This window comes from Pseudomonas sp. FSO-7 (genome assembly GCF_059579345.1).
Map to the genome: position 1 here is coordinate 2,637,751 of NZ_CM184193.1, position 57,671 is coordinate 2,695,421.

The window sequence follows — 57,671 nt, forward strand, 5'->3', positions numbered from 1 at the left end:
GTGTTGTCGAGTGGAACCGCGGCAATCGTTGGCCGCCGCTGAGAATCGCGGTCAATCTGTCGCCGCGACAGTTCCAGATGAACGACTTGCTCACATCGGTTTGTACGGTCCTGCGCAACACCGGCTGCGAACCGGGCTGGCTGGAACTGGAAATTACCGAAGGTCTACTACTGGATAACAATGTCGTCGTACGCGAGACACTGGAACAACTGAATGCGTTGGGGTTGACCATTGCAATCGATGATTTTGGCACTGGCTATTCGGCGCTCAGCTACTTGAGTCGCCTGCCCATCGAAACGCTCAAGATCGACCGCTCCTTTATCAACGACATCGAACACAATCGCGACAGCGCCGAGTTGGTCAAGGCGATCATCTCCATGGCTCATAGCCTACGGCTGACCCTGGTTGCCGAAGGTGTCGAAGAAGCCTCCCAGCAAGCGTTCTTGCAACTTTATGGGTGCCAGAGTGCGCAGGGTTGGTTGTATGGCAAGGCGATGCCGGAGCAGGAGTTCGAATACTTGCTGAGTGCCCAGGTCGACAGCCAGTGATCGGTTCGCGAACCGGAAAAGATCGATCACCCTGTTAACGGTCAGTTGCGCGCAGCCGGTGCCCTGCCGTTATCCATCAAAACCCGCTTTCTCTCACCAGAATCGACAATGCATCGGTGAATAATTCGGCAACCGCACTGGTGCGGGCACCCTCGATGGATACGTTGCCTAACCGCATCATCATTTGAGCGGGGGAGGCGTCCAGACGTATCTTGACCCGGTAAAGCGCGTCACGGACCTGCAAGTTCTTGTCCGGTTTGGCTGAGACGGCGATGGGGCCACCATAGGCGGTGCTCAACATGAGGTGAGGAACGTTTTGGGTGCGCGAATCGTCAATGCTGATCACTTTGCCTTCAAGCGCTCTACCGCCGTCCCCTTGCGCATAAAAGCGCGCGCGAGCGCCAACGGCCAGGCGTGAGAGGTCTTGCTGACGGACGAAGGCTTCTACCGTCCAGCTATCAGGATTGACCAATACGCCCAGCGGCTGATTGGGTTTGACCCAAACCCCAGGCTGCACGGCAGGGTCGATGTCGATGAGCATTCCCGCCATCGGCGCGCGCAGTGTCAGGCGTTGCAGCTCGGCTGACTGCGCGGCTGACTCGGCTTGCTGACGGCTGAGCTGACTGGCAACCGAGGCATATTTTTCGGCCCCGTTTGCAGCCCCTGTAAGCCCGGCCAGTTGTGCGCGCAATGCGAGCGTCGCTTTGTGCGAGCGCTCGGCCTTGTCGCGTATTTGCGGGGAGTCGAGAACGACCAGGACTGAACCGGCTTCGACGCGTTGCCCGGCGGGTGGCATTTCCACCAGCCTGGAGGGCAAGGGACTATAGAGCGTGTATTGAACTTCCGCATGCAGCCAGGCGGGGGCCTGCACTTGGGTACTCCACGGCAGGGCGGCCAATAGCATCAGTGCGCCGAACCCGAGCATAAGCAGACGGCCACGCTGTGTGGGGATTTCCTTGCGGCGACGCCACCAGACCTTGAGTTCACGCTGGATGGGCATAATGACGAACCATGCAATTTCGACCAGAAACAGGAAAATACCCAGCGCCTTGAAAAACAGGTAATACACGGCGACGGCGATGGCGAGAAACACCACCAGGCGGTAGATCCGGGTGATCACGGCAAAGGCGATGAGAAAATAACGCAGGCGCGGCGCCACGACTTCGGGGTCCGGTTCGTCCCAGGACAACAGGCGTCGGCGCATCCAGGCTTGCGCCAACGCCCCCGAGCGTTCATGAAGGTTCGGCAGGTCGAGCCAGTCCGACAGCAGGAAGTAGCCGTCAAAGCGCATGAACGGGCTGGCATTGAGGGCCAGGGAAATCATCCAACTGGTGGTCGCCAGAAAGAACAGTGCGCTTTTGAGCATCGGGTTTTCGCATAACCCCCAACCCAGCGTGGAAATACCGGCAATGAGTAACTCCACGAGAATGCCGGCGCCAGCGATGTGAAAACGTTGACGTCGATCGGCGAGTTTCCATGACTCGCTGGTGTCGGTGTAGAGCACTGGCCACAGTACAAGGAATGCCACGCCCATGTGCGCGACCCGCACGCCGTAACGGGTGGCCGTATAGGCATGCCCGAGTTCGTGCAGGCATTTGGTAACGGCCAGCGCTATCAGGTAGCCGACCAGGCCTTCCGGGGAGAGGCTTTGCTGGAAGCTGGCAACGAACACGTCCCACTGCTGCTCGACGAAGAACAGGCCAAGCAGGATGGCGACGGCAAGGCACACTAGAAAGGTCCGGCTGAATAATGGCGCGACCCACGGCAGGGTTCTTTGTAACAGGCGTTGCGGGCGCCAGAGCGGCACGCGCATGAAAAGGTAATTGTGAAGCAGCCATTGCCAGCCGGTGTGCTTGCGCTGTTTGGCCATCTCTTCCAGGCGTCGGGTACCGTGGACATCGCTGATATGCAGCAGCTGATGGCGACTCAGGAAGGTCAGTAAGGCCGCCAGTTCCGCCCGGCTGACGTGTAGAGGCGTCTCGACCGCCAGTGCCTCCAGCAACGCGGTCGGGCTGCCCAGCGACCAGCGTGACAGCATCTCGAACTCGAGCCAGCCGATGTTGAAAAAACGGTTACCGACCGGGTCTTGGATCATCCAGGCCGGCGAGCCGTCACGTTGCGTGGCCGCAGGAATCAGGCGCAAGTCTTCGCGCATGGCAGGCAGGTTTTCGGGAAGCTCGATGCTTGAGTCGTCTGGCGCTGATCCGGTGGGTGAGTTCGACGGCATGGCCGCCAGATCCAGCTCACTCACAGACCGCTCCATTCACGTAAGGCGGCCAGAGGCCGACGCAATACGTAATAGATCAGCGGTACTGATTCGCCGTATAGCTTGGCGGTGCCTTTAAGACCGATCCGCGCCAACGGGCTGGCATCGCCTTGAAACTGCCCGCGAATCCGGTAAGAAGGGATGTTGTCCGGCGAAAGCGTGGCCTGATAGCTGGTCTGAATCAGGCTGGCGCTCAGCGGTGACAGCGGCGCAACGTGCAAGAACAGGCGAATTTCGGAACCGGTCTCAAGGTTGATGGCATTGGCCACCGGAAGCCAGACCAGCACCCCGGCATCTTGTGGGTCGGCCAGCTGGATGATGCGTTCACCCGTGACCACGGGCTTGCCGATCCAATCATTGGTGTCGCCGAAAATCGCGATGCCGTCGCGGGGCGCCCGGACGACGTTGCGCTCAAGCATTTCGTCGAGCCAGGTGACCTCGGCCTGTTTTTCCTGCACTTGCCCATTAAGGGCGGCCAGTTCACCTTTGCTCTGTGCGCTGTCGAACGCTTTTTGTGCCGCGAGCAACGCTTCGGAGCGGGCGACCTCCAGCGCTTGCCGGGCCACGGCTCGACGATTGCGCAAGGTTGTGTCATCGAGGCTGAACAGCGGTTGATCTTTTTGCACCATCTGGTTGGGCTGGACCATGAACTCGTGCACCACGCCGTCTTGTGGGGCGGCGATCGCCATTGCGTTGTGCGCTTCGATCTCGGCCGGTGCCAGGGCACTCAGACGGACCGGTAACAGCAACGCCGAGGCTACGACGGTACCCAGTACCAACATACGCCACGGGCGCCGTCGCCAGACCTGCCAGCGGGCACCGAGCGTGGGGCGTTTGTCTGTCAGCGTCGCGAGACAGTACGCATAGGTTTGTCCCAGTCGGGCGAGCAGTGCCTGGGTATGCTCGTCCGGTTCGGTGTCGCAGGCGAGCAGCAACATGCCACGACGCGATTGATCGCGAGAGGGCAGTTGCACGCACAGCAGTTGCATTGGCATCCATTCGGCCCAGCCCTGCGCGAAGCTCTCGGGAAGTTCCTGAGCTCGCCATAGACGCACGGTGGATATGGAGGTCGGTTCGTCCGAGGCCGCGGTCTGTTTCCAAAGAGGGAGGCTCAACCGTTTGAGCCAAACGGTGAACGGCGACTCTTCAGGCAGTACCGCCAAGCTTGAAACGTTGGTCAAGACGGGTTTGCCCAGCACGTCGCTGACGAACATATAGGCCTGGCGATAACGCAAAAGCTGCCATGTTTCGTTGACCATCACAAAGCCCAGTTCGACGGTGCTGCGGGCCTCTTGTGCGCGCTGCTCCAGATGCAGCAGCACCGCGACAGGGTTGACCGTATGGGGCTGGGCGTTCATTGCGGCGCTTCAAACAGTGCGGTGCCACTCATCCCCGCCAGCAGATCAGCGGGTTGGCCTTCAATGACACCTTCAAGTTCGATGGTCTGGCTGACGGCATCGACCTGGGCGTTGATGGCTTTGATCTTGGCGGGATAGCGTTTACCGGTTTCACCCAGATCCACCTGGAAGGCCTGATCGGGCTTGAGCCAGACCAACCATTTGGAGGGGACGTTGACGCGCATCTTCAGCGGCCCTTTGCTGATGATGTCGAGCAAGGGCTGGCCCAGGTTAACGCCCTGAAAGGCTTTGACCTGAACCTTGACCACACGTCCATCGAACGGTGCCAGGACATTGCATTGCTGTTGCTGGGCACGGTACTGGGCCACCTGGGCAGCGGCTTTTTCCGCTGCGCTGGCCGCCAGTGAAACCTCCACTTCACCGGCGGACTGCAGCCCTTGCAAACGCAACTTGGCGTCATGTGATTCGCGCGCCGAGCTCAGGTCGGCCTGGGCCATTTTCAGGCGGGCGACCTGCTCGTCACAGTCGAAACTGACGAGCACGTCGCCTTTACTGAACGTTGAACCCAGGGACGCGTTGACCGCTCGCACCCGCCCCACCAACTGGCTGGCCAGCGTGGTTTCCTGGTCGGCCACCAGCAGCACGCGTACGCCGGCGTCGGTTTCGTTTTGTGCCCAAGCCGATTGCCCAGCCACAACCCAGCCAAGCAACGAACCGGTCAACATGAAAAAGGGGAGGCTACGATGCCGGATACTCATTTTGAGGCGACCTGTGTTGGGCCTGACTTCAACCACGCTCGCACGTTCGGCACTTCGGCCACTGTGGCGGCTTCGCAGAATGCGTTCAATGAATCTCTATCGGGCTGGGCCCGCAAAGTGCTTTGGTACTGACTGGTGCCTGCCACGCTACCATCGGCACGGCGCAAGCTGACGTTCCATTGACCGCGACGGATGCCGTCCTGAACGTTGTCGATTCGCAGTTGCATGATCAGCGTGGGCCCCGACTGGTCTTTTTCAGCCAGCACGAACTGATTGCGCTTGAGTGTCTGGCGAGCCACGTCGAGCATGCCACGGGCCGCTTGAGCGTCGCCCGAGTATTCAAGACGGACCGCCAACGGTTGCTGAGAAGGCAGCTCGCCGATCGCCGTTGTGAACGCCTGGCGCTCTGAACTGCTCAGGCTTTCTTTCAGTTGCTGCGAAAGTTGCTGCAGGTTGCTGGAGCCACGGACGTCTTCGGGCAATACATCCAGGCCCAGGGAGTTGTAGATGCGTCCGAACGCGGTTTGCGCCGTGGCGTAGGCTGAGTATCGCTGGAACTGTGCGAGCAGGGCGCGGGTTTGCGTGCGGATCACTTCAAGCTCGGAGTCCGTACGCGAAGTCACCGAGGCCTGGGCGAACTTGGCCATGCGCTGATCGACCTGGCTTGACTGGTCAGCCAGGTCGTAATCGACCAAGGCAAGCTTGTAGCGTTCGACCGAAATGCGCACTTGCGTCAGTACGGCCATCGACAGTGCCAGGCGGCGAGCGTTATCGGTTTTTTCCTGGGACTCGCTGGCTTTTTGCGTGGCCGGGATGGCCGCCAGCTTGAACAGGTTGGCGCTCAGCTGCACGCCACTGTCGACCCAATTGTTGTTATAGAGGTATTTGTTGGAGTCGTATTGATCGTTGATGTTGATCCCCAGGCTTGGCAGCAGGGCCAGCAACTGGCGTCGCGCTTCGTCGGCTGAAATACGTTTGCGGTAATCTTCTTCGCGCAGTTCAGGACGCGCCTGCAAGGCGATTTCTTCAAGCTTGGCGATGTCAGTAGGGACGCCAGGCAACGACGGCTCACTTTCCTCGGCCAACGTGAACTGGCTGCCGGGTGGGATACTCATCAGCGCGGCCAGTTCGCGTTTAGCGAACTCCAGATCCTGGCGGCGAGCGTTGAGCAAGGTGGTCGCATCCAGCAGGGCGCTTTGGTAGGCCAAAGCCTGCGCTGGAGGCAGTAGCCCCTGCACCTCGGCTTCCCGCGACTTGCCCAATGCGACGTGCACGCGTTTAAGCAACTGGTCGGCTTGGCTTTCGAGGCGCTGGGCTCCCAAGGCGCGCCAGTAGGAGGTGCGCAGATCTTGCAGGACCGTTTGCATGACGCGCCGCCGGCGCTCCTCTGCAATCAGATACTGGTCAGCGTTTTGCTTGGCCCGGTAATAGCTGACGCCGAAGTCCAGCAGGTTCCAGGAAAACTCGGCGCTGGCCAGCGTCCGGTTGCGCTCGACGGAAGAAGAGGGGATCAACGAAACAGTGTTGGTTTCAATGCCAACGCTCGTACCGCCCGACTCGTTGCTTCGTGAGGTGTAACCGGCCGAGACCAGCATTTTGGGCAGCATGTCGTAACGCGAAACGTCATGCAGGCCAGCGGCGAGGGCGGACTCCATCAACTTCAAGCGATAGTCCAGGTTGTACTTGAGCGAGCGTGCCAACGCGTCGGAGAAGGTCAACGGCCCTTTGATGGGCTCCTGATCAGCGTAAAGCTGGAGCTGATCACCGGCCACCCGTTGGTGAACTTCATCCTCTTTCAACGGCTGCGGGGCAACGGAGCAGCCAGTCAAGCCAATGAGCATGGCTGCGACCAAGCCTGCGCCGAGCACTGAACGATTTTTTTCCATCAAGCACATGTGATTACCGTTTTTATGAGAGTTGAGGACAGTGAGTCAGACTTTGCGCTGTGGCGTTGATAATCCGAGGTCTTGAACAGGCAAGTGAGGTTGGCGCTGCTTGGCGGCCTTGCTGACCTGATCGCTGAAAGAAGCGGCGGCTTTGGGTTGGCCGGACGCTTGATCGGGCTTGATGTCTTTTGCCGGGGCCTCGTCGGTACGGGGCAGCAGGGCATCGAAATCGCCGAATAAGCTATTGCCACCGGTGAAGTACAGGCTGTCCTTGAACTTGAGTGACCCTTCCTGGTAATCGATGGTTTTTTGCGAATCCTGTACCGCAAATGTTACGTGCAGATCTGGAACAAAACCGAGGCCGATACCAATCGATTCAGAGCGAATTTCGCCATTGCGGGTCTCGCTGTAGCCGGAGCGCAGTGGGTCGAGTCGATCGCTCGCCTGGATTTGTGAGTCCGTTACGGGGAGCGTGACGAACAAGCCTGGCACCATGGAACGCCGCACACTCAACGAATCAAGTTGCCAATCCGGGTATTCATGACGCAGGACGTCGCCTGTGGGCAAGTTTCGATCCGGCGCGCCTACGGACGTCGGCGGCAGCGGCAATATCGACGAATCCATGCGCAGCCTCAATTGCGCGGTGGAGAAGCCGCCATGGTCGTCGGTGATCCGATAATTGATCGTCGGTACCGCTCCGAGATAGTTATCGTTCGGCGCAAACGCGAAGCTGCCATCGAGGTTCACCGTAAGAGTGCCGACACCTGGGATCACCACGCTGTTGCCCGCTGCATGAGTGCCGGGCACACCCTCGATGTTGAAATCGACCACATGAATCGCATCGTTCTCCGGGTCACTGTCGTTGCCGAGCAGGTTGCCGCTGATGGAGTCTCCTTGCGGTGCACTGTGCACGCCGTCATTCACGGCCACGGGGGGCTCGTTGACATGGATGCGCACCTGCGCGGTGTCGCTACCACCGAGCCCATCGCTGATCACGTAGGTGATGGTGACATCGCCGGTGACACCGGAGGCCGGTGTGAAATTCAAGGTGCCGTCAGGATTGATCGAGACGCTGCCGTCCGGGCTCTGGGCGTGAGTCACGGTCAGTGGGTGGCCGCTCGGATCGGTGTCGTTGCCTAACACGTCAATGGACGGAATCGGCGTGTCGCGGTCTGTCAGCAACACCCCATCATCGTTGGCGATTGGCCTGGAATTGACCCGAATCGTCAGATTGGCACTGTCGGTACCGCCCGCGCCATCGGTGATGCTGTAGGTCACCACCGGTACATCGCCGTGGTAGGTCGGGATCGGCGTGAACAGGTAGCTGCCATCGGCGTTCAGGGTCAGGGTGCCGACGCCGGTGATGGTCGCGGTATCGCCCGGATTGAAGCTGCCGACCACACCCGCGACGGTGAACCCGGTGACGCTCAGAGAGTTGCCCTCCGGATCGGTGTCGTTGGGCAGCACGTTGCCGCTGGCTGGGTTGCCTTGCTGGACGGTTTGCAAACCGTCGTCCACCGCCATCGGTGGCGCGTTGACCCGAATGGTCAGGTCGGCACTGTCGGTACCGCCCGCGCCATCGGTGATGCTGTAGGTCACCACCGGCACGTCGCCGTGGTAGGTCGGGATCGGCGTGAACAGGTAGCTGCCATCGGCGTTCAGGGTCAGGGTGCCGACGCCGGTGATGGTTGCGGTGTCGCCCGGATTGAAGCTGCCGACCACACCCGCGACGGTGAACCCGGTGACGCTCAGAGGGTTGCCGTCCGGATCGGTGTCGTTGGGCAGCACAGTGCCGCTGGCCGGGTTGCCTTGCTGGACGGTGTGCAGGCCATCGTCCACCGCCACGGGTGGCGCGTTGACCCGAAGGGTCAGGTCGGCACTGTCGCTCCCGCCCGCGCCATCGGTGATGCTGTAGGTCACCACCGGTACATCGCCGTGGTAGGTCGGGATTGGCGTGAACAGGTAGCTGCCATCGGCATTCAAGGTCAGGGTGCCGACGCCGGTGATGGTCGCGGTATCGCCCGGATTGAAGTTGCCGACCACGCCCGCGACGGTAAACCCGTTGACGCTCAGCGGGTTGCCCTCCGGATCGGTGTCGTTGGGCAGCACGTTGCCGCTGGCTGGGTTGCCTTGCTGGACGGTTTGCAAACCGTCGTCCACCGCCACCGGGGGCGCGTTGACTCGAATGGTCAGGTCGGCACTGTCGGTACCGCCCGCGCCATCGGTGATGCTGTAGGTCACCACCGGCACGTCGCCGTGGTAGGTCGGGATCGGCGTGAACAGGTAGCTGCCATCGGCGTTCAGGGTCAGGGTGCCGACGCCGGTGATGGTTGCGGTGTCGCCCGGATTGAAGCTGCCGACCACACCCGCGACGGTGAACCCGGTGACGCTCAGAGGGTTGCCGTCCGGATCGGTGTCGTTGGGCAGCACAGTGCCGCTGGCCGGGTTGCCTTGCTGGACGGTGTGCAGGCCATCGTCCACCGCCACGGGTGGCGCGTTGACCCGAAGGGTCAGGTCGGCACTGTCGCTCCCGCCCGCGCCATCGGTGATGCTGTAGGTCACCACCGGTACATCGCCGTGGTAGGTCGGGATTGGCGTGAACAGGTAGCTGCCATCGGCATTCAAGGTCAGGGTGCCGACGCCGGTAATGGTCGCGGTATCGCCCGGATTGAAGCTGCCGACCACGCCCGCGACGGTGAACCCGTTGACGCTCAGCGGGTTGCCCTCAGGGTCGGTGTCGTTGGGCAACACATTGCCGCTGGCCGGGTTGCCTTGCTGGACGGTGTGCAGGCCATCGTCCACCGCCACCGGGGGCGCGTTGACTCGAATGGTCAGGTCGGCACTGTCGGTACCGCCCGTGCCATCGGTGATGCTGTAGGTCACCACCGGCACGTCGCCGTGGTAGGTCGGGATCGGCGTGAACAGGTAGCTGCCATCGGCGTTCAGGGTCAGGGTGCCGACGCCGGTGATGGTCGCGGTATCGCCCGGATTGAAGCTGCCGACCACACCCGCGACAGTGAACCCGGCGACGCTCAGAGGGTTGCCCTCCGGATCGGTGTCGTTGGGCAGCACGTTGCCGCTGGCTGGGTTGCCTTGCTGGACGGTTTGCAAACCGTCGTCCACCGCCACCGGTGGCACGTTGACTCGGAGGGTCAGGTCGGCACTGTCGCTACCGCCCGCGCCATCGGTGATGCTGTAGGTCACCACCGGCACGTCGCCGTGGTAGGTCGGGATCGGGGTGAACAGGTAGCTGCCATCGGCGTTGAGGGTCAGGGTGCCGACGCCGGTGATGGTTGCGGTATCGCCCGGATTGAAGCTGCCGACCACACCCGCGACGCTGAACCCGGTGACGCTCAGAGGGTTGCCGTCCGGATCGGTGTCATTGGGCAGCACAGTGCCGCTGGCCGGGTTGCCTTGCTGGACGGTGTGCAGGCCATCGTCCACCGCCAGCGGTGGTGCGTTGACTCGAATGGTCAGGTCGGCACTGTCGGTACCGCCCGCGCCATCGGTGATGCTGTAGGTCACCACCGGCACGTCGCCGTGGTAGGTCGGGACCGGCGTGAACAGGTAGCTGCCATCGGCGTTGAGGGTCAGGGTGCCGACGCCGGTGATGGTTGCGGTATCGCCCGGATTGAAGCTGCCGACCACACCCGCGACGCTGAACCCGGCGACGCTCAGAGGGTTGCCCTCAGGGTCGGTGTCGTTGGGCAGCACGTTGCCGCTGGCCGGGTTGCCTTGCTGGACGGTGTGCAGGCCGTCGTTTACGGCAACCGGTGCGGTATTGAGATGAATGGTGATTGAGTGGGTCGCAATCTTCTGCCCTTCGGCGCCCTGGTCCTGGCCGCTGCCGGCAGTGCCGCTGTCGGTGGTATTCGGATTCTGGTCATTGAGCACGAAGTCAAGGTTCACGTCCGCGCTGGTCGACGTCGAGGCATTGAGATTGCTGTAGGTGACGGCGCCCATGACCTTGCCGATCACTGAGCTGTCGGCATTGGCGTTGAAGGTTACTTGCAGGGTGCCCGAGGCATTGTTGACAGTGCCGACCACCACGCCGTCGACGAGCAGATTACCGCCGCTGACCTGGACACCGATCGTAGCGTCGCCCGTGTCGCTGTCGAAAAAGCCAAAGACATCGTCGGCATTGCCGCCGCCCTGACGGTTGATGGTCAGGGTCGCGCCTTGCCATTTGTCAGCGCTCAAGTCCAGCTCCAGATCACTGACGGTCACATTGCCATCGGCATCCAGGCGAACAGGGTCTCCACCCTTGGTCGCGGTTTTCGAGCTGTCGAGGCCGGAGGCGAGGGGGGCATCGTTGACAGGCCTGACCGTCACATTGATCGTGCGCGTGGTGATCAGCTCGGCGCTGGTGCCGTCGGCGTAGTCAAAGTCCCCCGGGTTTTGGCTCGCGTCGTCAGTGTCGCCGTTCAAGCTTGCGGGACGCTGGCCGGTGCTGCCGCCATCGTTGACCGAGACCGTCACCGTGAAGCTGCCCGTGTAATCGCTACCCGCCGGAGCGCCCGCGGCCGTCGGGTAGGTAATGGTCAAGGCTTGCAGGCGAGCATTGACTTGAGCCTCGGTGGCCCCGGTGATAGTGATCGTGTCGCTGCCAAGGCCACTGATCGAGCCTCCGCTGCCGCCCACGCCGGAGATCACGCCTTGGCTGACATGAATGGTCGCCGAAAAGGTATTGGCACCGTTGTCGTCCGAATCATCGATGCTGAAACCGCCGACGCTGCCGCTCAGGTTCAGGGTGGTCGAGCCTTCCTTGACGATGACATCGCTGGCGGTAATCTGGGTCGGGTCGTTGATACCGGAGACGAACAGGGTCCGGGTGTTGCTGCCCATATTGAGTGTCAACGAGCCAGGCAAGGCTGCATAGGGATCGATAACGGTCGTGGGCGCAGCGACGACCGAGGCACCGGACGGATTCAAACCACCGTTGGCCAGACCGTCGGCATCCAGGACGCCGGTGGACACATCGCGAACGCGGTCGTCGGCAATCACCTGCACCTGGTAGCTGGTATCGGTGTTGGCAAGGGCGCCGCTGAGCGTCACCTGCAACCCTGCGAGATAGGCGTTTACATTCGCCAGGCTGCCGCGGATGACCAGTGCGCTGCCGCTGCCGGAGTGGGTGTCATCGATTTCAAAGCTCGTAGGGTCTTGCGCGGGTGAGCTGCTCGACCCCAAGAGAATGTCGGCGTAGGCCGCCTGGCTCAGCGGCACGCCGTTGGCATCGGTCAGGCGCACGGTGACTTGAATGAAGTCCTGTTCTGGCGAAGCACTCTCGCCTGGCGGCGCGGTAATCCCTGCGCCATCGTTGTAATCTCGATCAACGACCGAAAACCCGGGCACGGCCACCGCCACACCGCCTTGGCCTACCGCCAGGCTGCCGCTGCCCGTCGTTACGGTGGGGGCGTCGTTGGTGGCCTGCAGGGTTATGGCCAATTCGCTGGTCTGGGCGGGCGACGCAACGCTGCCACTTCCAATGTCACCGCCGATGGCGGCGGCGCCTTCGTCCAATCGCACACTGAGGGTCACGTCACCGGCGGCTACACCGTTGTAGTCGTGGTTGGCGTTGGCTGCGCTGGTATAGAGCAAGCCAGTGCTGGCGTCGTTCAACAGCGACTGGATATCGTCCGCCCGCCCGATCAGGGTCACGCTGTTGCTATTGTCCCCACTGATGCTGACCGTACGGCCTGACGCCAGGGTGATGGTGGTCTGGGTGCCTGCGCCGGCGATACCCAGCACGCCTTCACCCGATGGGACGCTGACCGTCACCGTGACGGGGACGTTGAGCGCCGTGGACTCGGTATCGACCACCGAGATGCCGGTGATGGCCGTCGGGCGGTCTTCGTTGATCTGCTGGGAAGCCGGGATGCTGACGCTGGGCACGTCATTTATCGTCGAGACGCGTACCAGCACGCTGGCCTGGGCCAGGTTGAGATCGGTGCTGGAGACGCTGTCGGCGTAACCGTCGAATTCCACGGTGGATACCGGTTGCCCGGCGCCGCCAGGCGTGGCCGCCTGGTTTTCGCTGCCGCCATTGGCCCCCGCCGTCAGGTTGCCGCCCGCATCTCGCAGCCGGTCGTCGACGACCACCTGAATGCGGTACTGATGGTCCTCGTTGCTGGGGTCGTTGACGCTGGCGGTGAGGGTAGCCAACGCCGCGTTCACCTCGGCGCGGGTACCGCGCAACACCAGGTAATCACCGTTACCGTCTTTGTCGCCATCTCGGGTGGCACCGCCGCCCAGGTCGACGGAGAGGGTGACGCCGGCATATTGGCCCGCGGTAAAAGCGCTGCCGTTAGTCTGAGTCAGGCGCACGATGACCTGCACCGCATCTTGCGTGCCGACGCCGCTCAAGTCATCCAGGTCGCCCACCGAGAATCCGCCCACGGGATTGTTACCGGCGGTGGTGCTGTCGATATTGACCGGGCTGGATGGAGCGGTCACCGTTGGCTTGTCGTTGGTCGGCAGAATCTCGATGTTGTAGGTCGATGCCGTGGCGGCGATGCCTTGGGCAAATGAGCCGTTATCGTTGGCGCTGTAATCGCCATCACTGACGATGTAGGAAAACGAGTCGTTACTGGTTTCGCTGCCGTCATGCTGATAAGTGACGCGATTGGCATCCAGGTCGGCTTGGGTGAATACCGAGCCGAGCCCCAGAACGCCGCCATTGAGCATCAAGCGGCCGTGGGTCGGAATGGCGGTGAGCCGGTATTGACGCTGCACGCTGGAGTTGTCGTCATCGCCGTACGCCAGGTGCGCGCCGGCCACCGTGCCATTCACCGTGCCGGAGCCATCGGCATTGGCATAACTCGAAGCGCCGCCAATGATTGCCGATTGACCTTCGTTGATAGCGCCTGCCTCACCTGCGACCAGTTGGGATTTAGAGCTGAACACGGGGGCATCGTTGACCGGTGAAACAGTGATCGGCACCACCAGCGCCGAACCCGTACTCGATTGATTGGTACCCGTTGCGACGGCCACGCCCTGGTCGTCTATCGGCACCACGGTGAAGCTATCGGTGAAATTTTCACTGCCGTCATGGACGTACTTCAGATCGCCCGCGGCCAGTTGCGCCGCGGTGACGGTCTGGTTCAATGTCACGGTCACGCCGCCAAGCGTCAGGTGGCCGAATTGCGGTAGCGCGCTGATTCGCAGGACCACATCATTGGTCGTGGCGTATTGGGTACCGCCGCTGGCGTCGGCCTGCCTGTCGCTGTCGACGACCACAATATTGCTGCCGGTAATGGTGACGGTGCCGCCCTCGTTAGTGAACACCCGATCATCGTTGGTTGCGGTCGGTGTGTCGTTCTTCGGCACGATACTCAGGCTGAAATTCTCGGTGGCGGTGGTCAGCGTCCCATCGGAAACCGAGAATTGGAAGCTGTCGACGAAATGTTCATCGCCGCTGTGCTGGAACGTAACGAGTCCGTTGTTCACGTCGGCTTGAGTGAAGGTGCCAAATGCACCAATCGCGACCCCGTTGAGCAGCAGGGTGCCACTGCCCGGCGTCACCAGTACCCGGTAGGTCAACCCGTTGGCGGGGGTGAAGTCGTCGGTGGTACTGAGGTCCGCGGCGGTCAGCGTGTAGCTGCCGGCTTCATCGATCGTCGCGGTTTTGTCGCCGCCGCTGACCGGCGCCAGGTTGGGCGAAGGATCCGCAGGAAGCGCGCCCGGCCCCGTCGATGGCTGGGCTGGCACGTTGATGTTGAACGTATTGACCGTCAGCGAACTGTTGGCTGCGTCGGTGTCGTAGATACCGCCATCGCGTGAGCTTGGATACAGGCGCACACCACCGTCCTTGACGGTGAAACTGATGCTGTCGGTTCGCGCCGCGCCGGTGTAGTCCCTGACGTGGTAGACCACGTTGCCTGCGTTGATGTCGGCCTGGGTAAAACTCGACCCCACCACCAGCAACCCGCCGTTGAGGGTGAAATAGCCGACATTTCTGTCCGGCACGGCGGTGAGCGTGTACCTCAGGCTGGAATTGAAAGAATCATTGTCGGTGATCTGCAACATGCCGCTGGTAATGACACGGGTCGTTTCCCCGGGATCCAGGTTCTGGTCGATGCTGTGATCCAGCACCGGATCGTCGTTGTTCGGCAGAATGGTGAGATTGACAGTCAACGTGGACGTTATAGGCGCATGCGTGCCGCCGCCGTCATCGGTGACATTCAGCAGGAAGCTGTCGGTGGTGCCGGCCCCGCTGGCCTCGCTGCCGTCGTGACTGTAGGTCAGCTTGCTCAGGTCCTGGATGACGAACGTGCTGTCGGTGATCACCACACCGTCATAGCGCAAGGTGCCGCGGGTCGGCAGGGAATTGAGTGAATACGTGAAATCGACGCCTGGGGCCTGGTCGGGATCGCTGATCTGAATGGTTCCACGCGGCGTGCCGATCGGGCTGATCAGGTTGCCATTGTCGGTCAGGCTGATGCTTTGCTCGCCCTCGATAACCGTGATAGTGCCGCTCGATGTCGGCGTCTGGTTCACCGGGTTGATGTGGACCTGCACGGTCTGGTCGTGAATGACACCACCGGCGCCATCGTCGATGGTAATCGTGAAATTGTCTGTAAGGCCGGCGGGGTCGATGACCTGGTTGCCGTTGTGGCGATAACTGAGATTGGCGATCTGGTCGATGGAAAAGCTTGATCCAACCCCAAGCTCCTTGCCGTTGAGCAACAAGGTACCCTCGCTGGCCAGGGCGGTGAGCTTGACGATGACCTGTTGCTGTACGTTATCGACATCGGTCATCCCCAGGTTGCCTTGGGTGAAGCCCTTGCCGTCGGCGGAGTTGACTGGCGCCGAGAAATTCGCCGACCCCCCTTCGTCCACTTGCAGCGCCGGGCCACTGCCGGAAATCGCCGGGGCATCGTTGACGGGGGTCAGGTTGACATCGATGGTCTTGCTGGTGGTATTGCTGCCGTCGTTGCTGGTCAAGGTGAACGAGGCGGCGCCATTGAAGTCGCTGTCGCCCCTGAAAGACATGCCGTTCAGGGCCGCATTGATGTCTGCCAGGGAGCCGCTGAAACTGATATTGGCGCCGCCATTGCCGCTCAAACCGGTGAGGCCACTGGTACTGGCCAGGTTCAGCGTGCCGTGGCTGGCATTCAAGGTGACGTGCTGGGTGGCGCTATCGGTATCGCTGACACTGATGCCGCTTATCGCTACCGAGGCATCTTCGGCCCCGCTACGCGACACGACGGCAGTATCGGCGATGACCGCCGCCGCGCCGTCGAAAAGCATCCGTTGTTCAAGGGCAAAAATCCTGTTGCGTGACACTGGAGATACATCACTTCGTGGTTTGATCTCTTTCACCGTTTCGCCCCTGGATGTTTTATTTGTTGGGATGCTTATCTATTGCTGCCAGCCCGCTCGTGAGACATGCCTGCGCAACCGCAGAACGCCTGGGCGTATCTGCCGTCATCTCCATTCCTTGGGCTGGCGCTGCAAAAGAGCCAGGGCGTCTCCATATCGGCCGCCCGTGGGAGGAACTTTAGGGGGGGGGAGTTTTTTTTTAGGCAGTCGACTTTCATTCCCGTACGGGGCGAGTAAGGCATCATCTATCGAATGGTTGGCCAAGCGCAAAAACTCAAGGATAGAGCGTGGAGGTGGTCAGGACCGGTGAGTTGAGTGACTCTCGCGTGGTGGCGCGGCGAGGGGCGCTTTCCGTTTCTTTCTGGTGGGTGCTCCGGCCTATTCCAGGCCCAGGGTGCGCCCGTGAACGCCAGCGAAATGAGCAGCCAGAATTGCCTGTTATACCGGGTGCCATCCACCGGCAAACTTGAACTGGCAACTTCCGGATAAAGCCACAACGGGTGCAAGACCTGCGGGCAGTGCTGGTCTGCAACAACATCGACTTGCTTTTCAACGCCGCCAAGGAGGACGAGGCATCACATATGAGCGGGGAAGGGTGTGTGGTGATGACCAGCGAGCCGGGTGGCAACTTCTCCTTGGCCCTTGAAGCCCTTCAAAAACAAGTCCAGAATTAAGTCTTTTCCTGCTCCGGCAAGAAAAGAAACCCCTTAGATTTCAATGAGTCGGACACCAGATGCGAGTCTCGTTTCCCGCTCCAGGATTCAAAAAGCGACTCATCGAGGGGCGAACAGGTTGTGCCGCCAGCCCCTCAGCTTTGGGAATTCTCCGATGTCACAATCTGCAGCGGAATATGCACCCGGTGACGCACAGGATCGAACTGCTCCGCAGTCTGCAATTCCACCAGTAGATTCACTAGCGCCGTTGCAGTCTGGCGTGGCTGAGAGTCGATCACCACGTCGACCAAACCCTGGGCCAGGGCTTGGCGTGACAGTTCGGTGGACTCCTGCAAAATGCAGCACAGCGTCGGGCGCTTGGGCAGTTGCGCCAACGCGTTGATAATCCCGTCGCCACCGCCACCTACCACGCATAGCCCGCGCAAATCGTCATGCCTAACCAGCAGGTCGAGGGTTGCTTCTTCGGTGATGTCGCAGTTGTCCAGATTGATCAGCGGCTCCAGCGGGCGCAGCCCAGGTGCGTGTTCGGCCAAGTAGCTGTGCAAACCTTCGACCCGCTCCTGGTGGCCAAGAAAGCGATGGCCACCGAGCAGAACGCCGATGCTGCCTTTGCGCGCGCCACAGGTGCGGGCCAATAGCCAGCCCATCGTGCGCCCGACTACCTGATTGTCCTGGCCGACATAGGGCTCGGCCGCCGCCTCATGAATGCCCGACAGCAATGCCACCACGGGCACGCCGGCTTCGCGAATCTGGGCAAGGGCGGCGTTGATCTGCGGGTGGGCGAAGCTGACCACCGCCAGGCCGTCGCATTGCACCGCCAACTGTTCGATCTGGGCAATGATGGCGCTGGGGGTGCGATCAAAAACGTATTCGAATTGGCAGGTCAGGTTGGCCCCGGCCTGGCGCTGCGCGGCCTCGGTGATGGCTTGGGCCAGGTTGGCGTAGAACGCCTGGGCGGTGCCCAGCAGCAGGATGCCGAAGCGGTACGTGGGGCGACGTTCGAGAATGCGTTGGCCGATCAGCCGCGCGGCAAAATAACCCACGGCTTCGGCGGCCTGAAGCACCTGTTCGGCAGTGGCTGGATTAACCGGAGCACGAGCGTTGAGCACACGGTCGACGGTGGCGACACTTAAGCCTGCGTGTTGGGCGACCGTGGCGATGGTGGGGCGTTTATTGTTATTCATGATGAGCCTTCAACGCGTCTTGATAGAAAACTATCAAGCCCTGTAGGAGCTGGATGATAGCTTGATAGGGAATGTATTCAAGACCTTGAGGGTAGCTTCCACGCTCTCTATATTTTTTTACGCAAAGCACCTGACCTCTCACGCTTGCGGAGAACAATAACAATGCCTCAAGACAACACAGCCTCTCCCCGGGACTATCGCCTGACCGGCCCTGAAGCCGCCCGCGCGGCCGAAAAAGGTCTTGTATCGGCCAGTTGGTACCAGTCGCCCATTTCCCGTCAACGCATGAAGCAACTGATGCAGCGCCGCGACGGCCCGGCCTTGCTCGACACCGCCATCTGGCTGCTGACCCTGGTGGTCACCGGCTTCGGCGGCTACTGGTTCTGGGGCACTTGGGCTTGTGTGCCGTTTTTCCTGGCGTATGGGGTTTTGTACGCCACCGCCTCCAACCCGCGCTGGCATGAAGCCGGTCACGGCACCGCCTTCAAGACCCGCTGGATGAATGACGCGCTCTACCAGGTGGCGAGCTTCATGTGCATGTTCGAGCCCCATGTGTGGCGCTGGAGCCATGCCCGGCACCATACCGACACCATCGTCGTTGGCCGCGATCCGGAAATCGTCGAACCGCGTCCACCGAGCTTGTTCATGATGCTGCTGAGCCTGTTCCAGATCCCGTTGCTGCTGAAGACGATGGGAGGCGTGTGCCGGCACGCGGTTGGCAAAATGGATGCCCAGGAACAGACCTTCATCCCTGAGTCCGAATGGTCCAAAGTGTTCCTGGCGGCCCGTATCTGGCTCGTGATTTACGCCGTTGTCTTTGGCGCGGCGCTTTACCTGCACAGCTGGTTGCCGCTGATGTATATCGGCCTGCCCATCCTGTATGGCGGCTGGTTGTCCTACCTGTTTGGCCTCACCCAACATGTGGGCCTGGCGGAAGACGTGCTCGACCACCGCAGCAACTGCCGCACCATCTATATGAACCGAGTGCTGCGCTTTCTGTACATGAACATGAATTATCACCTTGAGCACCACATGTACCCGATGGTGCCGTACCACGCCCTGGCGCAACTCCATGAAGAGATCCGCCACGACTGCCCGCCGCCTTACGCCAACATAGGCGAGGCCTTCAAGGAAATCATTCCGACCCTCTTGAAGCAGCGCAAGGACCCGACGTATTTCGTGCGACGCCCCGTCGGTAGCTCAAGGCCTGCCACCGACGCTCATCCACAGGCTGAAGCCACGCTGGGCTGACACCTTCCGGCTGTATCCCGAACAAGAGAAAACGCCATGAACGATCAATGGATCGATGTCTGCGCCGTGGGCGAAATCAATGAAGAAGACGTCATTCGCTTCGACCACGGTCCGCATACCTACGCCATCTACCGCTCTGCTGACAACGAGTTTTTCGCCACTGCCGGCCTGTGTACTCACGAGTCGATCCACCTGGCTGACGGCCTGGTGATGGACCACGTCATCGAGTGCCCCAAGCACAACGGGCGCTTTGACTATCGCAACGGCAAAGCCCTGGGGGCGCCAGTGTGCGTCAATCTCAAGACCTATCCGGTACGGGTCGACGGGGGGCGGGTTCTGCTCGCCATTTCGGCTTGACCGCCAGGAGTGCACGCCATGAATGCTCCACTGATTATCGTCGGCGCCGGCCATGCCGGTGGCCGCGCGGCGCTGACCTTGCGCGAGCAGGGTTATACCGGGCGGCTGATCCTGATCGGCGATGAACGCCATCGGCCGTACGAGCGTCCTCCGCTGTCCAAGGGCTTGCTGCAGGGCACGATGGACCTGGACGATTGCAGCCTGTGGGGGGAGAGCCGGCTCACTGAACTGAACATCGAACACCTGGCGGGCAACCCGGTAAAAAGTCTGGATCCGCAGCACCACTGCCTGCAATTGAGCGACGGACGTTGGCTGTCCTACAGCCGATTACTGCTGGCGACCGGAGGCAGAGCGCGTCGCTTGCCCCAAGTGCCTGAATCTCTGGCCAACGTGCTTTACCTGCGCACCCATGACGAAGCCCTGGCCCTGCGCAGCGCATTGAGGCCCGGCACGCGCCTGGTGATTGTCGGCGGCGGCTTTATCGGCCTCGAAGTGGCGGCAACGGCCCGAACCCTGGGCTGTCAGGTGACGTTGCTGGAAGCCGGGCCACGACTGGCCGGGCGAGTCTTGCCTGAAGCCGTATCCCAGGCCTTGTTGGCGTTGCATCGGCAACAGGGCGTGGACGTGCGGCTGAACGTAGCGCTTGAAATTGTACAAGGCATCGAACGCGCTGAGGCGGTGCAACTGGTGGACGGCCAAGTGCTGCCCTGTGACTGGGTGGTGGTCGGTATCGGCATGCAACCCAACATCGAATTGGCCGCGGCGGCGGGGCTTGAGGTGGGCCAGGGAATTCGAGTCGATGCCCAGTTGCGCACCAGCGCGCCAGACATCTTTGCCGCTGGCGATGTGTGTGAGTTTCGCCTGCACGCCGACGCGTTATTCCAGCGCCAGGAAACCTGGCGCAATGCCGAGACCCAGGGCCGTCACGCGGCATTGAATCTGTTGGGCGGCGAGTTGCCGTTCGAGGGGGTTCCCGGCTTCTGGTCTGATCAGTACGACTGGGGCTTGCAGACGGTGGGCGTGATCTCACCGACGCCACCTTCGGCCGTTCGCACCCTGGCAGACGGTGGTCTGCTGCTGTTCTACCTGGACACCGAGCAACGTTTGCAAGGCGCTTGCGGTTGGGGGCAGGGCAACAGCGTTGCCAAGGACATCAAGTTGTGTGAACGGCTGATTGCCAACTTGACCCCACTCTCTGTGGACGCATTGGCCGACGCCGATGTGTCGCTCAAACATCTGCTAAGGCCCAGACATGCGTGAATTCCTGGTATTTCAGTCCCTGTGGGCCATGCAAGATCACCGTGGTCAATGCGATCTTTCCCTTGAGGCGCAGGTGGAGAAGATTGCCGCTGCTGGCTTCGATGGGATCACCGACCACTTCTGGATTGCGCCACAGGCCGAACGTCTGCATGCCGCTGCCAAGGCGCAAGGCCTGCAAATCGAGGGTCAACTGTTTCCCCGCACCGTGAGTGACTTGGCGCAAGCGCTTGAGGTTGCCTCCCGCTACGGCTGCCACCACCTCACGCTGCAAGCCGACGTCCGGCCGCGCACGCTGGCACAGGCGATCACCCTGATCGAAGGCTGGCAGCGTCTGGCCGAGCAGGTGGACTTTCCGATCCTGCTGGAAACCCACCGCTATCGTCTCACCAGTGACCTGTTGTTCACTCTCGACTTGCTCGCGCAGATGCCCGACCTCAAGTTGTTGGCTGACTTGTCCCATTACGTCGTGGGCCGCGAACTGCCTGAGTCGGCCACTGCCGAAGACGACGAACAGATTCACACCATCTTGCGACACAGTTGGGGTTTTCACGGGCGGGTCGCTAATAGTGAGCAGGTCCAGGTGCCCTTGACCTTCGCCCAGCATCGCCCTTGGTTGGACCGGTTTCTGGGCTGGTGGCGTTACGGAATCAAGGATTGGCTGGCGCGACCGAACACACCCGCGAGCCTGTCCTTCACCTGCGAGCTTGGCCCGCCACCCTATGCGATCACGGGGAGTGATGGGCGCGATATAACGGATCGCTGGGGCGAAGCGCTGATGCTGAAGGAACTGATGCGTGGTGTTTGGGGTGAGTGTCAGCAGGGACAAGGTGCGCCCATTCCTTCAGGGCATGATCGGTAGTTCAATGAGATTCGGGCAGCCTGAGCGAATACCTTCTTCGACAGCTCCTGCAATATCGCCGGCGCGCTCGATCCTGCGGGAAGGGATCCCCATGGAAGAGGCGAGGGCCAGGAAATCGATCGCCGGGTCGCAGAGGTCCATGCCGATGAACCGGTGAGTGCTTGCACTCAGATAGTGCGCCTGGCTACGAGCGTAATTCTTCAAAATGTTGTATTCGCCGTTGTTCATGACAACGAACGTGATCGGCAGCCGTTCATGCGCCGCCGTCCAGAGTGCTTGCGGTGAGTACATTGCCGAGCCATCACCGACCAGACAGACTACCGGGCTGCGGTCCAGGCCAAGCGACGTACCGACAGCCGCCGGCATGCCCCAGCCCAGGATGGCGCTGCGGGTAAAAAGATACTGGCGGGCCGAATGGGAGTCCAGGCAGGCACGGACATGAGGAATCGTGGCGGGTGCTTCGTCGACGATCCAGACGTCCGGCCCGATTGCCCGGATAGCCTCGTGGGCAGCCACGAAAGGCGTTGTCACCGGCGTGTTGAATTCGCGACTGACGCGAGCGACGACGTCGGCACGACGTGTATCGCGTTCTTGGCCTGCGACGTTTCGCAGCGTTGCGATTGCCTCGCTGTGAGGGACCAATTGCTTGTCCAGTATCGGCAACAGCGTTTGCAAGGAGAGTCTTAAATCCCCGATCAGCCCTAGCGCTGTCTCGTGGACTCTGCCTAATTGGTGTCCATCGCCGGTCAATTGGATAAGGCGACAGTGAGATGGAACAGCGGGGCCCTGGGAATATTGATAGCTGATCAACGAATGGCCGCCGAGCAGGAAGACTGCGTCGAAGTCAGAGAACGTCTCCCTGATATCGGAAGCCTTCGCAGGCAGCGTTCCCCGCCACTGCGGATGAGCCGTCGGAAACGGAATATGCCCGGGCCAGGATGGCCCGTACAACGGCGCGCCGAGTGCTTCGGCGAGCTTCACGGCTTCAACTTCCGCGCTCGACTGGAACACTTCCTCTCCAACGATAATCGCCAGACAACCGGGGGTAATTGCCGCTAAGGCAGCGGCCAATTCCTCAATCGCCCCGGTCACGGCACCGCGCTCGATTCGCGATGGCGGGCCGGCCGTTACATCCGTGTGTTGCTCCATCACGTTTATCGGCAGGGAAAGGAAAACCGGGCCGGCCGGCCCCGTGCGACAGTCCTGAAACGCACGACGCAGCAGCATCGGGATGTGTTCGGGATGATGAATTTCTTCCGCCCATTTGACGCTCGGTCGGGCGAGAGCGACGAGGTCTCCGTGGAGCAGCGGGTCGGTCACGCCATGTCGCGTGTCTTGTTGGCCCGCCGTGACGACAAGCGGCGTATTCGCCATCTTCGCGTTGAGAATTGCGCCCATTGCATTGCCGAGTCCACCGGCCGTGTGGAGGTTGACGAAGCCGGGGCGACCGGATGCCTGCGCATAACCGTCGGCCATCGCTACGACTGAGGCCTCTTGGAGGCCGAGGATGTATTGGGTGTCTGAGGCGCCTGAGAGGGCGTCGAGCAAAGGCAGTTCGGTTGTTCCCGGATTGCCGAAGACGTAACGTACACCCTCGCTGCGAAGCACTTCTACGAACAGGTCCGCGCCGCGTTGCCCGCGGCTGTTGAAATAAACATTGGATCCTGAAGGCATGGCGCAGAACCTCATCTGATCTGGAAGCTTTAATTTAGCTGGTTTGCTGTGGCGATGGTTAGCTGGCTCCGGACCGAACCGTTACCCGTGGCCTTCAAAATCGCATTGCACAAGGCCCGGGCGACAGGTGCGTAACTGGTCTGGCTGGGCTGGCCGGCTTCGAGAGCCCCGGTGGGATTGATCAGGTGCACCGCGATCTGTCCTGGCAGCCATGAGACGAGTGGCCAACGGGTGCGATAGGCAGGTTTAGGCCGGGTATCTCCGATGGTTGGATCAAAATCGCAGGATGTCACAAACGCTATCCCCATCATGAAAGCGCCTTCGAGCTGCGAGCGCACGCGCCCAGGATTCTTCAAGAAACCCAAGTCCGCGACAACGACCGCGTCATGAATGATCAAGCGGCCTTCGTCGCTCACTTCGATATCGAGAACGACCGCCATGCAGGTCTGCGCGTCATAGTGGGCAGCGATGCCTTGCGCCCGACCCTGTCTTGGGGGCTTGCCCCAATGAGCTTTCTTTGCCGCTTCGGTGATGACGCTCCGCATTCGATGGCCGTCGACGCTTGATGAGTGCCGAGTGCCATCGTTCACCGTCGATGCCGGATCAATCAGCGAAAGCAGATAGTCCCTGTGATCCAGCTTGCAGGTTCGCACCTGCGCAGCCATGAATCGCTGTTCGGCGAACAGGCGGAGCAACAGGCCTTTTCTGTCCAGATTGCTGTCGAGCGTCGATTGCCAAGTAAATGGATCAAGAGCACTGACGTGCGCATCAGGATGGCTCATTGCGTTTCTCCTTCCGGCTGATGGCAAGAGGTCCAGCTAAAGCGATGTGTCCTTGGTGCCTGTAACGCTGGCACCGTAGGGCAGTCATTGGGGGTACTTTAGGGGCAAGGATCTGACGTCAGAGTGACCGGAGGCTGACAGGAACATGTCAGGCGTTGAGCTGGTCGGCTTTGGTCCGGGCGTCGTTAGGAAACGCACGATAGACGTGCACCGGCGTCCCAGGTTCACGCACCAGGTCGATGTTAGTTCATGGATTTCTGAACTAACTATTTGCTACAGCCTATTCAATCATTTGTCACGATGGCCTTAGGATCCTCCACATGGGACCGCAGCCATCAGAGCAGCAGCCCGCAGCAGCCCCTTTTCGACTGCCCAGCAACGCCACCAGCCCAATCCGCTCGTGGCCCGACGCAGTCGAGAGGAATGCATGAAGCTAGAGATTTTCCGTACCTTATGGGGCTATACCGCCAGCCATTCATCCGCTCTGGATGAACTGCTCGGCGCCGGGTTTGATGGGATCGAAGCACGCCTGCCACTGCAGGCCAGCGAGCGTGGCGAGTTTGGCGCTTTCCTGCGCAGCAATCACGTCCCCTACATCTGCACCCTGTTCAGTGCTTACGATGTCTTGCCTGATCAGCGCGCCACACCTGCCCAGCACTTGGTCGACATCGATCGCAAGCTCGGCTGGGCCACGGAGCTGACACCCCGTTTCGTCAATCTGCTTGCAGGCAATGACCGCTGGCCTCTGGCGCAGCAGGTCGAGTTCTTCGGTCAGGCCCTGGAGCTAGCCGCCAGGCATGGGGTGTTCTGCAGTTTCGAGACTCACCGCGCCCGTTCCCTGTACAGCCCTTGGGTGACTCTGGAACTGATTCGCCAACTGCCGGAACTGCGTTTCACCAGTGACATCAGCCATTGGGTGGTGTGCTGTGAGCGGTTATTGGACGACCCGGCCGACGATCTGTCGTCCTTCGTCGAGCGCGTTCATCACATTCAAGCTCGGGTCGGTTATGACCAGGGCCCGCAAGTTCCCCATCCCGCCGCCCCGGAATATGCCCGTGAACTGATGTTTCACCAGCGCCACTGGGAGGCGATCTGGGCTTCTCAATTTCAGCGCGGCTATGCAGTCAGCACCCTGACCCCAGAGTTCGGGGCCGACGGGTATCTGCATCACTTGCCCTTCACCAACATGCCGGTGGCCGATCTCTGGACCTTGAACCAGTGGGTGGCGCGAACCGAGCGCGAACACTTCAACCGTTTTACCTGTGAAGGAGCCCACCATGAATAAGACTTCGCTGACCCAGGCCAATTTCAATAGCATTCCGGTGGTGAACATCGCCGGCCTCTTCAGTATCGAACTGGAGCATCGCCTCGCCGTGGCCGAGCAACTGGGTCGTGCCGCCAGCGATGTGGGGTTTCTGTACATTACCGGGCACGGCATTGATCCGGCACTGATCGAGGGCCTGCGCCAGGCGAGCAAGGATTATTTCGCGCAGCCCCTGGAGACCAAGATGCGCCATTACATCGGCGCCTCCGAAAGCCACAAGGGCTTCGTGCCCGAAGGTGAGGAGGTGTACTCCAAGGGCAAGCCGGACCACAAAGAGGCCTTCGACATCGGTTTCGAAGTGCCGGTGGACGATCCGCTATTCCTGAGTCGAACGCCGCTGCTGGGCCCGAACCACTGGCCCGACGTGCCGGGTTTTCAGGCTGCCGTACAAAATTACTATCAGGCCGTGTTTGCTCTGGGCCGCCGATTGTTCGATGGCTTCGCCCTGGCCCTGGGCCTGGAAGAGGGCTACTTCGACGCACTGGTCACCCGTCCGCCTTCCAAGCTGCGGCTGATCCATTACCCCTTCGACGCCACTGCCGTGGATGCTCCAGGCATCGGCGCGCATACCGACTACGAGTGCTTCACCATCCTGCACGCCGATCAGCCGGGGTTGGAGGTGTTGAACGACCAGGATCAGTGGATCGATGCACCGCCTATGCCCGATGCGTTTGTCGTGAACATCGGCGACATGCTGGAAGTCATGACCGCTGGGACCTTTGTGGCCACCGCACACCGAGTGCGCAAGGTGGCTCAGGAGCGCTATAGCTTCCCGCTGTTTTACGCCTGCGACTACCACACGCTGATCAAGCCGTTGCCGGCGTTCATCAAAGACGCTCAGGTCTACGAGGCGCTGACGATTGGTGAACACATGTGGAGTCAAGCCCTGCAGACCTATCAGTACCTGCGCAAACGCGTCGAGAACGGCGAGCTTGAACTGCCATCCCGAGCCCGCAAGCCATCGAGCTTCGGTCGCCTGAAAAACACTGCCACTCATTCCTAAAAAAAACCAACGGAGCATCCCACCATGAAAACCCCCTACGCCTTGACCCGACTGAGTCTGCTCGCCGCGGCTCTGTTCTGTGCCAATGCCGCCTTCGCCAGCACCGCGACCCCGGGTGTATTGAAGGTCGGAATGGAAATCACCTACCCACCGTTCGAGTCCTATGACGCCAACAAGAACGTGGTCGGCTCCGACCCGGAGTTGGCCCATTCCCTGGCCAAGGCAATGGGCGTCAAGGCCAACTTCGTCGACACCAAGTTTCCCAATCTGCTCAACGGCCTCAACGCCGGGCATTACGACGCAATCATCTCCGGCATGTACATCACCCCGGAGCGCCAGGCCCAGGCCCGGACCATTGCTTATGCCAACACCGGCGCGGCGATCATGGTGCCCAAGGGCAGTGAGCTGAACCCGCAGGTTCCCGAAGACCTGTGTGGCCTGAAAATCGGGCTGGAGCAGGGCACCACCTGGGTCGGCAAGTTTCGTCAGTTGTCCAGCGACTACTGCGTCCCCAACAACAAGGGCGCCATCACCGTCAGTGAGTTTCCCTCGGCACCCGAGGTGACGCAGGCGCTGCTGTCAAAGAACATCCAGGCTCAAGTAGAAATTGCCGGCGCCGCGCACATGATCGCTCAGCGTACCAACGGCCGTGTGATCGTCAGCTCGCAGAAGTTGGTGTACCCGCAAACGTTGGGCATCTACGTCAAGAAAGACGCCGACGCGACCTATCAGGCGCTGGTCAAGGCGTTGGCTGAGAGCAAGGCCAACGGCGAGTACGCCGCCATTCTCAAGGCGTATGACCTGGAACCGGTCTCTGAGTAATGCCTGAAACCGCGCCCTCGATCGGGGGCGCGGCTTGCGCGAGGTGTCTATGCAATTCGATTGGGATTACTTTTTTTCGCTGTTCACCCTGGCTGACTTCTGGGCGGCGAGCCTGACCGTCATCGAACTGAGCACCCTGGCCTGGTTTCTGGGCATGCTGCTGGGTTTTGTCCTGGCCTCGGCCAAACTGTCGAGCGTGCGCTGGCTGCGCATCCCCGCATCACTCTACATCTGGTTCTTTCGCAGCATTCCGCTGCTGGTGCTGGTGGTCTTCGTCTACAACCTGCCGCAGTTGCTGCCCGGCGCCGGGCCGGTGCTGTCGATGCCATTTTATTCCGGTCTGTTGGCGCTGGTGGTCACTGAGGCCGCCTACATGGCAGAAATTCATCGTGGTGGGCTGATTTCGATCGCCAAGGGCCAGAAGGAAGCGGGCCGTGCCCTGGGACTCGGGCTGCTTGGCGTGCAACGGCTGATCGTCATTCCTCAAGCGTTTCGTATCTCACTGCCGACGTTGATTAACGAATACATCACGGTGGTGAAACTGACCTCGTTGATCTCGGTGATTTCACTGACCGAACTGCTGACTGTCGGCCAGCGCCTGTATGCCCAGAACTTCCTGGTCATGGAGACTCTGGCGGCTGTGGGCCTGTACTACGTGCTGATCGTTACAGTGTTTGGCTTCGCCTTGCAGCGTCTGGAACGTTACCTGGACCTGAACCTGCGTACACCGCAAACCCTGGAGAGCGCCTCGACACAAGTGCTGCGTGACAGTCTGGCACCCAGGGTATCGAGCAAGGTCAGCCTCCCAGCCAAAGGGGCGGCCCCGGCCCTGCACCTGCGGGACGTGCACAAACGCTACGGCGATCATCATGTGCTCAAAGGCATCGACCTGAAGGTGCAAAGCGGCCAGGTGATTTCCATCATCGGCCCGTCCGGCTCCGGCAAGACCTCGTTGATCCGCACCATCAATGGCCTGGAACGCATCGATCAGGGTGAAATCCTGTTGTTCGGAGAGGGCTTCATTAATGCCGAGGACAAACCGGATGGGCGTCGGGTTCGTCAGGGTGTGCAGCGCATCGGCATGGTGTTCCAGAACTTCAACCTGTTTCCGCACCGGACACTGTTGGACAACATCAGCCTCGCCCCTCGTTATCATGGCGGCAGCCGCGCACTGAGTGAGCAGCGGGCCTGCCAGCTGCTCGACAAGGTCGGCCTGCTGGCCCACGTTCACAAATATCCGCATCAACTGTCTGGTGGCCAGCAACAACGTGTGGCGATCGCCCGGGCCATGGCCATGGACCCGGACATCCTGCTGTTTGACGAACCGACCTCGGCGCTGGACCCGGAACTGGTCGGCGAGGTGCTTACGGTGATCGCCGACCTGGCTCGCGAAGGCATGACCCTGCTGATTGTCACTCACGAAATGGAGTTTGCCCTGTCGATCTCTGACCGGGTGATTTTCATGGAAAACGGCAACGTGCAGCTGGATGCCTCGCCACAGGCGATCCGCGAAGGGCATGGCGCTCAACGGGTGCGACGATTTATCGGGTTGGAAGAATCAGAGGAGGAGCGTTGCCTGTTGATGAGCTGAATCGAGCGCGTTTGGTCGCACGATCCGCTTTATCGCTGACATCAGTTCAGCTAACCGGTAAGCCGCCTCCAATACCGAAACGAGGTTTGCACAACCTCGATTCCAGGCTGACCTTTTATCGAGTAGCCGAGCGAGATGCGCCCACGTACTGCGTTTATGAGCCTTGCGTGGCCATCATTACAAGACAGCGATGAAGGGCTGACGCCTGGGGAGTAAGTTCTGACTAAAATACTCGGGGGGCTGTGAAGGCGAACCAAGTAGCTGCGCCTGCACGATCGCTTGCGATTAGCTCAAGAGCGTTCAGATATCGAGATCCACCCATACAGCAGCATGATCAGAACCCGCGTTTGCTTTCTTGGTGATTTCGGGATAGGCCTCCCAACGTACGGGTCTTGAACCTGGCCACATACCCTTGCGGTATACGCCACCAGCTTTCACTTTTAGAAAAAGCTCTGGCGACAGCAGCAGATAGTCAATTTTGTTGGCTGCTGTGCAAGATCCGTATGTTCCAGGGTAACCACCATCATCGAAACGCTCGTGGGCGAACACATCTTTCAGCGTCGTATCGTCAAGGAGCGGCTTCAATGCGTCGCTGTCCGGCGTGTCGTTCAAGTCACCCACGACGGCAACATATTGTTCGCCTTGCTCAATCAACAAGTTATAGATTTCCTTCACTCGATTGGCTTGGGCGAATCTTCTTTTGGCCGAATCAGAGGGGCTGCCGTAGCCTTTGCTTTTGAAATGATTGACTAACAATACCAGTTGGAGGCCGGATGGCATTGTCAGATAAAACTCTGGACAATCCCTTGAAAAAATCAGTGGGCCGACATCCACACGATCATCCACATGGCTGCGCATGGTTCCGATTGGAAAGCCTGAGCGTGCGGCCACGCCGACATCAATGCCGCGCTCGTCATTGCCGTCTATCAGCATCAGATGGCTGAACACATCACCGCCTAACCCACCGATGATCTCGGTGTTGAAGTCGCGTAGCGCTGGCCTGCTTTCCGCCTCCACCACCGCCAGTACATCGGCTTTCAGATCAATCATCACCCGGGCAGTGTTGCGCATGGCTTCCTCGTCAACAGGTGCCTGAATCAACTCCAGCGAGCCGACCCAATCGGATCGTCCATCAGCGACAATTGTTACTTCACCGTTGCGGGATCGTTTGACCAGGCTGCCACGATTTTGCCGAAGCAGGGTGAAGGGCCCTTGGTCTGAGGGGCTGAGTCCCAGCTCATCCAGCAAACGCACCATGTGTTGCTTATCCGCCGCCGTATAGGCTTCTTGGCCTAGCAAGGCATTGAGTTTTGCGAAGCGCTCCAACGTCGGCTTGCCTTTTGCCCACCCCTCAAGGTTCATGACTGCGGCGCGGTTGAAGAGATTTTCGACGTTGTAAGTGGCAAGTCTCATCAGGAATCCTTGGGCGTAAAGCGCGCCTGTCATTATTTGCGTTGGGATGAGCTTTCCATCAAGTGGTGACATTGAGATGAATGTGGCTGACGCGTATTCGGGGGACTACAGAAATTGACTGCCCTGGCGGCTAAGGGTTTTTATCGGGAAAAAAAGGGGGCTCGCAGTTTGGCAATGCGGTAAGACGGTGGGCTGGTTTCATTTATAGCAGCAGATATATAACTCAATGAGCAGAGAGGCTTGATTTTTCTTATAAAGATGTTCGAGCCAATCCGATGGCGTCATACAATATGCTTAAGACTGTCACCAAGCTGTTACAAAGGTAGAGTCGCATCATTATCATCGAATTCATGTATCAATATCTTTGATGGCAAAAAGAGCTTGTGCTCTTGAAAAATAAAGGTTAAAAATTGGATCCAATCAGGCGCAGGGCTCTTTGGCGGCCTTAGACTGCTGATTGCGTTCATAGACCTCTAGGGATAAGGACTTAAGTCCCAAGGATGATTGATTTGAATCCAATACTTACTGGGTTTGATAGGCATAGCGCGCCAAGGGAAAGAAGCGGGTGATCGCCATTTGAATTTGTACTCATCCTTCATGGGTCGCATGAGTCTGGGCGTCGGCTATGCGCTGCTGGCAATGGCTGCGCTAATGATGACTCCTATGACTGTTCATGTTCGAAATGTGCAGCACGCCTTGCTACGTTGGTACTATGAAAAGCAAAACAATTACGTCGAACGTCCTGCTCATGGGGGCTGCGATTATTTGGGGGTGTGCGTTTGTTCCTCAGAAAATTGGTATGGATTCGATTGGGCCTTTCTGGTTTACAGCAATACGCTTTACGATCGGAACAATTCTAATCCTGCCTTTGCTTTATTTGGAGAAAGGCACCGCCAAGCTCACTTCAAAGGATTGGATGAAAGGGGTTGCTGTAGGTGTAATCCTTTTTGGCGGAATAAATCTTCAGCAGGTGGCGTTAATCTATGCGTCCGTAGCAAATACTGGATTTATCACCGGCCTCTACGTCGCGCTCGTGCCTCTACTTTGCCTGTTTACTGGGCAGCGCCATGGCGCTGGACTTTGGATCGGTGTAATTCTGGCAGTAATTGGTCTGTATTTGTTGAGTGTCCATGGTGCATTGCAGGTTAATCCTGGCGACCTCCTTACATTGCTGAGTTCTCTTTTTTGGGCGCTACAAGTGATAGCTCTTTCTTCGTTCTGCCACAGTCTGCCGCCGATTAAGCTTGCGATAATCCAGTCAGGTACGTGCTTGATCATGTCGTTGGTGCTTGCACTTTTTGTGGAGCCTATATCCGGCCAGATGGTTCGAGACGCCTACATTCCATTGCTATATGGAAGCGTGATGTCAGTCGCGGTGGGTTTTACCCTGCAGATTCTGGCTCAAAGACATATCAAGGCAGCACATAGTGCGATCATCCTTAGCACGGAGTCCGTGATCGCCGCAGTCGCAGCCTGGGCAATTCTTGGAGAAACGCTTGGGGCCAGGGAGGTTTTAGGGTGCATCCTGATATTGGCGGGTACTCTCATTGCTCAATTTTCCGGTGCGCAGTTGAGCGCGTCCCCCGTGCCCAGCGCAGAGATAAAGCAAGTGACGTAAAGCGTCTGAATTTCTTATCCGCTTGAGACCAAGGAGAAGGCTATGTCCGCTTTAGAGAGAACTCTGTTGTCAGACGATGAGCGCGAGTCAATGACAGCTAATCCGGCAAGGCAGGACGAAGCATTTTTAAAAGGTGCCTATGCGTATCTGTCCAATACCGCTCTGACCGCCAGATATTCTGTAATTTCCGGAATTATCGAAGAGCATGACTGCGACCGAATACTTGACATAGGTTGCTACACCGGAGGGTTAAGAGCTTCTCTGAATCGCCACAGGGCATACCACGGAATCGATATCTCAGCGCATGCGATATTAGAAGCTCGAAAGAATTATGCTCACATTGAGCGTACAAGCTTTACCGTTGGTGACGTTCGTACAGTCAGGTTGCTTGAGGATGATTTCACCTGCGTCGTATGGGCTGGTATCGGATTTGGTTATTCACAAGCCGACAATCAGTCTTTTGTAGATCTGTTTGATAAAACATGTGAGTTCTGTAGTGAAGACGGAATCCTGATTTTCGAATGTATAGAAGGATATGCTTGGATACAAACCCACATAGAGAGGGTGAGCAAGATTCTCAATGTGCTGCAGGTGACATACCCGTTAGCGTCGGTTCATAATAAGCGCACATTATTTATATCTAGAAAAATTTGAATGCAAAAAAACGCTGCTATGTCTAGCAGCGTTTTTTTTAGCTTAATTTATTTTCCGTCAGTCTAAGTTGATTGCCGAAAGGATCGGCTATTTGCAGGGTGGTCGATGCCTCGGTATGACTGACAAATACAAGTTTTCCAGATGGCAGCCGGCTACGAAGCTCAAGATAAAACTGATCGATGCCTGATACATGAACCATTACGACCGCGCCTGGTTCTGCATCACCTTCATGCTCGGTGAGATGTAGAACCAGTTTGTCTTTTCGGATTTGCAAATATACGGGGTGGTTTCGCTGCTGATAGATCCAGTCTATTGTGAATCCCAGGCAATCAACATAATGCTCTCGAGCGAGCCGTTCTGAGGAAATCTTGAAAACCGGTATAGCAGTTGCAAGTTCCATGTGCGCGCACCTGATGTTTGTCTCTCTCGGAGATTACTTAAATTGAAGTGCTAGATCAAGTTTAACCGTTAAACGAAATGATGGTGCCTGGTTGATCGCTAAGCGGCGAACTCGTGAGTGACGGTTTTTGTTGTCGGTTGTTAATGCAAGGTGGATGCGATCTGCTACGGTCTCGCTCGCCTTAACGAAATCTAATTGCCCACCCACCTCGCTGTTTGATCATGATCTGCGCGACGGGAAGTTGGGGCGGTGGAGTGATGTAGGCGGACCAGAAGTTGCGCATTGGACACTTTATTCGTCAGGTACTTATTAAGCGTAGATAGGTCTGTATTTCTCGACTATTTGAGAGAGGCTTTTCCACGGGTACACCGGAGAGAGAAGGTCGGCCGAAAAAGCGATCTGCGTGATAAGAGACACGAGAACATTACGGGAACGAAGGGGCTGGTGCGTCGCGCCTGTTGTCTGGCTGTTGAATCCAGGCTGGCGGATTAGGAGTAAACGGCTACTTTGTACAAGGCGAAATTCACGGAGTATCCCATCGACACTGCGAGGCTCAAGCATGACCAGCTCAGACATCGGTGCCAGCGCGGCGCTACGTGCCGGCACCGGAAAAACGTTCGTGGACCTGGAAGGCTATAACGACACCGCCAAAATAGCGGTGGGGCCGGACGGTAAAATCTGGCTTGCCGGGATAACGTGGGTAGATACCGGACAATGGGAGTACGAAGGCTATAGGACTTCTTTGGTTCGTCTTAACGCCGACGGCACGATCGACACCACGTTCAGCGACGATGGCAAGGCCTTGCTTCCTCGCGACATATACCCAGGCGAGGGCTATAGCGCAGCCGTACAGGCCGATGGGAAGTTCCTGATCGTCTATCCGCATTTCTCTGACCCGAGCATCGTCATGGTCCGTCTGAACATCGACGGGTCGGTGGATCAAAGCTTCGGCGTCAATGGAACCGCCACCGCGCCGGCTGCATGGGGAGATTCCGCCAGCGCGACCGTACAGCCGGACGGCAAAATCCTCGTGTCGAATTATGACGCCTACGAGCATCATTTTTCCGTCAATCGCTTCAATGCCGACGGTACGGTTGATTCGAGTTTCAACGGCGGCAAAGCCGTAGCGTTCACGGTTCCCGACATCAACACACTGGAGGGCTTTGGCCTGACGCTGCAAGCCGACGGGAAGATCCTGGTTCCAGGTTACAACGAGGCATTCGTGGTCGCGCGATTGAATCCCGATGGGTCCCTGGACACCGGCTTTGGCACTGACGGTACGGCCGACATTGAGGTGGCCGGCTTGGCGAAGTCCATTGCAGTGCAGGGCGACGGTAAAATCCTGGTGGCGGGTTATAACCAGGAAGGCGCAACCGGCTATGACTTCAAGATCATCCGGCTGAATCAAGACGGAACCTTTGACGCAAGTTTTGGCAACAAGGGCGTCGCTGTATTCGATCTGGCCGGAGGCAGGGATACGGCCCGGGACATTACGGTGCTCGCGGACGGTAAGATCCTGGTGGCCGGGCAGAGCACTATTTTGGCAACGATGACTTCAGCATCATCAGGCTCAACGCTGACGGAACACTGGATACCACCTTTGGAGCGCTTGCAGGTGTATTGCCCCAAATTGCCGGAGGCGTGGGCGACGATGCGCTCCATGGCGCTTATGTCCCGGAACACCTCAGTGGTCATGACGGCAACGACCTGCTCGATGGAGGAGGGCAACGAGATGTCCTCGAGGGTGGCGCCGGCGCCGATGTGTTCCGAATCACCTCCATCGGCGACAGCTATCGCACCGACACTCAGGCCTTCAGCGATCGCATCGTTGACTTCGATGCCAGCCAGGACCTTATCGACCTGTCTTCGCTAGGCTTCAGCGGGCTGGGCAACGGGCTTGACGGAACCCTGGCGGTTCAAGTCAATGACACCGGCACCCGTACTTATCTGAAAAGCTTTGAACCGGACGGACAGGGCAATCGTTTCGAACTGGTACTCAACGGCGATCTCGCTCAAGCGCTCAACGAAACCAACCTGGTGTTCGCCCCCAGCCTGATCCAGGGAACGGAGTCGGCCGATCGACTGAATGGTTCCGCTGTGGGCGATGTACTCGTTGCCGGTGGTGGTAACGATGTCGTCTGGGGCGGCGCCGGACACGATATTCTCGATGCGGGCTTGGGACGAGACGTGCTGAACGGGGGAGAGGGCTCGGACGTGTTCCGCTATGGGTCCATCGAAGACAGCTTCCGTACGACCGATGGCAATTTCCAGGATCGGATCATCGACTTCGATCCTGATACCGACAAGATAGACGTCTCCGCGTTAGGCTTCACCGAGTTGTGGAACGGCTACAACTCAACGCTGAAGGCGGTGCTGAGCGAGGACGGTCAGCGAACCTACCTGAAAAGCTACAGCGCCGACGAACAGGGGCGCCGGTTCGAAATCACCCTGGAAGGCGATGTGGCCTCGCAACTTCGAGACGATAACTTCATCTTCGCTTCGGGTGATGAACCCTTTTCAGAGCTGCGGCTCCTGGGGGTGCCGGCGCCTGAGCAGTTTGGGTAGTCCTCCTACCGTCCTGCTACTGGGACGGAAGAGGTCTGGGTAGACCTGCTTGCCGACGGAGCGAGGCGTCGCTTACGCGTGTCGCCCCTCGGGAAAATTGAGAAAAAAGCCACTCAGATGAGTGGTTTTTTTGCCTTGGAAATACCTGCGGTCGTGGCGGCTGTACGCCTCGGTGATGCTGCCAAGCGGAGTGATCTCGCCCATACCAGCGTTGGCGACCAACACATCGATTCGGCCATGGCGTAAGTGCTTCACCTGGCCAAAAGTGATCCTTCCGAGCGACCGCTCCACCGTTGAATGGCGATACCAGCGAAACGATGACGGTGTGCGATAAAGGCGGGCTTGCAGCTTGCGGGGTATCGGGCCATCGGATCCATAGGCGCTACGGCAGGAGTGCTTCACGATCCCATCTAGTTATCCAATAAATCCGTGTGTATGTCTGTGGATAACCACGCTGATGCCAGGTAGGCAGGGCGTCTTAATGGGCGCTCAAAAAATGCACAGGTAGATGGGACGTCACGTCTCATCGCAGGCCATTGGGTTGGATAGGGGGAACCGAGGTCACCTGCATGCATGCTAAGCAAGTAGATACACCGTACCGTCGTAAAATCGAGGGAAGAGGGCGGGCATGGACAGCTCTAAGCTAACTCACAGAGCGAATTTTACGTTTTTTTTACGGAGGCTTTTTCTTGCCGCCGGGATACTAAGCGCGTTTCTGGCGCCCATGCCTTATCTACGTTTTTAGTGATAACGCCCAGGGGAGCCATGTACTTACTCCCGCAGTCTGAGAGAAGCCCCCGTGAGTGAAACGGCGACCATTGCACACAAAAACTCAGCCTCAAAAACATCCGGCGTTGGCTTGGTCATTGCCGCCGTCGGAGTGGTCTATGGCGATATCGGTACCAGTCCTCTCTATACGCTGAAAGAGGTGTTTTCCGGTCACTTCGGGGTTCAAGCCAATCACGATGGGGTGCTGGGCATCCTGTCGCTGATTTTCTGGTCGTTGGTCTGGGTTGTCTCGATCAAATACGTACTGTTCATTCTGAGGGCCGACAACCAAGGGGAAGGCGGCATCATGGCTTTGACGGCCTTGGCCCGTCGCGCGTCGGCACCTTATCCGAACATGAGCAAGGTACTGGTTCTTCTTGGCCTGTTTGGAGCGGCACTGTTCTACGGGGACAGTATGATTACCCCGGCTATTTCAGTCCTCTCTGCGGTCGAAGGACTTCAGCTTGCCTTTGATGGCGTAGAGAACTGGGTGGTGCCGCTGTCGGTCATCGTGTTGGTGGCGCTGTTCCTGATACAGAAACATGGCACGGCGCGGATCGGTATCCTCTTCGGGCCAGTCATGGTGTTGTGGTTTGTCGTGTTGGGTGTACTTGGGGTCCACGGTATCGTGCAACGACCTGAAGTACTCCAGGCGCTGAACCCTATCTGGGCAATACGCTTCTTCGTCGTTCATCCGGGTGTCGGCGTGGCGATCCTGGGCGCCGTGGTCTTGGCCTTGACCGGTGCGGAGGCGCTTTATGCGGACATGGGCCATTTCGGTCGCCGACCGATCTCTCGTGCGTGGTTCATGTTGGTACTGCCAGGGTTGGCGCTCAACTATTTTGGCCAGGGCGCCCTGATCCTGGAAAACCCCGAGGCGGTTCGCAATCCGTTCTATTTGCTGGCGCCAAGCTGGGCATTGCTGCCGATGGTCGCGCTGTCCACGCTGGCGACCATCATTGCGTCCCAGGCCGTGATATCGGGTGCTTTTTCCCTGACGCGGCAGGCTATCCAGTTAGGGTATGTCCCGCGCATGTTCATCCAGCACACGTCCAGTCAAGAACAGGGGCAAATCTACATCGGCACGGTCAACTGGGCACTCATGGTCGGGGTGGTGTTGCTGGTCATCGGCTTTGAGTCGTCCAGTGCCCTGGCTGCCGCTTATGGCGTGGCAGTCACGGGCACGATGCTGATCACCACGGTCCTGTCGTCAGCGGTCGTGCTACTTCTTTGGAAAACTCCGCGTTGGCTGGCCATGCCTTTGCTGCTTGGTTTCTTGCTGGTAGACGGCCTGTATTTCGCGGCGAACGCGCCGAAGATCTTTCAAGGGGGTGCGTTCCCGGTGATTGCCGGCGTCGGTCTGTTCATCTTGATGACGACTTGGAAACGGGGTCGCAAGATTATCGTCGAGCGGCTGGATGAAACGGCGCTCCCTCTGCCTTTGTTTATCGCCAGCATCCGTTCACAGCCACCCCATCGGGTGCAAGGTACTGCGGTTTTCCTGACGGCGCGCACTGATGCCGTTCCGCATGCGCTCTTGCACAACCTGCTGCACAACCAAGTGCTCCATGAACAGGTGGTGTTGCTGACCGTCGTTTCCGAGGACAGTCCCCGAGTGGCCGCTGGCCGACGCTTCGAGGTTGAGGCTCATGGAGAAGGGTTCTTCCGCGTCAGCCTCCATTTCGGTTTCATGGAAGAGCCTGATGTGCCGCTGGCATTGAGAGAGTGCCATCTCAACGAGCTTGATTTCAGCCCTATGCGGACCACTTACTTTCTTAGCCGCGAGACCGTGATCCCAACCAAGCGCATTGGCATGGCCCGGTGGCGCGAAAACCTGTTCGCGTTTTTGCTGAAGAATGCCAACAGTAACTTGAAATATTTCAAGCTGCCTTTGAACCGGGTGATAGAGCTCGGTACTCAAGTGGAAATGTAACGGCGAAGATCTTCATGTTTCAGAACCAGACACCTTCTGTTCAGACTGGCGTTTGGCCTCGTCCGAGGACCCAGGCGTTACTCGGTTTTCGCTGCCATCAAGGCGTTCAATTCGCCGTATGTATGGGCTTTCAAGGCGTGGGTGTCGAGTTGGCCGTTGTCCAAGAAACTGCGGACCAATGCTCCCATGGCGCCGTGCAGAAATTCGGCGATGCTGGAGCCCGCACTGAGTCGTCTGACGCCCAGACGCTTCAATTCGTCGGGGGAGGGCAATCCGTCCCGGGACAACAGGTTGACTGGCAGTCTGGTGTCCCGGCAGATGGTGGCAATTTCGTCCGAATCGACCACGCCAGCGGCAAACAGACCATCCGCCCCGCCGCTGGCATACAGTGCGCTGCGCTTCAGAAGTTCCTCCAGGCGTTGTTCGGTGGGGAACAGGTTTTTCAGGTAGACGTCAGTCCGTACGTTGATGAACAGCTTGACGCCCGCCTGGTTCGCCACCTTTCTCGCGACGTCGATCTTACGGACAAGCAGCTCCGGAGAGCCCAGGCCGTCTTCGATGTTGATCCCGACCGCCCCAGCGGCGATGACGGCGTCAACCACTTGACCGACCCGGTCCAGGTCATCCGAGTAGCCGCCTTCGATATCCACCGTGAGCGGTACGCTGAGCACCCGTACCATCGACTTGACGGTGGTACTCAGCAGGTCGAGAGGCAACTTGTTGCCATCCTGATAACCATGCGACCAGGCCATGGCCGCGCTGCTGGTCGCTACGGCCTTGCCGCCCAAGCGTTCGACGACGCGCGCACCGCCCGCATCGGCCACATTGGCCAAGACCAGTAGTCCGTTCTGATGCAGGCTGTGAAAAGCGTTGTCCAGGGTGGGCATGACAATTCAATTCCTTTGAACGTTATGTTTTTAATGACAAGGGCGGCGTCTTAGGCAGGGCTATCATAATGATTAAAGCAGGTAAGTGTTGCTGGCGGTATGCAATGTCTGCGCAAGGGAGTCTTGGAGGGGAGCACTGTTTTTAAGTGTAGGCGGACAGTGCCTTGGCCGAGCTGGTGTCCGAAGGGATGCTGACGCACAGTCGCACAACCGACACGGTGGTGACTGGCTGGGCACCGCTTCAGAACCTGCATTATTTCCTTCAGTACTTCCGCCTGCACAACAAGGAAGGCGCGCTGCTGAAATCGCACCAGCGCGTGAATACGTCAACGAAATACGCTGAGACGTGTACTGGCTGATGCTCAAGGCGACGGCTCCGTGGGCAGCGTGTCGAATGATTCTGACCGCCGACGTGCTGGTTTTCCGCGCTATCAATAGGCACTTCTGGCCGAGTACCGCACTATGCCACGATCCGATCCGCGCTCTCGGCCCAGGGGATTACCGTCCGCGCTGGCGCTGAGGGCGTCAGGGTGCTTGCTGTATCGAGACGACTGATGTGCTCGGAAGAAAGCTCAAGCGACAGCGCGCCGAGGTTGTCGGTGAGCTGGGTCATTGAGCGTGGCCCGATGATCGGCACTGCTCCGTGGGTGCCTGCCCAGGCAATGGCGACCTGACCCGCACTGGCGCCGATCTCGCCCGCGATGGCAATGACGGTGTCGAGGATGTGCGTACGCTGCGCCGAATTCTCCGGCTGGAACACCCGGCCGCCCAAACCTTCGGCGCGACCTTTCTCCCCTTGGCGGTACTTGCCCGTCAGCATGCCGCCGCCCAGCGGCGACCACGTGACGATACCAAGGCCCAGTGCGTGCGATGCCGGGAACAGGTCGGCTTCGGGCTCGCGATGAACCAGGCTGTGCTCGAACTGCGCAGCCGCGATGGGAACGGTACGAGTCAGTTCGGTCAGGGTCACTGTGCGGGCGAGACGCCAGGCGGCGAAGTTCGAAAGGCCTGCATAGAGGATCTTGCCCGCGCGTGCCAAGTCCTCGAAGCCACGGACGATTTCTTCGGCTGGCGTGAGGCCATCGGGATGATGCACCCAGTAAATGTCAATCCGATCTGTCTTGAGTCGCTTCAGGCTCGCTTCCACGGAGGTGACCATGGCCCTGCGACTGTTGCCGGTGACCAGCCGATTGGCATTCGGCTGCGCGCCGTTGCTGTACTTCGTCGCAATGACGAAATCTTCGCGCCGCCCCTCCAGCAGGATGCCGATCTGTTCCTCCGATTGTCCGAACTGATAGACATCCGCTGTATCGATGAAGTTGCCCCCAGCCTCGGCATAGGCGTTGAAGATCGCTTTGCTGGTATCGGGATCGGCACCATGGCCCCAACCCGTGCCAAAGTTGCCCGTGCCGAGCGCCACCTGCGAAACCCGCAGACCGGTCTTGCCAAAGGATGTGTATTTCATGACTTTCTCCGTTGATTGAGGCGGAACCACGAGGTTACTCAGTTCGGACCGGAGCGCAGAGAACAACGTCAGGCTTGCTCATGTGGACGCTTCGGGGAAGGTGCAGGGAAATCGAAGATCAAGCATGTCGTGGTGGCGTGGGCGTACAGCTTGCCGTCGGGGCCAACGATTCGGCCTTCGGCCGTGGCAATCCGACTTCCCGCATGGATCAACTTGCCCTCGGCGCGTACCAGCGGTACCGCGTCGGTCAAGGCACGGACCATGTTGACTTTCAGCTCCAGCGTAGTGAAGCCCTTGCCTGCGGGTAAGGTCGAATGCACGGCGCAACCCACCGCCGAATCGAGCAGCGTGGAAAACCAACCGCCGTGCACGGTTCCCAGCGGGTTGTAGTGCCTTCGTTGCGGCCGACCTTGGAAGATCGCTGTGCCTGGTTCCATGTGAATGGGCAGGAAATCGAGCGTATCGCCGATTGGGGCGGGTGGTAGTTCCCCGGCGAAAATTGCCTCGAACAACTCCATGCCCGTCAGGCTGGTGATTTGTTTCTGCGTTGCGGTGTGGGAGGTATTCCAACGGGCACGAATCGCTTTTTCCTCTTCGTCCCACTGAGCAACGACCTGGTCAGCCTCCATCACGAACTCCTTCCTCATCTTCAATACTTGTATATGCAATATTTGTAGATACAATCTATAACATGAAAAACATGACCAAGCCACAGGGTTGTACCAACCTGAAAATTCGCCAGCTCAATCGCATGGTGACGCGTCACTACGATCGCTATATCGCCGAGTCCGGATTAAAAAACACGCAGTACTCATTGTTGTCACACGTCGTCAGACTGGGGCCCATTCGTCCGAGCGACCTGGCTAGGCGAATGCAAATGGAGGCTTCGACGTTGACACGGAATATGCAGCCACTGGTCGCTCAAGGCTGGTTGACGGTCGGGGCAGGTGGCGACGCGCGCAGCCGCCTTGTCCAAGTGACCGAAGCAGGACTGGAAAAGCAAGCTGAAGGGCGGCACGCCTGGAAAGAGGCGCAATTGGCACTTAATGAGCGACTTGGCGTGCATCGCGTTGCGGCGCTCCATGAGTTGCTGGATGCATGCATCGAGTGCCTTGATGATGAGCCTGAAACGTGTACGGACTGACCGGTAGACGATTTTCAGCTCAGCTTGGTCAGATACTCCGGCACCTGTTGCTCAGGTAGCACGGACAGGACCTTCAACCGCTGCAACATGCGCTGGCGGGCGCGGTGGAGGTGTTCCTTGAGGTTCAGTGCTGCTGCGTCGAATGCGCCATGCAATAGCAGTTCTAAAATCAAACGGTGCTCCGCCAGCATGGCTTCGTCGGGGCCCAGGCCCAACTGACTGTAAAAAATCCGACTGATGATCCTGGGGCTCTGGGCCTGCCGGATCAGCGTAGCGATCTTGCGATTGTTTATTCCGGCGAGGCAGTGGTAGTGCAGGTCTTCTTCAAGTTGCTCGATGCAGGGCAGGCTGCAACGTGGGTTGCTCTGTGCTTCTTTAACCCGAGCCAGCATCGTTTCAAGGGATTCCCGGCTAAGCCCGGGTGCGCTCTGGCGTAACGCCTCAGGTTCAAGACACGCGCGCAGCTCATAGTCTTCGGTAATCTCCCTGGCGGTAAGCGGGCCGGCCAGCCATTGGGAATAGGGTTCCTTTTCCACCAGGCCGCGGTCACGCAGGCGCATCAATGCCTCGCGTATTACCGCCCGACTGACGCCGTAATGCTCGGCGGCCCTTTGCTCGTCGAGTCGATAGTGCCCGAAAGCAATACAGGTCGATAAGGCCGAGCCAATCTCGTCGAACATCCGCTCGCCCAACGGCCGGGTATCGACCAGTTCCTCGCTGCTATCAAGGCCGAGTTGCTTGTGGGTAACGGCCAACCGTAGGGGCTCCACTTCCACCCCTTTTAGGTTGACCAGATAACCGCGGCCATCGAATCGACTGATCAAGCCTTCCTTATGCAACAGGTCCAACGCTTTGCGCACCGGTACGCGGCTGGTTCCGAACAGGTCGGCCAGAGGGGCTTCGAGCAGGACGAGCCCTTGGGGCATCTCCCCATCAACGATGGCGTCACGCAGGACCTGGCGGATCATGGCGTAGCGGGATGCAGTGCGGTAATCCTCGGCGGTCATCGATCTCATACGCTTCTCGAAAGGCGGGGGAGGATTCTCGCACAAGTCGGTTGTCACCGTGGACCACGTCATTTGTGCGCGTTCCTGGCGCTGTTGTTACTGTTCTGCACCAAAACGGATATTTTCTAATTAATACATTATTTGTATTGCTGGCGGCTCCTGCATGGAAGGCTCTGCGAAAGGGGAGTATCCACCCGCTTGGAAAGGTGTCTAGTCCGTAGGTTAGACGCTGGTTACTTGTTCAGGTTGCCGTCCTGGCATTCCTTCAGCATCAGTTTGGCACGCTATCTGCTCTGTAAAACGTACATTTTAATAATGAATACGTTTTTGGTGGATCAGATGTCCTACGCCAGTCCTCAATTACTGCTTGAAGCCGATGCGTTGGCCATGGCGGATGCATTCGCCTCGGGTAGCAGCGACCCGGTCAAGGCATTGGAAGAAATGCTGGCCAGGGTGATGGAAGTCGATGACGTGTTCATCTCTCTTTGTTCGGCGCGTGCCTTTCGCGAAGCCCACTCAGCAGCCGCACGCTGGAAGGCTGGACAGCCGGCAAGCGCACTGGACGGCGTTCCCATTGCTTGGAAAGACATGTTCGACGTCGCAGGCAGCCCAACTACCGCAGGCGCAGCCGTGCGCCGCGACATGTCGCCAGCGCTGCTCGACGCCAATGTCGTAGGTCTACTGGCGCGAGCCGGAATGGTCAGTGTCGGGAAAACGAACCTGAGCGAGTTTGCTTACTCGGGCCTTGGACTCAATCCCCATTTTGGAACGCCGCACAATCCTGTTGGACTCGACCAGCCACGCATTCCGGGTGGCTCGTCTTCAGGTTCAGCGGTCGCGGTCGCGGCGGGAATCGTGCCGATTGCGATGGGCACGGATACCGCTGGGTCTATCCGAATTCCAGCGGCCTTCAATGGGGTGGTGGGATTTCGCAGCAGTTGCAGACGCTATAGCCGCGAAGGCGTCTTCCCGCTCGCGCATACCCTCGACAGCGTGGGGCCTTTGACACGTAGTGTGCGCGATGCCTTGGCGATCGACGACATCCTGTGCGGGCGCACCCAGTCGACCTCACGCATTCCCCGCGGTCTGGCAGGGCAGCGTTTTTGGGTCGACCCGTCGGTCCTTGATGATCCACGCGTAGAACCTGCGGTGCGTGACAACCTGCTGAACTGCTTGAGCGTGTTGAAAGGTCACGGTGCGCAGATTGACCTGCGGCCTTCGCCAGCCTTCCAAGCGACGCTTCATCTCATCGAACAACAAGGCTGGCTTGGCGCCCCTGAGGCTTTCGCTCTGCATCAGCCGTTGCTCGACAGCGATGCTGCTGCCCGACTCGACCCCCGCGTGCGACGCCGTCTGGAAGCCGCACGTGCATTCCCCGCCAGCCAGTTGGTCAACCTCTACAGCGCGCGTAACCGGCTGCAGCAACAAATTGCCGATGAGCTGGATGGGGCGTTTTTGATTACGCCAAGCGTATCCCATGTCGCGCCACCCCTGGCGCCATTGGAAGCCGATGACGAACTGTTCGTGCACACCAATCTCGCGACGTTGCGCCTGACCATGCCCGGGAGCTTGCTGGATCTGCCGGGCGTGTCGCTGCCGAGCGGCTGCGATCCGCTCGGTTTGCCCACCGGCATGTTGATTAGCGCGCCTGCGGGCGAAGACTTTCGATTGTTGCGCGCGGCGCTGGCAGTGGAAGCCGCGTTGCGCCAGTCCTGAAAAATCCCACGACTGATTGATAAATCCCCAGGAGAACAATGATGGCTAAAGAAATTCTGTGCGCTTTCGGCGTCGACGTAGACGCCGTGGCAGGCTGGCTGGGCTCATATGGTGGGGAGGATTCGCCTGACGATATTTCCCGTGGCCTGTTCGCTGGTGAAATTGGCGCTCCGCGCTTGCTCAAGCTGTTCGAGCGTTACGGCTTGCGTACCACCTGGTTTATCCCCGGCCACTCGATGGAAACCTTTCCCACGCAGATGAAGGCGGTGGCCGACGCCGGCCATGAAATCGGCGTGCACGGCTACAGCCATGAAAACCCCATCGCCATGACCGCCGAGCAGGAAGAAATTGTCCTCGATAAATCCATCGAGCTGATCACCCAGGTCACCGGCAAACGTCCCACCGGCTACGTCGCGCCGTGGTGGGAATTCAGCAAGGTCACCAACGAGCTGCTGCTGAAAAAAGGCATCAAGTATGACCACAGCCTGATGCACAACGACTTCCACCCCTACTACGTGCGCAAGGGCGACAGCTGGACCAAGATCGACTACAGCCAACACCCCGACACCTGGATGAAACCCCTGGTGCGCGGTGAAGAAACCGATCTGGTGGAGATCCCGGCCAACTGGTACCTCGACGATTTGCCGCCGATGATGTTCATCAAAAAGGCGCCCAACAGTCACGGCTTCGTCAACCCGCGCCACCTCGAGGAAATGTGGCGCGACCAATTCGACTGGGTCTACCGCGAACACGAATACGCGGTGTTCACCATGACCATCCACCCCGATGTATCCGGCCGCCCGCAAGTGCTGCTGATGCTTGAGCGTCTGATCGAACACATCCAGAGCCATGCCGGCGTGCGCTTCGTCACTTTCGACGAAATCGCCGACGACTTTATCCGCCGGCAACCGCGTACCTGACACCCATCCATCCTTCGAGGCGCGATTCATGTCTATCTACAACAAGCTTGACCTGACTGGCTGGAAACCCCGGCAATTGACGTCCCAGGAAGTACGCTTCGCCACCTGGATCGCCTTCTTCGCCTGGGTGTTTGCGGTGTATGACTTTATCCTCTTCGGCACCTTGCTGCCGGAGATCGGCCGGCACTTTGGTTGGGGGGAAGTAGAGCAAGCTGAAATCGCGACCTGGGTGGCGGTGGGCACCGCCGTCGTTGCGTTGGCCATCGGGCCGATCGTCGACAAGCTGGGACGGCGCAAAGGAATTATTTTTACCGTGGCCGGGTCCGCACTGTGCTCGGCACTGACCGCAATTGGCGGGGCGTGGGGCAAGTCACCGCTGATTCTGATCCGTTCGTTGGGCGGCCTGGGCTATGCCGAAGAAACCGTCAATGCCACTTATTTGACCGAGTTGTATGGCGCCTCTGAAGACCCGCGGCTGACCAAACGTCGCGGCTTTATCTACAGCCTGGTGCAGGGCGGCTGGCCGGTCGGTGCGTTGATCGCGGCGGGTTTGACCGCGCTGTTGCTGCCGATCATCGGCTGGCAGGGTTGCTTCATCTTCGCCGCAATCCCGGCCATCGTGATTGCGATCATGGCGCGCAAGCTCAAGGAGAGCCCGCAGTTCCAGATCCACGAACGCATCAGTCAGTTGCGTAAAAACGGCGCCGTGACCGAAGCGCGAAACGTCGCCGTGACCTACGGCGTGGACTATGACGAACACAGCAAGGCTGGCCTCAAAGCCGCGTTCCGTGGCCCGGCCCGTCGCGCCACGTTGGTGATTGGCGCCGCGCTGCTGCTCAATTGGGCGGCCATCCAAGTGTTTAGCGTGCTCGGCACTTCAGTGATCGTCAGCGTGCACCACATCTCGTTCGAGAACTCGCTGATCATCCTCGTGTTGTCGAACCTGGTGGGTTACTGCGGCTACCTCAGCCACGGCTGGATGGGCGACAAGATCGGCCGTCGCAACGTGATTGGCTTGGGTTGGATGCTCGGCGGCCTGTCGTTTGCCGGGATGCTGTTCGGCCCGAGCAACATGGCGATGGTGGTCGGGCTGTACAGCCTGGGCCTGTTCTTCCTGATCGGGCCGTACTCGGCGGCGCTGTTTTTTATCAGTGAAAGTTTCCCCACCAGCATTCGCGCCACCGGTGGCGCGATCATCCATGCCATGGGCCCGATTGGCGCGGTGGTCGCAGGGTTCGGCGCCACCCAGGTGTTGTCCGCCGGCAGTGACTGGCAGACCGCCGCACTGTGGTTCGGAGCCGTGCCGTGCTTCTTGTCCGGTGCCCTGATGTTCGCCGCACGCCACGTGCGCCCGGAAACCGTTCAGTAAGGAGTTCTAGATGAGCCGTAAAGTTGCCTTGATTACCGGTGCCGCCAGCGGCATTGGCCAAGCCCTCGCCGTGGCCTATGCGCGCAATGGCGTGGCGGTGGTCGGTGGGTATTACCCGGCCGATCCCCATGACCCGCAGATTACAGCGGCCTTGGTGGAAGAAGCCGGTGGCGAGTGCCTGATGCTACCGCTGGACGTGGGCGATACCGCCTCGGTGGATGCACTGGCCGAACACGCCGTGCAGCGCTTCGGTCGCCTGGATTACGCCGTGGCGAACGCCGGTTTGCTGCGCCGTGCGCCGTTGCTGGAAATGACCGATGCGTTGTGGGACGAGATGCTCAACGTCGACCTGACGGGTGTGATGCGCACCTTTCGCGCGGCGACTCGGCATATGGGCGAGGGCGGTGCATTGGTGGCGATTTCGTCGATTGCCGGCGGCGTGTATGGCTGGCAAGAGCACAGCCATTACGCAGCGGCCAAGGCCGGCGTGCCGGGGTTGTGTCGTTCACTGGCGGTGGAGTTGGCAGCGAAGGGCATTCGTTGCAATGCGGTGATCCCAGGGTTGATCGAGACGCCGCAGTCATTGGATGCGAAGAACTCCCTTGGGCCGGAGGGCTTGGCGAAAGCTGCGAAGGCGATTCCGTTGGGGCGGGTAGGGCGCGCGGATGAAGTGGCTTCGTTGGTGCAGTTCTTGACCAGTGATGCGTCGAGTTACCTGACCGGGCAGAGCATCGTCATCGACGGTGGCCTGACCGTGCGCTGGCCCGACTGACTGTACTCAATTCAAATGTGGGAGCGGGCGTGCTCGCGAATGTGGTCTGTCAGTCACAACTGATTTATCTGAAACACCGCATTCGCGAGCAAGCCCGCTCCCACATGGGACCTGTGTTTGCTTCAGGAGATTCTACATGCCTCAACTTACCAACCGTCGCGCCGTGATCACCGGCGCTGGCAGCGGTATCGGTGCCGCCATCGCTCGTGCCTATGCGGCTGAAGGCGCGCGCCTGGTGCTGGCCGACCGCAACGCCGTCAGCCTCGCCGAAACCGCGATCACCTGCCGCAACCTCGGCGCTGACGTGGTGGAGTGCCTCGCCGATGTAGGCACCGTCGAAGGCGCCCAGGCCAGTGTCGACCGTTGCGTCGAGCACTTCGGCGGCATCGACATTTTGGTCAATAACGCTGGCATGCTCACCCAGGCGCGCTGCGTCGACCTCACGATCGAGATGTGGAACGACATGCTGCGCGTTGACCTCACCAGCGTGTTCGTCGCCAGCCAGCGCGCCTTGCCGCATATGCTCGCTCAGCGTTGGGGGCGGATCATCAACGTGGCCTCGCAACTGGGTATCAAGGGCGGCGCTGAACTCACCCATTACGCCGCGGCCAAGGCCGGGGTCATCGGCTTCACCAAGTCCTTGGCGCTGGAAGTCGCCAAGGACAACGTACTGGTCAATGCGATCGCTCCGGGGCCGATTGAAACGCCATTGGTCGTCGGGATCAGTGCCGACTGGAAACGCGCCAAGGCCGCCGAATTGCCCCTCGGCCGGTTCGGCCTGGCGGACGAGGTGGCGCCCACCGCTGTGCTGCTGGCCAGCGAGCCGGGTGGCAACCTGTTCGTTGGCCAGACCCTCGGCCCGAACTCCGGCGATGTCATGCCATGAGTGAGGTGTAGCCATGTGCGGACTCTGCGGTTTGCTCGGCGAAGACCTGCACTGGAGCGACCCTCTGGGCGATGAACTGCCCAGGCGCCGCGAACGTCTGCGTCGCATCGCCGCGATCAATCAGGTACTGGCGGTGTTCCGGCTCAAGGTCGAAGACTTTCAGGGCGCCTCTTATCTGCTGCTCGGCGCGACCGGCAAGCAAGCGCTGGTGAGTGGCCTGGATCCACTCTGGCGAGCGGCCGAAACCATGCTCGGTCGCCCGTTGGATCCCCTGGACCCGCATCTGTTGGATCATTTGGAGTCAGCCGTATGAGCATCGCTCTCAATGTCATCACCGGCTTTCTCGGCAGCGGCAAAACCACCTTGCTCAAGCGCTTGCTGCAAGGCGAAAGCCTCGGCGATACGGCTTTGCTGATCAACGAATTCGGCGACGTCGGTATCGACCATTTGCTGATGGAAGAAGTCGCTCCGGATACCGTGCTGCTGCCCAGTGGCTGCGTCTGTTGCTCGATTCGAGGCGAACTGAAAGACGCATTGCTCGGTCTGCTGCAACGCCGTGAGCGTGGCGAAATCCCGGCGTTCAAACGGGTGATCCTGGAGACCACCGGCCTGGCCGACCCGGCGCCGATCCTCGCCACTCTGAACAACGACGCGCAACTGCGCGGGCGTTTCCATATCGGCCTGGTGATTACCCTGGTGGATGCCAGCCACGCCACTGTGCAAGAACGCCTGCACCCGGAATGGCTGGCCCAGGTCGCCGCCGCGGACCGCTTGCTGTTGAGCAAGACCGACCTGGTGGAGGACTGCGCCCCACTGCGCGCGCACCTGCAAGCGCTCAATGCCGGTACACCGATCCTCAACACCTGCGACGTCCACAGCGGCGATCAGCTGTTGCTGGGTGAAGGTTTGCGCAGCGCCGAACCGACAGTGGAAGTCCGTCGCTGGCAACTGCATCGCAGTACCAGCGCCACCCACGGCACCGCGCAAGTGTGCAGCCTGACCTTCGACCAGCCGTTGGATTGGGTCGGCTTCGGGGTTTGGTTGTCGATGCTGTTAAGATGCCACGGCGAACGAATTCTACGTGTCAAAGGACTGCTCAACGTGAACACCAGTAACGCCCCCATCGTCATCCATGGTGTGCAGCATTGCCTGCATGCCCCGGTACACTTGCCTGCCTGGCCGGGCACTGATCGACAGTCGCGTCTGGTGTTTATCCTGCGTGGTCTCGACCCCGCGCTGCTGCGCCGCTCCTTTGACGTGTTCTCCCAGCGGTTCGCCGCATGATCACACTGCGCGTCCTCGGCACCTCAGTGACCTTGCTCGAATGCCTGCGTGTTCGTGCCGAACAGGAATTGGGCATTCACCTGGTGTACCAGGTGCACGATGTCGAGCAGGCCCAGCGCATCGCGGTGATGCAGCCCGACAGCTATGACTTGTACGATCAATGGTTCCATAACGTCGACTTCGTATGGCCGGCCCGGGCGATCCAGCCCATCGATACGCGACGCATTGCGTTGTGGCATGAAATCAACGACCTGCCCAAGCGCGGCCGCCTGTCCGCCAACGATCGGTTGGGCAGCGGCAGCGTGCCTAGCGAGCGCTTATTCGTGCAGCACGATGGCAGTCTCGGCAGCACTGTTACTGAGCGAATCAGCATGCTGCCCTTGACCCATAACGCCGACAGTTTCGCCTACCGCCCCGAGCGCTTGCCCGAGGGGTTTCGCCACGACAACGAGAGTTGGGGATGGTTGCTCGACCCTGCGTGGCGCGCGCGCACTGCGCTGCAAAGCGATGCGGCCATCGGTGCCCTGGATGCCGCGCTGGCGGTGCAGGGCGCGGGACTTGCGCGCTTCAAGGACATCGGCAATATGAGCATCGAAGAGATCGATGTGCTGGCCGACATTCTGGTGCGCAAACAGAAGGAGGGTCACTTTGCGGCGTTCTGGTCCGATGACGAGGAGGCGGCGCAATTGATGCTCAGCCCAAGCATCGATATCCAGAGCCTGTGGTCGCCGACCTTGATGCGCCTGCATCGCGCCGGGGTGAAATACCGTCTGGCGGTGCCTCGCGAGGGCTACCGCGCCTGGTTCGGCGGTTTGTCATTGTCTCGCCACGCCCAGGGCCCGGTGCTGGATGCGGCCTACGCCTACCTCAATTGGTGGTTGTCCGGCTGGCCCGGCGCGGTGATGGCGCGCCAGGGTTACTACATCGGCAACCCGGCGCGCAGCCGCGACCATCTGAGCAGTGCCGAGTGGGATTACTGGTACGCCGGCCAACCTGCGCGGGAGGAGTTGCTGGGCAGTGATGGTTTGCCGCTGATTGACATCGGCGATGTGCGCGATGGTGGTTCCTATGAGCAGCGCATGGGGCACATCGCTGTGTGGAACTCGGTGATGGATGAGCACAACTATCTGGTGCGTCGCTGGGGGGATATTTTACGGGCGGGGGCGAAAAGCTCCCGCAGACCGTGAGTTTCTGAACCTGAGTTGAGTCTTTTCCTGCGCCGGCAAGAAAAGAAACCTCTATATTTCAATGGGTCGGACGCCAGATACGAGTCTCGTTTTTCGCTCCAAGATTCAGAAAAAGGCCAATGTCTCCATCGGCGCTCCGTTACGATCAGGCTATAGGTTGGAAACCATTGACCATGATCGTTTCCCAGGAGGGCACGGATACGAGATCAACATCGCGTTGCCTTCGAAGGCTGTCAGCGGGAAAGAAGCGCCGACAGAACTTCTTTCAATGCAACGCGCCCCTTGCGCGGGATGCCTTCAAAGCGAATCCAGCCTTCATTGAAACCATGGAGCATCTGAATGCGCGGATGAGGGTTATTCATGCCTTGAGAGCGCAAGAGTGCTTCCCAGGTATCGCTGGGCACCACAGCCATTTTCACCGGCTTGTCCAGCAGCTCCGATAACGTCGCCGCGATATCATTGGGCGTAACCTGTTGCTCGGATTCCAGCTCGACGATTCGCTTGCCGTACCAGTTTTCCTGCAGCAACTCGGCGCTTACTCGGCCGACGTCAGCAGTCGCGATCATAGGAACGGGTTTATCCAATGGCTGAAGGAAGCTTGGGATAACGCCGTCGCGCTTGGCGGGCTCAATGTCCCAAAGACTGTTTTCCATGAACCAGGCTGGACGCAGGAACGTGATCGGCAGGTCCAGCGTGGCAAAACTCTGTTCAAGGATTTGAAGCTGGTTCAGCAAGTTCGGCTGACGTGCTTGGGCGCCAATCGTGGAAATACACACCACCTTCTCAGGTTTCGCTGTTTCCAGCGCGGCGCGCAGGTTCTCGATGATGTGGCGTGTTTCTGGAAAACCTTCGCAAGGATCGAAGTTGGGAGGCAGCAGAATGAATACGCCGGTGCTGGCACTGAACGCAGCGGCCAACGCACTCACATCGTTAGCGTCTGCGACCGCAACCTCACATCCTTTGGCGGCCCATGCCTTGCCTTTTTCAGCGTCACGTACCACGACTCTGACGTGCTTATTGGCAGCCAGCAGGTTGCGAGCAACTTCCGCACCTACCTGGCCTGTAACACCCATTACCGTATACATATGAGTTCCTCTTACAGAGCGACCCGTTGCCGCTATGGGTGAATTATTGCGTTGCTTTTGATCCTTCTGCGATATCATGAATATCATTAATTTAATGACGGAAAATCATTAATGGGCTTCGACGGGCGTTTGGTCAGCGGTATGGGGGTGCTCTCTGCCGTAGTGGATAGCGGGAGCTTCGTTAAAGCTGCTGATGCGCTGGACATGACCCAGTCCGGAGTGAGTAGGGCTGTCGCGCGTCTCGAAGCGAGGTTGGGGATCCGTTTGTTTGACCGCACGACTCGATCGGTAAAGCTCACAGATGAAGGGCGCCGACTGTATGAAGAAATAGCGCCGCTGCTCGCCGGATTGGAGGAAGCGGCAACGATGGCCTCTGGCAGTGCAACCGCAGTACGGGGAAGGCTTCGCGTTAATGTTGACCCGTATTTCTCCAGGCTGATCTTGGCCCCTGCCCTTGGAAGCTTCATGGCTACCTATCCCGCGATTGAGCTGGATCTCGTGACCCGAGAACAGCTGGGGGACCTGGTGGCAGACGGGATTGACCTCGCTGTGCGCTTTGGCGAGCAACCTTCTTCCTCATTAATTGGCAGGCAGTTGCTGCAAACACGAGTGCTCACTGTTGCTTCTCCGGCTTATCTGAAAAAACACGGTCGACCACTCCATCCGTCCGAGCTTGAGAGCTCGGACCATGTGTGTGTCGATTTTCGAAATCCTCAAACCGGCAAGCCGTTCATCTGGGAGTTCCATCGAGGTCATGAGCGTTTGAATGTCAAAACGCACGGAAGGCTAATGGTCAATGACGTCGGCACGATGCACCGAATCTGCGAGGACGGGCAGGCCGTTGCCCAGGTGTTGGAGTTAGGTGTAGAGACGGCGCTGCGCGAGGGACGGCTCATCGAACTCTTTCCGGATTGGCCCGATGAGTATTTTCCTCTCTACGCGTTGTACCCCTCACGGCATTTGCCGCCGGCCAAGGTGCGGGCATTTCTTGAGTTTGTGGTAGCGCTTAGTCGATGAGGAAGCCCTCGGATGGTCTGGTTTCGATTTTTCCCTGCTTGGCACTGCCCGTAATGTTTCAGGGCTGGATCCGGATAACTGGCTACAGGCTTATTGCAAAATTCATATATACGATTGTCCGGATGTATAAGCTGGGCTTTGCTGAGGAGTATTCTGTTTGTCCCCGTAAATAGCGGGATTCAGAGGGGCGTTGTCGTTAAGGACTGGTTTTTTAGAGTTTTCTCTGGCGCTGGACTTTACCTGATATGTATAAAAACATATATTCGGTAAGCCGTATGTGATCGAGATCTTCACGATGACCAGCAAAACCCGCGTTCTGTTCGTTTGTACCGTCAACGCTGCCCGCTCACAGTCCAAGCCCGACGCATTTCGCCACACGCTTCATGAAATTCATGAGCGCATCAAGATGTTCGTCTTGGTGGAACCAAACGCTGAGAATCGATATGGCTGACCATCTGACACCCACCACTGTTTTTAAATGCCTGGCTGATGAAACCCGTGTCCGCACCATGTTGCTCATCACTCGGGAAGGAGAGCTTTGTGTTTGCGAACTGACCTGCGCGTTGAACGAGAGTCAGCCAAAAATCTCCAGGCACCTGGCGCAGTTGCGCACATGCGGTCTGCTTTCGGATCGTCGACAAGGCCAATGGGTTTATTACCGACTGCACCCCAATCTCCCCGATTGGGTTCATCAAGTGCTGACCACTACGTTCGAAAGCAACAAGCACTGGTTAAGCCCTGATGCCACACGCCTTGATGAAATGGGTGACCGTCCTGAACGTGCAGCCGTGTGCTGTGAAAACAAGGTCGCTTGATTCCGTCCTCGACTACGAGACCGCCCGATGAAAATCCTTTTTCTCTGCACTGCCAACAGCTGCCGCAGCATCCTGTGTGAAGCAGTCTTCAACCACTTGGCAGCTGACGGCATGAAAGCCTACAGCGCAGGCAGTCAACCCAAAGGCGAAGTGCATCCGCTGAGTCTCAAAACGTTGGAAAAGGCTGGTATCTCGACGCTCGGGCTGTTCAGCAAGTCCAGTGATGCTCATATGAGCTTGGCACCTGATTTCGTCATCACGGTGTGCGACAAGGCTGCCGGGGAGGCATGTCCTGTATTTTTCGGGCCGGCCACCAAGGCCCATTGGGGGTTGGCTGATCCTTCGCAATACCACGGAACTCAAGAAGAGATAGAGGCGGCGTTTGAAGTCACCCTGGAGCAGATCAGAACCCGCATCCAAGCCTTCCTGGCTCTACCGCTTTCTCAACTGAGTGCCGAGCAGCTCAAGGCAGAGCTGGCTCTCATTGGCACGCTGTAACCACAGGGGCAATGAAACGCCGCTGGTTCGAAGGCTCCAAGAGCGCTGCTGCGCAGGACAATGACTATGTACGATGACCACATCCCCCAACTCAATACTGAACTGATCGATCTACCGTCGACAGACAAGCTCGGCATCGAAAAAATCTCCAACCACAAACCACGCATTTTGCTGCTGTACGGGTCCACTCGTGAGCGCTCCTTCAGTCGTTTGTTGGTGGAGGAGGCCGCTCGGCTGCTGGAGCATTTCGGCGCCGAGACGCGGATTTTCAATCCGTCAGGTTTGCCACTGCCGGATGACGCACCCGACGACCATCCACGGGTGAAGGAGCTGCGTGACTGGGTGTTGTGGTCCGAGGGGCAGGTCTGGTGCTCTCCGGAGCGTCACGGAAACATCAGCGCTGTGTTCAAGGCGCAGATCGACTGGGTGCCACTGGCCATGGGCGCGGTGCGACCGACTCAGGGCAAGACCCTTGCGGTGATGCAAGTGTGCGGCGGCTCGCAGTCGTTCAACGTGGTCAATCAGTTGCGAGTGCTGGGACGTTGGATGCGTATGCTCACCATCCCCAACCAATCGTCCGTGCCGAAGGCCTATATGGAATTCGACGATAACGGTCGGATGAAACCTTCTGCGTTCTACGACCGTGTCGTGGATGTGATGGAAGAGTTGGTGAAGTTCACGCTATTGCTTCGCGATCGTCAGGACTATCTGGTGGACCGTTACTCCGAGCGCAAGGAGTCGGCAGAAGAACTGATGAAGCGTGTGAACCAGCGGTCGATTTGACACCCAGTCGAAAGCCCACTGACAACAGAGACAGAGCACAACAACATGACTATTAAAATTGGCATCAATGGTTTTGGCCGGATCGGTCGCCTTGCTCTGCGGGCAGCCTGGAATTGGCCTGAGTTCGAATTCGTGCAGATCAACGACCCGGCGGGCGACGCGGTGACCCATGCGCACTTGATCAACTTCGACTCGGTGCATGGCCGTTGGAACAACGAAGCCAGCGCCGACGGCGACAACGTCGTCATCGACGGTAAACGGATCAAAGTAACGGCCAACAAGGCGATCGCCGAGACAGATTGGTCGGGCTGCGATCTGGTGATCGAAGCCAGCGGCAAGATGAAAACCGTGGGGGTGTTGCAGGCCTACCTGGATCAGGGCGTCAAGCGTGTAGTGGTCTGCGCTCCGGTGAAAGAGCCGGGCGCGTTGAACGTTGTCATGGGCGTCAACCAGCACCTGTTCGATCCTGTGCAGCACCGCATCGTCACCGCGGCTTCATGCACCACCAACTGTTTGGCCCCCGTCGTGAAAGTCATCCACGAAAAGCTGGGCATTCGCCACGGCTCGATCACCACCATCCATGACCTGACCAACACCCAGAGCATCCTCGATCAGCCGCACAAGGATCTGCGTCGTGCACGTGCTTCGGGCATGAGCCTGATTCCGACCAGCACGGGCTCGGCCACCGCCATCGCCGAAATCTTCCCGGAGCTGCGTGGGCGCCTGAATGGTCATGCCGTGCGCGTGCCGCTGGCCAACGCTTCGCTGACCGACTGTGTCTTCGAAGTCGAGCGGGCCACCACTGTCGAAGAAGTGAATCAGTTCCTCAAGGACGCTTCCGAGAACGAACTCAAAGATATCCTCGGTTTTGAGGAGCGTCCGTTGGTGTCCATCGATTACCGTACCGACCCGCGCTCATCGATCATAGATGCGCTGTCGACCATGGTCATCAATGGCACCCAGGTCAAACTCTATGCCTGGTACGACAACGAATGGGGTTATGCCAACCGCGCCGTCGAATTGGCCAGGCTGGTCGGTCTGGCAGTCTGAGGAGCGGTCATGAAAGCCTTGTCAGCCCTCGCACCGGAAGTTCGGCAGTACCTGCTCGTGACGGGCAACTACTGGGCCTTCACCCTCACCGACGGCGCCCTGCGCATGTTGGTGGTGCTGCACTTTCATGCGTTGGGCTACAGCCCACTGCAAATCGCCGCGTTGTTTCTGTTCTACGAGATCTTTGGCGTGATCACCAACCTGGTGGGTGGTTATCTCGGCGCTCGACTGGGTCTTAACCGGACCATGAACATCGGGCTGGGCATCCAGGTCGCAGCACTGCTGATGCTCACGGTTCCGGTTGCCTGGCTGACCATCCCCTGGGTAATGGGTGCCCAGGCGCTCTCTGGGATTGCCAAAGACCTGAACAAGATGAGTGCCAAAAGCTCGATCAAGTTGCTGGTCCCCGATGGGCAGCAAGGCAAGCTCTATCAATGGGTGGCGATCCTCACCGGCTCGAAGAACGCACTCAAGGGCGTCGGCTTCTTTCTTGGCGGAGCCTTGCTGGCCCTGATCGGCTTCAAAGGCGCCTTGCTGGCCATGGCGTGCGTCCTGGCGCTGATCTGGATCAGCAGCGTGATTTTGTTGAAGAAGGACCTGGGCAAGGCAAAAGCCAAACCCAAGTTCCGCGATATCTTGTCCAAAAGCCGGGCAGTCAACATCCTTTCGGCGGCGCGAATGTTCCTGTTCGGCGCCCGGGATGTCTGGTTCGTGGTGGCCTTGCCGGTGTACTTGAGCAGCGTGTTCGGCTGGGATTTCTGGAGGGTTGGCGGCTTCCTGGCGGCCTGGGTGATTGGCTACGGTATTGTGCAGTCCTTCGCACCCAACATCACCGGCAAGAAAAGTGGGCATGTACCGGATGGTCGTGCAGCTTTTGTGTGGGCACTTGCGCTGGCGGGCCTGCCAGCCTTGATTGCGCTTGGGCTCGACAGCGGGTGGTCACCACAGACGGTACTGCTAGGCGGTCTCATGGTCTTTGGCGCGTTGTTCGCAGTGAATTCGTCCCTGCACAGCTACCTGATCGTGTCCTATGCCAACGAAGACGGCGTATCCCTGGACGTGGGTTTCTACTACATGTCCAACGCCATGGGACGACTGATTGGCACCGTGCTCTCCGGCTGGGTTTATCAGCTGTACGGTCTGGAGGCGTGCTTGTGGATCTCGAGCGTGTTCGTATTGCTGGCTGCCCTGATTTCCATCGCATTGCCAAGGCATGCCCAGGCGATTTGAAGGCATTCCGATGTGGCAGCGGCAAGGAACTGGGAACGACCCGCTGTGCCTGTAAGTCTACCGGTATCTACTCATTGGTAAGGTACAGCGCAATGGATAAGACAATCACCGTGGATCAATTGGCTACCACTGACCTTAGATCAATCAACGAGATATGGCTCGGCGGGACTCATACCCAGCTATGCCTATGGCGTGGCGAACAAGTCTTCACTCACGAAATGCTCAGCGAGGGCACCCACGATCAGAATGTCCGACGCCTGTGCTTGCAGTTGGTCGACCCTGACGAT

The 57,671-nt window shown here is 59.1% G+C and carries 46 protein-coding genes and 2 pseudogenes (2 of these 48 only partly in view); 32 read left to right on the forward strand and 16 right to left on the reverse strand.

Annotated elements, in window-relative coordinates; genetic code table 11:
• Positions 1 to 548, forward strand: the 3' portion of a protein-coding gene (locus AC515T_RS11660; protein ID WP_496532582.1) for a putative bifunctional diguanylate cyclase/phosphodiesterase. Its footprint begins 1,525 nt before the window's first position; 548 of the gene's 2,073 nt are visible here — the last part of the coding sequence; its start codon lies off the left edge, out of view; its stop codon occupies positions 546 to 548.
• Positions 549 to 624: 76 nt separating this feature from the next.
• Here AC515T_RS11660 and AC515T_RS11665 read toward each other — a convergent pair whose 3' ends face one another.
• The 6 genes from AC515T_RS11665 to AC515T_RS11690 form a co-directional block, all read right to left on the reverse strand.
• Positions 625 to 2,799 carry a site-2 protease family protein gene (locus AC515T_RS11665; RefSeq protein WP_496532583.1) on the reverse strand — a complete coding sequence of 725 codons (2,175 nt, stop codon included), beginning with the start codon at positions 2,797 to 2,799 and terminating at the stop codon, positions 625 to 627.
• Complete coding sequence (locus tag AC515T_RS11670) at positions 2,796 to 4,172, reverse strand: efflux RND transporter periplasmic adaptor subunit (protein ID WP_496532584.1); 1,377 nt, start codon at positions 4,170 to 4,172, stop codon at positions 2,796 to 2,798. The genes AC515T_RS11665 and AC515T_RS11670 overlap by 4 nt, the downstream gene beginning before the upstream one ends.
• The gene (locus AC515T_RS11675) at positions 4,169 to 4,930 is read right to left on the reverse strand and encodes an efflux RND transporter periplasmic adaptor subunit (protein WP_496532585.1); all 762 of its coding nucleotides are present in this window, start codon (positions 4,928 to 4,930) and stop codon (positions 4,169 to 4,171) included. The genes AC515T_RS11670 and AC515T_RS11675 overlap by 4 nt, the downstream gene beginning before the upstream one ends.
• Positions 4,927 to 6,771 (reverse strand): TolC family protein, encoded by a 1,845-nt coding sequence (locus tag AC515T_RS11680; protein ID WP_496532586.1) that lies wholly within the window; start codon positions 6,769 to 6,771, stop codon positions 4,927 to 4,929. Before AC515T_RS11680 ends, AC515T_RS11675 begins: the two co-directional genes overlap by 4 nt.
• 90 nt (positions 6,772 to 6,861) lie before the next feature.
• Positions 6,862 to 16,065 carry a cadherin-like domain-containing protein gene (locus tag AC515T_RS11685; protein WP_496532587.1) on the reverse strand — a complete coding sequence of 3,068 codons (9,204 nt, stop codon included), beginning with the start codon at positions 16,063 to 16,065 and terminating at the stop codon, positions 6,862 to 6,864.
• 880 nt (positions 16,066 to 16,945) lie between these two features.
• Positions 16,946 to 17,995: a LacI family DNA-binding transcriptional regulator gene (locus AC515T_RS11690; protein ID WP_496532588.1), complete on the reverse strand. Its 1,050-nt coding sequence runs from the start codon at positions 17,993 to 17,995 to the stop codon at positions 16,946 to 16,948.
• 162 nt (positions 17,996 to 18,157) lie between these two features.
• Here AC515T_RS11690 and AC515T_RS11695 point away from each other — a divergent pair, with 162 nt between their 5' ends.
• From AC515T_RS11695 to AC515T_RS11710, 4 genes are read left to right on the forward strand one after another with little or no spacing between them, the layout of a single operon-like run.
• Positions 18,158 to 19,246 carry a fatty acid desaturase family protein gene (locus tag AC515T_RS11695; protein WP_496532589.1) on the forward strand — a complete coding sequence of 363 codons (1,089 nt, stop codon included), beginning with the start codon at positions 18,158 to 18,160 and terminating at the stop codon, positions 19,244 to 19,246.
• A gap of 36 nt (positions 19,247 to 19,282) precedes the next feature.
• Complete coding sequence (locus AC515T_RS11700; RefSeq protein WP_076384093.1) at positions 19,283 to 19,603, forward strand: MocE family 2Fe-2S type ferredoxin; 321 nt, start codon at positions 19,283 to 19,285, stop codon at positions 19,601 to 19,603.
• Between the two features lie 9 nt (positions 19,604 to 19,612).
• The gene (locus tag AC515T_RS11705) at positions 19,613 to 20,863 is read left to right on the forward strand and encodes an NAD(P)/FAD-dependent oxidoreductase (protein WP_496532590.1); all 1,251 of its coding nucleotides are present in this window, start codon (positions 19,613 to 19,615) and stop codon (positions 20,861 to 20,863) included.
• Entirely contained in the window at positions 20,856 to 21,722 is an 867-nt protein-coding gene (locus tag AC515T_RS11710) for a sugar phosphate isomerase/epimerase family protein (RefSeq protein ID WP_496532591.1), read from the forward strand. The genes AC515T_RS11705 and AC515T_RS11710 overlap by 8 nt, the downstream gene beginning before the upstream one ends.
• On the opposite strand, the gene AC515T_RS11715 is transcribed toward AC515T_RS11710, so the two are convergent.
• Both AC515T_RS11715 and AC515T_RS11720 read right to left on the reverse strand, forming a co-directional pair.
• Complete coding sequence (locus AC515T_RS11715; RefSeq protein WP_496532592.1) at positions 21,705 to 23,396, reverse strand: thiamine pyrophosphate-binding protein; 1,692 nt, start codon at positions 23,394 to 23,396, stop codon at positions 21,705 to 21,707. The genes AC515T_RS11710 and AC515T_RS11715 overlap by 18 nt on opposite strands.
• A gap of 29 nt (positions 23,397 to 23,425) precedes the next feature.
• Positions 23,426 to 24,178 carry a molybdopterin cofactor-binding domain-containing protein gene (locus AC515T_RS11720; RefSeq protein WP_496532593.1) on the reverse strand — a complete coding sequence of 251 codons (753 nt, stop codon included), beginning with the start codon at positions 24,176 to 24,178 and terminating at the stop codon, positions 23,426 to 23,428.
• 427 nt (positions 24,179 to 24,605) lie between these two features.
• Between AC515T_RS11720 and AC515T_RS11725 the strand changes: the two genes are divergently transcribed.
• The 4 genes from AC515T_RS11725 to AC515T_RS11740 are packed head-to-tail and all read left to right on the forward strand — an operon-like array spanning position 24,606 to position 28,918.
• Positions 24,606 to 25,463, forward strand: a complete 858-nt coding sequence (locus tag AC515T_RS11725; RefSeq protein WP_496532594.1) for a sugar phosphate isomerase/epimerase family protein — start codon at positions 24,606 to 24,608, stop codon at positions 25,461 to 25,463.
• Positions 25,456 to 26,505 (forward strand): isopenicillin N synthase family dioxygenase, encoded by a 1,050-nt coding sequence (locus AC515T_RS11730; RefSeq protein WP_496532595.1) that lies wholly within the window; start codon positions 25,456 to 25,458, stop codon positions 26,503 to 26,505. The genes AC515T_RS11725 and AC515T_RS11730 overlap by 8 nt, the downstream gene beginning before the upstream one ends.
• A gap of 24 nt (positions 26,506 to 26,529) precedes the next feature.
• The gene (locus tag AC515T_RS11735) at positions 26,530 to 27,327 is read left to right on the forward strand and encodes a transporter substrate-binding domain-containing protein (protein WP_496532596.1); all 798 of its coding nucleotides are present in this window, start codon (positions 26,530 to 26,532) and stop codon (positions 27,325 to 27,327) included.
• 49 nt (positions 27,328 to 27,376) lie between these two features.
• Positions 27,377 to 28,918 (forward strand): amino acid ABC transporter permease/ATP-binding protein, encoded by a 1,542-nt coding sequence (locus AC515T_RS11740; protein WP_496532597.1) that lies wholly within the window; start codon positions 27,377 to 27,379, stop codon positions 28,916 to 28,918.
• A gap of 300 nt (positions 28,919 to 29,218) precedes the next feature.
• Here AC515T_RS11740 and AC515T_RS11745 read toward each other — a convergent pair whose 3' ends face one another.
• Entirely contained in the window at positions 29,219 to 30,331 is a 1,113-nt protein-coding gene (locus tag AC515T_RS11745) for an endonuclease/exonuclease/phosphatase family protein (protein ID WP_496532598.1), read from the reverse strand.
• Between the two features lie 712 nt (positions 30,332 to 31,043).
• Between AC515T_RS11745 and AC515T_RS11750 the strand changes: the two genes are divergently transcribed.
• Together AC515T_RS11750 and AC515T_RS11755 are read left to right on the forward strand one after the other, a co-directional pair.
• On the forward strand, positions 31,044 to 31,949 hold the full coding sequence (locus tag AC515T_RS11750; protein WP_496532599.1) for a DMT family transporter: 906 nt from the start codon (positions 31,044 to 31,046) through the stop codon (positions 31,947 to 31,949).
• A 42-nt stretch (positions 31,950 to 31,991) separates the two neighbouring features.
• On the forward strand, positions 31,992 to 32,603 hold the full coding sequence (locus AC515T_RS11755) for a class I SAM-dependent methyltransferase (protein WP_496532600.1): 612 nt from the start codon (positions 31,992 to 31,994) through the stop codon (positions 32,601 to 32,603).
• Positions 32,604 to 32,640: 37 nt separating this feature from the next.
• On the opposite strand, the gene AC515T_RS11760 is transcribed toward AC515T_RS11755, so the two are convergent.
• Entirely contained in the window at positions 32,641 to 33,003 is a 363-nt protein-coding gene (locus AC515T_RS11760; protein WP_496532601.1) for a glyoxalase superfamily protein, read from the reverse strand.
• Positions 33,004 to 33,562: 559 nt separating this feature from the next.
• Between AC515T_RS11760 and AC515T_RS11765 the strand changes: the two are divergent.
• A pseudogene (locus tag AC515T_RS11765) lies at positions 33,563 to 34,537 on the forward strand (M10 family metallopeptidase C-terminal domain-containing protein); the annotation flags it as partial.
• Between the two features lie 107 nt (positions 34,538 to 34,644).
• Positions 34,645 to 35,568, forward strand: a complete 924-nt coding sequence (locus AC515T_RS11770) for a M10 family metallopeptidase C-terminal domain-containing protein (RefSeq protein ID WP_496532602.1) — start codon at positions 34,645 to 34,647, stop codon at positions 35,566 to 35,568.
• Positions 35,569 to 35,733: 165 nt separating this feature from the next.
• On the opposite strand, the pseudogene AC515T_RS11775 reads toward AC515T_RS11770, so the two are convergent.
• A pseudogene (locus tag AC515T_RS11775) lies at positions 35,734 to 35,832 on the reverse strand (oxidoreductase); the annotation flags it as partial.
• Between the two features lie 535 nt (positions 35,833 to 36,367).
• Here AC515T_RS11775 and AC515T_RS11780 point away from each other — a divergent pair.
• Entirely contained in the window at positions 36,368 to 38,269 is a 1,902-nt protein-coding gene (locus tag AC515T_RS11780; RefSeq protein WP_496532603.1) for a potassium transporter Kup, read from the forward strand.
• Positions 38,270 to 38,346: 77 nt separating this feature from the next.
• Here the strand turns inward: AC515T_RS11780 and AC515T_RS11785 are convergent, their stop codons facing one another.
• Complete coding sequence (locus tag AC515T_RS11785) at positions 38,347 to 39,156, reverse strand: isocitrate lyase/PEP mutase family protein (protein ID WP_496532604.1); 810 nt, start codon at positions 39,154 to 39,156, stop codon at positions 38,347 to 38,349.
• A gap of 164 nt (positions 39,157 to 39,320) precedes the next feature.
• Between AC515T_RS11785 and AC515T_RS11790 the strand changes: the two genes are divergently transcribed.
• Positions 39,321 to 39,515: a hypothetical protein gene (locus AC515T_RS11790; protein ID WP_496532605.1), complete on the forward strand. Its 195-nt coding sequence runs from the start codon at positions 39,321 to 39,323 to the stop codon at positions 39,513 to 39,515.
• A gap of 101 nt (positions 39,516 to 39,616) precedes the next feature.
• On the opposite strand, the gene AC515T_RS11795 is transcribed toward AC515T_RS11790, so the two are convergent.
• Together AC515T_RS11795 and AC515T_RS11800 are read right to left on the reverse strand one after the other, a co-directional pair.
• Positions 39,617 to 40,621: an aldo/keto reductase gene (locus tag AC515T_RS11795; RefSeq protein ID WP_496532606.1), complete on the reverse strand. Its 1,005-nt coding sequence runs from the start codon at positions 40,619 to 40,621 to the stop codon at positions 39,617 to 39,619.
• A gap of 68 nt (positions 40,622 to 40,689) precedes the next feature.
• Positions 40,690 to 41,250: a PaaI family thioesterase gene (locus AC515T_RS11800; RefSeq protein WP_496532607.1), complete on the reverse strand. Its 561-nt coding sequence runs from the start codon at positions 41,248 to 41,250 to the stop codon at positions 40,690 to 40,692.
• A gap of 62 nt (positions 41,251 to 41,312) precedes the next feature.
• Between AC515T_RS11800 and AC515T_RS11805 the strand changes: the two genes are divergently transcribed.
• A complete protein-coding gene (locus tag AC515T_RS11805; protein WP_496532608.1) occupies positions 41,313 to 41,765 on the forward strand; it encodes a MarR family winged helix-turn-helix transcriptional regulator in 453 nt (150 codons plus the stop codon).
• Between the two features lie 14 nt (positions 41,766 to 41,779).
• Here the strand turns inward: AC515T_RS11805 and AC515T_RS11810 are convergent, their stop codons facing one another.
• Positions 41,780 to 42,772: a GntR family transcriptional regulator gene (locus tag AC515T_RS11810; RefSeq protein WP_496533119.1), complete on the reverse strand. Its 993-nt coding sequence runs from the start codon at positions 42,770 to 42,772 to the stop codon at positions 41,780 to 41,782.
• Between the two features lie 339 nt (positions 42,773 to 43,111).
• Here AC515T_RS11810 and AC515T_RS11815 point away from each other — a divergent pair, with 339 nt between their 5' ends.
• From AC515T_RS11815 to AC515T_RS11850, 8 genes are all read left to right on the forward strand, one after another.
• A complete protein-coding gene (locus tag AC515T_RS11815) occupies positions 43,112 to 44,488 on the forward strand; it encodes an amidase (protein WP_496533120.1) in 1,377 nt (458 codons plus the stop codon).
• A gap of 41 nt (positions 44,489 to 44,529) precedes the next feature.
• Positions 44,530 to 45,408, forward strand: coding sequence for a polysaccharide deacetylase family protein (locus AC515T_RS11820; protein WP_496532609.1), 879 nt, complete (start codon positions 44,530 to 44,532; stop codon positions 45,406 to 45,408).
• A gap of 28 nt (positions 45,409 to 45,436) precedes the next feature.
• A complete protein-coding gene (locus AC515T_RS11825) occupies positions 45,437 to 46,777 on the forward strand; it encodes an MFS transporter (RefSeq protein WP_496532610.1) in 1,341 nt (446 codons plus the stop codon).
• Positions 46,778 to 46,787: 10 nt separating this feature from the next.
• On the forward strand, positions 46,788 to 47,549 hold the full coding sequence (locus AC515T_RS11830; protein ID WP_496532611.1) for an SDR family NAD(P)-dependent oxidoreductase: 762 nt from the start codon (positions 46,788 to 46,790) through the stop codon (positions 47,547 to 47,549).
• A gap of 136 nt (positions 47,550 to 47,685) precedes the next feature.
• Positions 47,686 to 48,435 carry an SDR family NAD(P)-dependent oxidoreductase gene (locus AC515T_RS11835; RefSeq protein ID WP_496532612.1) on the forward strand — a complete coding sequence of 250 codons (750 nt, stop codon included), beginning with the start codon at positions 47,686 to 47,688 and terminating at the stop codon, positions 48,433 to 48,435.
• A gap of 13 nt (positions 48,436 to 48,448) precedes the next feature.
• On the forward strand, positions 48,449 to 48,748 hold the full coding sequence (locus AC515T_RS11840) for a hypothetical protein (RefSeq protein ID WP_496532613.1): 300 nt from the start codon (positions 48,449 to 48,451) through the stop codon (positions 48,746 to 48,748).
• Entirely contained in the window at positions 48,745 to 49,719 is a 975-nt protein-coding gene (locus AC515T_RS11845; RefSeq protein WP_496532614.1) for a CobW family GTP-binding protein, read from the forward strand. Before AC515T_RS11840 ends, AC515T_RS11845 begins: the two co-directional genes overlap by 4 nt.
• Positions 49,716 to 50,906 carry an ABC transporter substrate-binding protein gene (locus AC515T_RS11850; protein ID WP_281460081.1) on the forward strand — a complete coding sequence of 397 codons (1,191 nt, stop codon included), beginning with the start codon at positions 49,716 to 49,718 and terminating at the stop codon, positions 50,904 to 50,906. The genes AC515T_RS11845 and AC515T_RS11850 overlap by 4 nt, the downstream gene beginning before the upstream one ends.
• A gap of 233 nt (positions 50,907 to 51,139) precedes the next feature.
• On the opposite strand, the gene AC515T_RS11855 is transcribed toward AC515T_RS11850, so the two are convergent.
• Positions 51,140 to 51,991 (reverse strand): NmrA family NAD(P)-binding protein, encoded by an 852-nt coding sequence (locus tag AC515T_RS11855; RefSeq protein WP_496532615.1) that lies wholly within the window; start codon positions 51,989 to 51,991, stop codon positions 51,140 to 51,142.
• 111 nt (positions 51,992 to 52,102) lie between these two features.
• On the opposite strand from AC515T_RS11855, the gene AC515T_RS11860 reads away from it, so the two are divergent.
• The 8 genes from AC515T_RS11860 to AC515T_RS11895 form a co-directional block, all read left to right on the forward strand.
• On the forward strand, positions 52,103 to 53,008 hold the full coding sequence (locus AC515T_RS11860; RefSeq protein WP_496532616.1) for a LysR family transcriptional regulator: 906 nt from the start codon (positions 52,103 to 52,105) through the stop codon (positions 53,006 to 53,008).
• A gap of 295 nt (positions 53,009 to 53,303) precedes the next feature.
• Positions 53,304 to 53,459, forward strand: a complete 156-nt coding sequence (locus tag AC515T_RS11865) for an ArsR family transcriptional regulator (protein ID WP_496533212.1) — start codon at positions 53,304 to 53,306, stop codon at positions 53,457 to 53,459.
• Entirely contained in the window at positions 53,452 to 53,823 is a 372-nt protein-coding gene (locus AC515T_RS11870; protein WP_496532617.1) for a metalloregulator ArsR/SmtB family transcription factor, read from the forward strand. Before AC515T_RS11865 ends, AC515T_RS11870 begins: the two co-directional genes overlap by 8 nt.
• Before the next feature lie 27 nt (positions 53,824 to 53,850).
• Positions 53,851 to 54,321 carry an arsenate reductase ArsC gene (locus AC515T_RS11875; protein WP_496532618.1) on the forward strand — a complete coding sequence of 157 codons (471 nt, stop codon included), beginning with the start codon at positions 53,851 to 53,853 and terminating at the stop codon, positions 54,319 to 54,321.
• A 66-nt stretch (positions 54,322 to 54,387) separates the two neighbouring features.
• Positions 54,388 to 55,104 carry an arsenical resistance protein ArsH gene (gene arsH, locus AC515T_RS11880; protein ID WP_496532619.1) on the forward strand — a complete coding sequence of 239 codons (717 nt, stop codon included), beginning with the start codon at positions 54,388 to 54,390 and terminating at the stop codon, positions 55,102 to 55,104.
• A gap of 45 nt (positions 55,105 to 55,149) precedes the next feature.
• The gene (locus AC515T_RS11885) at positions 55,150 to 56,154 is read left to right on the forward strand and encodes an ArsJ-associated glyceraldehyde-3-phosphate dehydrogenase (RefSeq protein ID WP_496532620.1); all 1,005 of its coding nucleotides are present in this window, start codon (positions 55,150 to 55,152) and stop codon (positions 56,152 to 56,154) included.
• Between the two features lie 9 nt (positions 56,155 to 56,163).
• On the forward strand, positions 56,164 to 57,384 hold the full coding sequence (gene arsJ / locus AC515T_RS11890) for an organoarsenical effux MFS transporter ArsJ (RefSeq protein ID WP_496532621.1): 1,221 nt from the start codon (positions 56,164 to 56,166) through the stop codon (positions 57,382 to 57,384).
• Positions 57,385 to 57,476: 92 nt separating this feature from the next.
• A protein-coding gene (locus tag AC515T_RS11895; protein ID WP_122568290.1) for a hypothetical protein crosses the window boundary here: on the forward strand, positions 57,477 to 57,671 show its 5' portion. 105 nt of this gene lie beyond the right edge of the window; the window shows 195 of its 300 coding nt (coding positions 1-195); its start codon is at positions 57,477 to 57,479; its stop codon lies beyond the right edge, outside the window.

Excerpts from the sequence above, each read along its gene's own strand:
- AC515T_RS11670 (WP_496532584.1), bottom strand. The coding sequence starts at position 4,172 with ATGAACGCCCAGCCCCATACGGTCAACCCTGTCGCGGTGCTGCTGCAT.
- AC515T_RS11675 (WP_496532585.1), bottom strand. The coding sequence starts at position 4,930 with ATGAGTATCCGGCATCGTAGCCTCCCCTTTTTCATGTTGACCGGTTCG.
- AC515T_RS11680 (WP_496532586.1), bottom strand. The coding sequence starts at position 6,771 with ATGCTCATTGGCTTGACTGGCTGCTCCGTTGCCCCGCAGCCGTTGAAA.
- AC515T_RS11685 (WP_496532587.1), bottom strand. The coding sequence starts at position 16,065 with ATGCTTTTCGACGGCGCGGCGGCGGTCATCGCCGATACTGCCGTCGTG.
- AC515T_RS11690 (WP_496532588.1), bottom strand. The coding sequence starts at position 17,995 with ATGAATAACAATAAACGCCCCACCATCGCCACGGTCGCCCAACACGCA.
- AC515T_RS11695 (WP_496532589.1), top strand. The coding sequence starts at position 18,158 with ATGCCTCAAGACAACACAGCCTCTCCCCGGGACTATCGCCTGACCGGC.
- AC515T_RS11700 (WP_076384093.1), top strand. The coding sequence starts at position 19,283 with ATGAACGATCAATGGATCGATGTCTGCGCCGTGGGCGAAATCAATGAA.
- AC515T_RS11710 (WP_496532591.1), top strand. The coding sequence starts at position 20,856 with ATGCGTGAATTCCTGGTATTTCAGTCCCTGTGGGCCATGCAAGATCAC.
- AC515T_RS11715 (WP_496532592.1), bottom strand. The coding sequence starts at position 23,396 with ATGCCTTCAGGATCCAATGTTTATTTCAACAGCCGCGGGCAACGCGGC.
- AC515T_RS11720 (WP_496532593.1), bottom strand. The coding sequence starts at position 24,178 with ATGAGCCATCCTGATGCGCACGTCAGTGCTCTTGATCCATTTACTTGG.
- AC515T_RS11725 (WP_496532594.1), top strand. The coding sequence starts at position 24,606 with ATGAAGCTAGAGATTTTCCGTACCTTATGGGGCTATACCGCCAGCCAT.
- AC515T_RS11730 (WP_496532595.1), top strand. The coding sequence starts at position 25,456 with ATGAATAAGACTTCGCTGACCCAGGCCAATTTCAATAGCATTCCGGTG.
- AC515T_RS11735 (WP_496532596.1), top strand. The coding sequence starts at position 26,530 with ATGAAAACCCCCTACGCCTTGACCCGACTGAGTCTGCTCGCCGCGGCT.
- AC515T_RS11740 (WP_496532597.1), top strand. The coding sequence starts at position 27,377 with ATGCAATTCGATTGGGATTACTTTTTTTCGCTGTTCACCCTGGCTGAC.
- AC515T_RS11745 (WP_496532598.1), bottom strand. The coding sequence starts at position 30,331 with ATGAGACTTGCCACTTACAACGTCGAAAATCTCTTCAACCGCGCCGCA.
- AC515T_RS11750 (WP_496532599.1), top strand. The coding sequence starts at position 31,044 with ATGAAAAGCAAAACAATTACGTCGAACGTCCTGCTCATGGGGGCTGCG.
- AC515T_RS11755 (WP_496532600.1), top strand. The coding sequence starts at position 31,992 with ATGTCCGCTTTAGAGAGAACTCTGTTGTCAGACGATGAGCGCGAGTCA.
- AC515T_RS11760 (WP_496532601.1), bottom strand. The coding sequence starts at position 33,003 with ATGGAACTTGCAACTGCTATACCGGTTTTCAAGATTTCCTCAGAACGG.
- AC515T_RS11785 (WP_496532604.1), bottom strand. The coding sequence starts at position 39,156 with ATGCCCACCCTGGACAACGCTTTTCACAGCCTGCATCAGAACGGACTA.
- AC515T_RS11795 (WP_496532606.1), bottom strand. The coding sequence starts at position 40,621 with ATGAAATACACATCCTTTGGCAAGACCGGTCTGCGGGTTTCGCAGGTG.
- AC515T_RS11800 (WP_496532607.1), bottom strand. The coding sequence starts at position 41,250 with ATGGAGGCTGACCAGGTCGTTGCTCAGTGGGACGAAGAGGAAAAAGCG.
- AC515T_RS11805 (WP_496532608.1), top strand. The coding sequence starts at position 41,313 with ATGAAAAACATGACCAAGCCACAGGGTTGTACCAACCTGAAAATTCGC.
- AC515T_RS11810 (WP_496533119.1), bottom strand. The coding sequence starts at position 42,772 with ATGACCGCCGAGGATTACCGCACTGCATCCCGCTACGCCATGATCCGC.
- AC515T_RS11815 (WP_496533120.1), top strand. The coding sequence starts at position 43,112 with ATGTCCTACGCCAGTCCTCAATTACTGCTTGAAGCCGATGCGTTGGCC.
- AC515T_RS11820 (WP_496532609.1), top strand. The coding sequence starts at position 44,530 with ATGGCTAAAGAAATTCTGTGCGCTTTCGGCGTCGACGTAGACGCCGTG.
- AC515T_RS11825 (WP_496532610.1), top strand. The coding sequence starts at position 45,437 with ATGTCTATCTACAACAAGCTTGACCTGACTGGCTGGAAACCCCGGCAA.
- AC515T_RS11830 (WP_496532611.1), top strand. The coding sequence starts at position 46,788 with ATGAGCCGTAAAGTTGCCTTGATTACCGGTGCCGCCAGCGGCATTGGC.
- AC515T_RS11835 (WP_496532612.1), top strand. The coding sequence starts at position 47,686 with ATGCCTCAACTTACCAACCGTCGCGCCGTGATCACCGGCGCTGGCAGC.
- AC515T_RS11840 (WP_496532613.1), top strand. The coding sequence starts at position 48,449 with ATGTGCGGACTCTGCGGTTTGCTCGGCGAAGACCTGCACTGGAGCGAC.
- AC515T_RS11845 (WP_496532614.1), top strand. The coding sequence starts at position 48,745 with ATGAGCATCGCTCTCAATGTCATCACCGGCTTTCTCGGCAGCGGCAAA.
- AC515T_RS11850 (WP_281460081.1), top strand. The coding sequence starts at position 49,716 with ATGATCACACTGCGCGTCCTCGGCACCTCAGTGACCTTGCTCGAATGC.
- AC515T_RS11855 (WP_496532615.1), bottom strand. The coding sequence starts at position 51,991 with ATGTATACGGTAATGGGTGTTACAGGCCAGGTAGGTGCGGAAGTTGCT.
- AC515T_RS11860 (WP_496532616.1), top strand. The coding sequence starts at position 52,103 with ATGGGCTTCGACGGGCGTTTGGTCAGCGGTATGGGGGTGCTCTCTGCC.
- AC515T_RS11865 (WP_496533212.1), top strand. The coding sequence starts at position 53,304 with ATGACCAGCAAAACCCGCGTTCTGTTCGTTTGTACCGTCAACGCTGCC.
- AC515T_RS11870 (WP_496532617.1), top strand. The coding sequence starts at position 53,452 with ATGGCTGACCATCTGACACCCACCACTGTTTTTAAATGCCTGGCTGAT.
- AC515T_RS11875 (WP_496532618.1), top strand. The coding sequence starts at position 53,851 with ATGAAAATCCTTTTTCTCTGCACTGCCAACAGCTGCCGCAGCATCCTG.
- arsH (WP_496532619.1), top strand. The coding sequence starts at position 54,388 with ATGTACGATGACCACATCCCCCAACTCAATACTGAACTGATCGATCTA.
- AC515T_RS11885 (WP_496532620.1), top strand. The coding sequence starts at position 55,150 with ATGACTATTAAAATTGGCATCAATGGTTTTGGCCGGATCGGTCGCCTT.
- arsJ (WP_496532621.1), top strand. The coding sequence starts at position 56,164 with ATGAAAGCCTTGTCAGCCCTCGCACCGGAAGTTCGGCAGTACCTGCTC.